54 protein-coding genes (2 of these 54 only partly in view) are annotated in these 55,228 nt (G+C 68.3%); 11 read left to right on the top strand and 43 right to left on the bottom strand.

The genetic code is table 11. The features are described from left to right. Positions 1-605, top strand: partial view of a DctP family TRAP transporter solute-binding subunit gene (locus AACL56_RS06795; RefSeq protein ID WP_339089061.1) — the 3' portion only. Its footprint begins 433 nt before the window's first position; 605 of the gene's 1,038 nt are visible here — the last part of the coding sequence; the start codon falls outside the window, past its left edge; it ends in the stop codon at positions 603-605. Between the two features lie 64 nt (positions 606-669). Here the strand turns inward: AACL56_RS06795 and AACL56_RS06790 are convergent, their stop codons facing one another. Then, positions 670-1,650, bottom strand: a complete 981-nt coding sequence (locus tag AACL56_RS06790; RefSeq protein ID WP_339089060.1) for a GlxA family transcriptional regulator — start codon at positions 1,648-1,650, stop codon at positions 670-672. A 105-nt stretch (positions 1,651-1,755) separates the two neighbouring features. Here AACL56_RS06790 and AACL56_RS06785 point away from each other — a divergent pair, with 105 nt between their 5' ends. The 3 genes from AACL56_RS06785 (at position 1,756) to AACL56_RS06775 (ending at position 4,111) form a co-directional block, all read left to right on the top strand. Continuing rightward, positions 1,756-2,223, top strand: coding sequence for a tautomerase family protein (locus AACL56_RS06785; protein ID WP_339089059.1), 468 nt, complete (start codon positions 1,756-1,758; stop codon positions 2,221-2,223). Positions 2,224-2,241: 18 nt separating this feature from the next. After that, positions 2,242-3,066 (top strand): dienelactone hydrolase family protein, encoded by an 825-nt coding sequence (locus tag AACL56_RS06780; protein WP_339089058.1) that lies wholly within the window; start codon positions 2,242-2,244, stop codon positions 3,064-3,066. Between the two features lie 64 nt (positions 3,067-3,130). Continuing rightward, entirely contained in the window at positions 3,131-4,111 is a 981-nt protein-coding gene (locus tag AACL56_RS06775; RefSeq protein ID WP_339089056.1) for a nucleoside hydrolase, read from the top strand. A 75-nt stretch (positions 4,112-4,186) separates the two neighbouring features. Here AACL56_RS06775 and AACL56_RS06770 read toward each other — a convergent pair whose 3' ends face one another. From AACL56_RS06770 to AACL56_RS06745, 6 genes are all read right to left on the bottom strand, one after another. Next, entirely contained in the window at positions 4,187-4,924 is a 738-nt protein-coding gene (locus tag AACL56_RS06770) for an amino acid ABC transporter ATP-binding protein (protein WP_339092814.1), read from the bottom strand. Between the two features lie 38 nt (positions 4,925-4,962). After that, positions 4,963-5,649: an amino acid ABC transporter permease gene (locus AACL56_RS06765; protein WP_339089055.1), complete on the bottom strand. Its 687-nt coding sequence runs from the start codon at positions 5,647-5,649 to the stop codon at positions 4,963-4,965. A gap of 1 nt (position 5,650) precedes the next feature. Next, positions 5,651-6,379, bottom strand: coding sequence for an amino acid ABC transporter permease (locus tag AACL56_RS06760; RefSeq protein ID WP_339089053.1), 729 nt, complete (start codon positions 6,377-6,379; stop codon positions 5,651-5,653). A 96-nt stretch (positions 6,380-6,475) separates the two neighbouring features. Continuing rightward, positions 6,476-7,375, bottom strand: a complete 900-nt coding sequence (locus tag AACL56_RS06755; protein ID WP_339089052.1) for an amino acid ABC transporter substrate-binding protein — start codon at positions 7,373-7,375, stop codon at positions 6,476-6,478. A gap of 169 nt (positions 7,376-7,544) precedes the next feature. Then, the gene (locus tag AACL56_RS06750; RefSeq protein WP_339089051.1) at positions 7,545-9,023 is read right to left on the bottom strand and encodes an aspartate ammonia-lyase; all 1,479 of its coding nucleotides are present in this window, start codon (positions 9,021-9,023) and stop codon (positions 7,545-7,547) included. Between the two features lie 176 nt (positions 9,024-9,199). Continuing rightward, positions 9,200-10,198 carry a LysR substrate-binding domain-containing protein gene (locus tag AACL56_RS06745; protein WP_339089050.1) on the bottom strand — a complete coding sequence of 333 codons (999 nt, stop codon included), beginning with the start codon at positions 10,196-10,198 and terminating at the stop codon, positions 9,200-9,202. Between the two features lie 155 nt (positions 10,199-10,353). On the opposite strand from AACL56_RS06745, the gene AACL56_RS06740 reads away from it, so the two are divergent. Next, complete coding sequence (locus AACL56_RS06740) at positions 10,354-11,799, top strand: amidase (protein WP_339089049.1); 1,446 nt, start codon at positions 10,354-10,356, stop codon at positions 11,797-11,799. Between the two features lie 217 nt (positions 11,800-12,016). On the opposite strand, the gene AACL56_RS06735 is transcribed toward AACL56_RS06740, so the two are convergent. Further along, positions 12,017-12,955 (bottom strand): 2-hydroxyacid dehydrogenase, encoded by a 939-nt coding sequence (locus tag AACL56_RS06735; protein WP_339089048.1) that lies wholly within the window; start codon positions 12,953-12,955, stop codon positions 12,017-12,019. 146 nt (positions 12,956-13,101) lie between these two features. Further along, positions 13,102-14,943 carry an ABCB family ABC transporter ATP-binding protein/permease gene (locus tag AACL56_RS06730; protein WP_339089047.1) on the bottom strand — a complete coding sequence of 614 codons (1,842 nt, stop codon included), beginning with the start codon at positions 14,941-14,943 and terminating at the stop codon, positions 13,102-13,104. 41 nt (positions 14,944-14,984) lie between these two features. On the opposite strand from AACL56_RS06730, the gene AACL56_RS06725 reads away from it, so the two are divergent. Beyond that, the gene (locus AACL56_RS06725) at positions 14,985-15,413 is read left to right on the top strand and encodes an acyl-CoA thioesterase (RefSeq protein WP_339089046.1); all 429 of its coding nucleotides are present in this window, start codon (positions 14,985-14,987) and stop codon (positions 15,411-15,413) included. 12 nt (positions 15,414-15,425) lie between these two features. Here the strand turns inward: AACL56_RS06725 and AACL56_RS06720 are convergent, their stop codons facing one another. From AACL56_RS06720 to AACL56_RS06660, 13 genes are all read right to left on the bottom strand, one after another. Then, complete coding sequence (locus AACL56_RS06720; RefSeq protein ID WP_339092813.1) at positions 15,426-16,556, bottom strand: ABC transporter substrate-binding protein; 1,131 nt, start codon at positions 16,554-16,556, stop codon at positions 15,426-15,428. 198 nt (positions 16,557-16,754) lie between these two features. Beyond that, on the bottom strand, positions 16,755-17,519 hold the full coding sequence (locus AACL56_RS06715) for an enoyl-CoA hydratase (protein ID WP_339089045.1): 765 nt from the start codon (positions 17,517-17,519) through the stop codon (positions 16,755-16,757). Between the two features lie 151 nt (positions 17,520-17,670). Then, positions 17,671-18,261 (bottom strand): 2-hydroxychromene-2-carboxylate isomerase, encoded by a 591-nt coding sequence (locus AACL56_RS06710; protein WP_339089044.1) that lies wholly within the window; start codon positions 18,259-18,261, stop codon positions 17,671-17,673. Between the two features lie 34 nt (positions 18,262-18,295). Beyond that, entirely contained in the window at positions 18,296-19,024 is a 729-nt protein-coding gene (locus AACL56_RS06705; protein WP_339092812.1) for an SDR family oxidoreductase, read from the bottom strand. 62 nt (positions 19,025-19,086) lie between these two features. Then, entirely contained in the window at positions 19,087-19,920 is an 834-nt protein-coding gene (locus tag AACL56_RS06700; protein WP_339089043.1) for an acyl-CoA thioesterase, read from the bottom strand. Positions 19,921-19,949: 29 nt separating this feature from the next. Next, positions 19,950-20,873 carry an alpha/beta hydrolase family protein gene (locus AACL56_RS06695; RefSeq protein ID WP_339089042.1) on the bottom strand — a complete coding sequence of 308 codons (924 nt, stop codon included), beginning with the start codon at positions 20,871-20,873 and terminating at the stop codon, positions 19,950-19,952. Positions 20,874-21,017: 144 nt separating this feature from the next. After that, positions 21,018-22,214, bottom strand: coding sequence for an acetyl-CoA C-acyltransferase (locus AACL56_RS06690; RefSeq protein WP_339089041.1), 1,197 nt, complete (start codon positions 22,212-22,214; stop codon positions 21,018-21,020). After that, on the bottom strand, positions 22,211-22,627 hold the full coding sequence (locus AACL56_RS06685; RefSeq protein WP_339089040.1) for an endonuclease domain-containing protein: 417 nt from the start codon (positions 22,625-22,627) through the stop codon (positions 22,211-22,213). Before AACL56_RS06685 ends, AACL56_RS06690 begins: the two co-directional genes overlap by 4 nt. Before the next feature lie 63 nt (positions 22,628-22,690). Further along, the gene (locus tag AACL56_RS06680; protein ID WP_339089039.1) at positions 22,691-25,090 is read right to left on the bottom strand and encodes a 3-hydroxyacyl-CoA dehydrogenase/enoyl-CoA hydratase family protein; all 2,400 of its coding nucleotides are present in this window, start codon (positions 25,088-25,090) and stop codon (positions 22,691-22,693) included. Positions 25,091-25,138: 48 nt separating this feature from the next. Next, positions 25,139-25,573 (bottom strand): DUF2147 domain-containing protein, encoded by a 435-nt coding sequence (locus tag AACL56_RS06675; protein WP_339089038.1) that lies wholly within the window; start codon positions 25,571-25,573, stop codon positions 25,139-25,141. Positions 25,574-25,613: 40 nt separating this feature from the next. Beyond that, positions 25,614-27,425 carry an acyl-CoA dehydrogenase C-terminal domain-containing protein gene (locus tag AACL56_RS06670; protein ID WP_339089037.1) on the bottom strand — a complete coding sequence of 604 codons (1,812 nt, stop codon included), beginning with the start codon at positions 27,423-27,425 and terminating at the stop codon, positions 25,614-25,616. 75 nt (positions 27,426-27,500) lie between these two features. Continuing rightward, positions 27,501-28,190: a TetR/AcrR family transcriptional regulator gene (locus AACL56_RS06665; RefSeq protein ID WP_339089036.1), complete on the bottom strand. Its 690-nt coding sequence runs from the start codon at positions 28,188-28,190 to the stop codon at positions 27,501-27,503. Between the two features lie 138 nt (positions 28,191-28,328). Then, entirely contained in the window at positions 28,329-29,087 is a 759-nt protein-coding gene (locus AACL56_RS06660; protein WP_339089035.1) for an SDR family oxidoreductase, read from the bottom strand. Positions 29,088-29,209: 122 nt separating this feature from the next. Here AACL56_RS06660 and AACL56_RS06655 point away from each other — a divergent pair, with 122 nt between their 5' ends. Further along, entirely contained in the window at positions 29,210-30,097 is an 888-nt protein-coding gene (locus AACL56_RS06655) for a LysR family transcriptional regulator (protein ID WP_339089034.1), read from the top strand. Between the two features lie 14 nt (positions 30,098-30,111). Here the strand turns inward: AACL56_RS06655 and AACL56_RS06650 are convergent, their stop codons facing one another. The 17 genes from AACL56_RS06650 to AACL56_RS06570 form a co-directional block, all read right to left on the bottom strand. Beyond that, positions 30,112-30,975, bottom strand: a complete 864-nt coding sequence (locus AACL56_RS06650) for an isocitrate lyase/PEP mutase family protein (RefSeq protein WP_339089033.1) — start codon at positions 30,973-30,975, stop codon at positions 30,112-30,114. Beyond that, the gene (locus tag AACL56_RS06645) at positions 30,972-32,408 is read right to left on the bottom strand and encodes an FAD-dependent oxidoreductase (RefSeq protein WP_339089032.1); all 1,437 of its coding nucleotides are present in this window, start codon (positions 32,406-32,408) and stop codon (positions 30,972-30,974) included. Before AACL56_RS06645 ends, AACL56_RS06650 begins: the two co-directional genes overlap by 4 nt. Further along, positions 32,405-33,019 carry a cysteine hydrolase family protein gene (locus AACL56_RS06640; RefSeq protein ID WP_339089031.1) on the bottom strand — a complete coding sequence of 205 codons (615 nt, stop codon included), beginning with the start codon at positions 33,017-33,019 and terminating at the stop codon, positions 32,405-32,407. Before AACL56_RS06640 ends, AACL56_RS06645 begins: the two co-directional genes overlap by 4 nt. Then, the gene (locus AACL56_RS06635) at positions 33,016-35,070 is read right to left on the bottom strand and encodes a hydantoinase/oxoprolinase family protein (protein ID WP_339089030.1); all 2,055 of its coding nucleotides are present in this window, start codon (positions 35,068-35,070) and stop codon (positions 33,016-33,018) included. Before AACL56_RS06635 ends, AACL56_RS06640 begins: the two co-directional genes overlap by 4 nt. Further along, positions 35,067-36,764: a hydantoinase B/oxoprolinase family protein gene (locus tag AACL56_RS06630; RefSeq protein ID WP_339089029.1), complete on the bottom strand. Its 1,698-nt coding sequence runs from the start codon at positions 36,762-36,764 to the stop codon at positions 35,067-35,069. The genes AACL56_RS06635 and AACL56_RS06630 overlap by 4 nt, the downstream gene beginning before the upstream one ends. Further along, positions 36,757-37,278, bottom strand: a complete 522-nt coding sequence (locus AACL56_RS06625) for a 3-isopropylmalate dehydratase (RefSeq protein ID WP_339089028.1) — start codon at positions 37,276-37,278, stop codon at positions 36,757-36,759. The genes AACL56_RS06630 and AACL56_RS06625 overlap by 8 nt, the downstream gene beginning before the upstream one ends. Continuing rightward, positions 37,275-38,573, bottom strand: a complete 1,299-nt coding sequence (locus AACL56_RS06620) for a 3-isopropylmalate dehydratase large subunit (RefSeq protein WP_339089027.1) — start codon at positions 38,571-38,573, stop codon at positions 37,275-37,277. Before AACL56_RS06620 ends, AACL56_RS06625 begins: the two co-directional genes overlap by 4 nt. Then, the gene (locus tag AACL56_RS06615) at positions 38,570-39,526 is read right to left on the bottom strand and encodes a tripartite tricarboxylate transporter substrate binding protein (RefSeq protein ID WP_339092811.1); all 957 of its coding nucleotides are present in this window, start codon (positions 39,524-39,526) and stop codon (positions 38,570-38,572) included. Before AACL56_RS06615 ends, AACL56_RS06620 begins: the two co-directional genes overlap by 4 nt. Positions 39,527-39,577: 51 nt before the next feature. Beyond that, positions 39,578-40,288, bottom strand: a complete 711-nt coding sequence (locus AACL56_RS06610) for an ABC transporter ATP-binding protein (protein WP_339089026.1) — start codon at positions 40,286-40,288, stop codon at positions 39,578-39,580. Beyond that, entirely contained in the window at positions 40,285-41,046 is a 762-nt protein-coding gene (locus tag AACL56_RS06605) for an ABC transporter ATP-binding protein (RefSeq protein WP_339089025.1), read from the bottom strand. The genes AACL56_RS06610 and AACL56_RS06605 overlap by 4 nt, the downstream gene beginning before the upstream one ends. Continuing rightward, positions 41,039-42,019, bottom strand: coding sequence for a branched-chain amino acid ABC transporter permease (locus AACL56_RS06600; RefSeq protein WP_339089024.1), 981 nt, complete (start codon positions 42,017-42,019; stop codon positions 41,039-41,041). The genes AACL56_RS06605 and AACL56_RS06600 overlap by 8 nt, the downstream gene beginning before the upstream one ends. Further along, entirely contained in the window at positions 42,016-42,888 is an 873-nt protein-coding gene (locus AACL56_RS06595) for a branched-chain amino acid ABC transporter permease (protein ID WP_339089023.1), read from the bottom strand. Before AACL56_RS06595 ends, AACL56_RS06600 begins: the two co-directional genes overlap by 4 nt. A 127-nt stretch (positions 42,889-43,015) precedes the next feature. Then, positions 43,016-44,218, bottom strand: a complete 1,203-nt coding sequence (locus AACL56_RS06590; RefSeq protein ID WP_339089022.1) for an ABC transporter substrate-binding protein — start codon at positions 44,216-44,218, stop codon at positions 43,016-43,018. Between the two features lie 19 nt (positions 44,219-44,237). Next, positions 44,238-45,020 (bottom strand): GntR family transcriptional regulator, encoded by a 783-nt coding sequence (locus tag AACL56_RS06585; protein WP_339089021.1) that lies wholly within the window; start codon positions 45,018-45,020, stop codon positions 44,238-44,240. A gap of 107 nt (positions 45,021-45,127) precedes the next feature. Then, positions 45,128-45,976 (bottom strand): fumarylacetoacetate hydrolase family protein, encoded by an 849-nt coding sequence (locus AACL56_RS06580; RefSeq protein WP_339089020.1) that lies wholly within the window; start codon positions 45,974-45,976, stop codon positions 45,128-45,130. 125 nt (positions 45,977-46,101) lie between these two features. Continuing rightward, positions 46,102-46,857 carry an SDR family NAD(P)-dependent oxidoreductase gene (locus tag AACL56_RS06575; protein ID WP_339089019.1) on the bottom strand — a complete coding sequence of 252 codons (756 nt, stop codon included), beginning with the start codon at positions 46,855-46,857 and terminating at the stop codon, positions 46,102-46,104. Then, positions 46,854-47,588 (bottom strand): SDR family oxidoreductase, encoded by a 735-nt coding sequence (locus AACL56_RS06570; RefSeq protein ID WP_339089018.1) that lies wholly within the window; start codon positions 47,586-47,588, stop codon positions 46,854-46,856. Before AACL56_RS06570 ends, AACL56_RS06575 begins: the two co-directional genes overlap by 4 nt. A gap of 144 nt (positions 47,589-47,732) precedes the next feature. On the opposite strand from AACL56_RS06570, the gene AACL56_RS06565 reads away from it, so the two are divergent. The 4 genes from AACL56_RS06565 to AACL56_RS06550 all read left to right on the top strand — a co-directional run bounded on the left by AACL56_RS06565 (position 47,733) and on the right by AACL56_RS06550 (position 52,068). Continuing rightward, the gene (locus AACL56_RS06565; protein WP_339089017.1) at positions 47,733-48,452 is read left to right on the top strand and encodes a FadR/GntR family transcriptional regulator; all 720 of its coding nucleotides are present in this window, start codon (positions 47,733-47,735) and stop codon (positions 48,450-48,452) included. Positions 48,453-48,513: 61 nt separating this feature from the next. After that, entirely contained in the window at positions 48,514-50,052 is a 1,539-nt protein-coding gene (locus AACL56_RS06560) for a UxaA family hydrolase (RefSeq protein WP_339089016.1), read from the top strand. A gap of 21 nt (positions 50,053-50,073) precedes the next feature. Beyond that, positions 50,074-51,006, top strand: coding sequence for an SMP-30/gluconolactonase/LRE family protein (locus AACL56_RS06555; protein WP_339089015.1), 933 nt, complete (start codon positions 50,074-50,076; stop codon positions 51,004-51,006). A gap of 3 nt (positions 51,007-51,009) precedes the next feature. After that, positions 51,010-52,068 (top strand): malate/lactate/ureidoglycolate dehydrogenase, encoded by a 1,059-nt coding sequence (locus AACL56_RS06550; RefSeq protein ID WP_339089014.1) that lies wholly within the window; start codon positions 51,010-51,012, stop codon positions 52,066-52,068. Positions 52,069-52,083: 15 nt separating this feature from the next. Here the strand turns inward: AACL56_RS06550 and AACL56_RS06545 are convergent, their stop codons facing one another. The 4 genes from AACL56_RS06545 to AACL56_RS06530 form a co-directional block, all read right to left on the bottom strand. Continuing rightward, the gene (locus AACL56_RS06545) at positions 52,084-52,965 is read right to left on the bottom strand and encodes a DMT family transporter (protein ID WP_339089013.1); all 882 of its coding nucleotides are present in this window, start codon (positions 52,963-52,965) and stop codon (positions 52,084-52,086) included. A gap of 183 nt (positions 52,966-53,148) precedes the next feature. Next, a complete protein-coding gene (gene slmA / locus AACL56_RS06540; protein WP_339089012.1) occupies positions 53,149-53,799 on the bottom strand; it encodes a nucleoid occlusion factor SlmA in 651 nt (216 codons plus the stop codon). Positions 53,800-53,876: 77 nt separating this feature from the next. After that, positions 53,877-54,770 carry an acetylglutamate kinase gene (argB, locus tag AACL56_RS06535; RefSeq protein ID WP_130427409.1) on the bottom strand — a complete coding sequence of 298 codons (894 nt, stop codon included), beginning with the start codon at positions 54,768-54,770 and terminating at the stop codon, positions 53,877-53,879. Positions 54,771-54,829: 59 nt separating this feature from the next. Beyond that, on the bottom strand, positions 54,830-55,228 hold the 3' end of the coding sequence (locus AACL56_RS06530) for a glycosyltransferase family 4 protein (protein ID WP_339089011.1). 699 nt of this gene lie beyond the right edge of the window; the window shows 399 of its 1,098 coding nt (coding positions 700-1,098); its start codon lies off the right edge, out of view — the gene reads right to left on this strand; the stop codon is at positions 54,830-54,832.

The raw sequence follows: 55,228 nt of genomic DNA, 5'->3' as shown, positions 1-55,228 counted from the left end.
TCGTGCCGCTGGCCTGGGGCGAGAACGGCTTCCGCGAGATCACCAACTCGAAGAAGCCGATCAAGTCGCCGGCCGACATCAAGGGCATGAAGATCCGCGTGGTGGGCTCGCCCATCTACTCCGACATGTTCACCGCGCTGGGCGCCAACCCCACACAGATGAGCTGGGCCGATGCGCAGCCCGCGCTGGCCAGCGGTGCGGTCGACGGGCAGGAGAACCCGCTCTTCCTGTTCACGGTGCTGAAGATGCAGACGGTGGGCCAGAAGTTCGTGACCACCTGGGGCTACGTGGCCGACCCGCTGGTGTTCGTGGTCAACAAGGAAATCTGGGCCTCGTGGACGCCGGCCGACCAGGCCATCGTGCGCCAGGCCGCCATCGACGCGGGCAAGGAAGAGATCGTGATCGCGCGCAAGGGCCTGGTGGAAGCCGACAAGCCCGTGCTCAAGGACATCGCCGGCATGGGCGTGACCGTGACCAGCCTCACGCCCGACGAGCGCGCCGCGTTCGTGAAAGCGACGCGGCCGGTGTACGACAAGTGGAAGTCGACCGTGGGCGCGGACCTGGTGGCGAAGGCCGAGCAGGCGATCGCGGCGCGCAAGAAGTAAGCAGGCGATTCGCGCGAACCGTGCGCTTCGCGCGGTTCGCCACCACGCGGGCGCCTCAGGCGCCTCAGGCGTCGTATCCGCTCTCGCGGTAGCGGCTCGGGTTGGCGCCCGCCACTTTCCTCATCAGGCGCCGCAGCGCGGTGGCGTCCTGGTAGCCCACCGCGGCGGCCACCTGCTCGACCGTCATGCGACTGCCTTCGAGCAGCGCGCGGGCGCGCCGCAGCCGCACGCTCTGCACCAAGGCCTGCGTGCTCTTGCCGGTTGCCTTGAGCACATGGCGCGCCAGCGTGCGCTGCGACATGCAGAACTCGTTCGCGAGCACGCTCACAGCGGGCGCATCGGGCAACGCCGATTCCACCCTGGCGGCAAGCCGCGCGACCAGCTCGTTGCCATTGGCCAGCAGCTCCGTTGCGATGAAGGGCGCCTGCGCCTGGCGACCATCGATCAGCAGCATGCGCGAGACCAGGTCGGTGAGCGCATTGCCGCAGCGCTCGCGCAGCAAGTGCAGCATCAGGTCGGTCTGTGCGAATGCGGCGCCTGCGGTGACGACGGGGCCGTCGGAGCAGACCATGCGGTCGGCATCGACGGTGCAGCCGGGGGCCATGCGCGAGAGCAGCGGCGCGTACCACCATGAAACGGTCGCGCGCCGGCCCTCGAGCAGGCCGGCGGCGTTCAGCAGGAACACGGCCGAGCACGAGGCTGCGACCTGCCCGCCTGCCTTGGCGTGACGCGCAAGGCCCGCGATGGCCTTCGCCGCGTCGGCGCTTTCGAGGCATTGGCGGATCTCGCCGGGCGTGTTGAGGCCGAGCCCCGGCACCACCCAGGTGGCGCGGTCGTCGCGCGGGCGCACGGGCAGGCGCGTGGTGTCCACGCTCATGCCGGCGCGCAGCTGCACCGGGCCGCCATGCACCGAGCAAACCCGCCAACGGGGCGGTGCGACACCGGCGCGCGCGGCCATCGCTTCCGCGGCACCGAGGACGTCCATCGTGACCGCCACACTGGAATTGAAGGCGCCGGGCAGCACCAGCACGGTGAAGTCGTTCATCTGGTGGTTGGCCGATAAGGCCTCAAAGGAGTCGAATTGGACACTGCCATTCTGGCAATGCCGAACGTCCAATACAAGCTTCGCAGCTCCTCAGGCCACATTCGCATGCCCACCATCCTCGTCAAGATTCCCCATGGCTCGTTTCCCGGCGAGAGCCGCACCGCGCTGGTTCGCAAGATCAACGAAGCGGCTGCAGCAGCCGAACAGATGCCGGACGAGCCTCGTACGCGAAGCATGTGCTGGGTGCTGGTCGAGGAAGCCGCAGCCGGTACGTGGACCTGCGGCGGTGTCGACGCGACAGCGCGGCTGCTGCCCTGCACCGTGCTCGCGTACCTGCCGGCCGGCGTGCTCGACGACGCATCGCGCGAGCGCTTTGTCGAGCGCGTTCACTCTGCTTTCGAGGAAGCGCTGCCGCCGGACGACGGCCGGCGGATCGCCACGTCCGTGGTGATGAACGAAGTGCCCGACGGTGCATGGGGCGTGGGCGGCAAGGTCTGGCGCCTGCCCGACTTCGCACGCAGTGCGGGCTACGCGCATCTGCAGCATCTGGTCGATGCGGCGCAGGCCGCCTGAACACCGAAGGAGACTCTGATGACACAGCGCCCCCTGAACGAAGACGACCCGCTCGACGACTTCACCTCGCGCCAGATCACGCTCGACGGAATCGAAAAGAAGGTCTACGTCATGGGCACGGGCCCGGCGGTTGTCGTGATGACCGAGATGCCCGGCATCAGCCCGCAGGTGGCGCGCTTTGCACGCTGGGTGCGCGATGCGGGCTTCACGGTCTTCATGCCGTCGCTGTTCGGCCGCGACGGCGCAGTGCCGCAGGCGGAAGAAGGCACGGCGGTGTTCCGGCGGGCCTGCGTAAGCGCGGAGTTCCGTGCTTTCGCGTCGAATGCATCGAGCCCCGTCACGCAATGGCTGCGCGCGCTCGCGCGGCTGGCCCACGCCGAATGCGGCGGCCCTGGCGTCGGCGCGATCGGCATGTGCTTCACTGGCAACTTCGCGCTGTCGATGATGATGGAGCCCGCGCTGCTCGCGCCGGTCGTGTGCCAGCCGTCGCTGCCGATGGACGACCCGGGCGGCACCAACGTGGCGGCCGATGAACTGGCGGCCGTGCGCCAGCGCCTCGAACGCGAAGACCTCACGGTGCTGGCCTATCGCTTCGACGGCGACAGGTTCTGCAAGGCCGAGCGCTTTGCGGCGTTTTCCCGGGCGCTGGGCCCGCGCTTCGTGGCGCGCGTGCTGCCCGACAGCGCGGCCAACCCCGACACGCCGCCCTTCTTCGCGCAGGTGGTCGCCAGCCCGCACAGCGTGGTGACGGCGCACCTGATCGACGAGGCCGGCCAGCCGACGCTGGCCGCGCGCGACGAGATCCTGGCGTTCTTCGCGCAGCGGCTGCTGCGCGGGCGCTGACGCACGCGCGCGGGAGCACCCCGGCCAATGGCTCTGGCAGACTCGCCGCACAAGGAGCCTTGCCATGCCGTCCACCGCATCCACCCAGTCCACGAGCACCGCTGCGCACACGCTCGTCATCGATACCGATCCCGGCGCGGACGACGTGATCGCGCTGCTGTTTGCGATGGCGGCGCCCGAGGCGTTGAAGATCCAGGCGCTGACCACCGTCGCCGGCAACGTTCCGCTTTCCAAGACCTCGCGCAACGCACGGCTGGCCTGCGAATGGGCCGGGCGGCCCGAGATCGCGGTGTATGCGGGCGCCGAGCGGCCGCTGCGGCGCACGCCGATCTACGCGGCCAACATCCACGGCAAGGAAGGCCTCACGGGCGTCGACGTGTACGAGCCCGCCGCGCCGCTGGCCGACGGCCATGCGGTCGACTACCTGGTTCGCATGCTGCGCGCCGCGCCCGAGAAGAGCGTGACGCTCGCCATGCTCGGCCCGCAGACCAACCTGGCGCTCGCGCTCGAACAGGCGCCCGACATCGTGCGCGGCCTGCGCGAACTGGTGCTGATGGCCGGCGCGCATTTCAACGGCGGCAACATCACGCCGGTGGCCGAGTTCAACGTGTTCGCCGATCCGCACGCGGCCGAAGCGGTGCTGCTGAAGAGCGGCGTGCCGATCACCATGCTGGCGCTGGACGTGACGCACAAGATCCTGACGAGCGAAGAACGCATCGCGCGACTGCGCGGCCTGGGCAACCGGGCCGGCCCGATCGTCGCGGACATCCTCGACGCCTATGCGCCGCAGGAGATGAAGCACTACGACATGCCCGGCGGGCCGGTGCACGACGCCACCGTGACGGCCTACCTGTTGCAGCCTTCGCTGTTCAAGGGCAAGCGCATTCACGTGGAAATCGACAGCCGGGAGGGCATGGGCTTCGGCCAGACGGTGGCCGACTGGTACGGCAGCCTGCACCGCACGCCCAACGTGAACTGGATCGTCGACGGCGATGCGCAGGGCTTCTTCGACCTGCTGACGGAACACATTGCGCGACTGCCCTGACGCCTGTGCCGCCCCCATGAAGAAAGGCCACGCTGCGAACAGCGTGGCCTTTGCCTTTGATTGCGCAGCGACTGCTCAGTGCTGCAGGATCTTGTTCAGGAAGTCCTTGGTGCGCGGCTGGCGGTTTTCGGGGTGCTCGAAGAACTCGTCCTTCGGGCAGTCTTCGAGGATCTTGCCGCCCACGTCGATGAAAATCACGCGGCTCGCAACCTTGCGGGCGAAGGCCATTTCGTGCGTGACCACCATCATGGTCATGCCTTCCTTGGCCAGGCTCACCATCACGTCGAGCACTTCGCCGACCATCTCGGGGTCGAGCGCCGAGGTGGGTTCGTCGAACAGCATCACGATCGGGTCCATCGACAGTGCGCGCGCAATGGCCACGCGTTGCTGCTGGCCGCCCGACAGCTGGCCCGGGAACTTGTCCTTGTGAGCCATCAGGCCCACGCGTTCGAGCATCTTCAGGCCGCGGGTCTTGGCTTCCTCGGGCGAGCGGCCGAGCACCTTGATCTGCGCGATCGTGAGGTTCTCGGTCACCGAAAGGTGCGGGAACAGCTCGAAGTGCTGGAACACCATGCCGACCTTGGAGCGCAGCTTGGGCAGGTTGGTCTTGGGGTCGTGCAGCGGGATGCCGTTGACGGTGATCTCGCCCTTCTGGAAGGGTTCGAGCGCGTTCACGGTCTTGATGAGGGTGGACTTGCCCGAGCCCGAAGGCCCGCACACGACCACCACGTCACCCTTGGAGATGCTCACCGAACAGTCGTTGAGCACTTGCACCGGGCCGTACCACTTCGATACGTTCTTGATTTCGATCATTTTTTCGGACATTTCTTTCTCTCCGGTTCAGCACTCGATCAACGGATGATCGCGATTTTCTTGTGCAGGCGCTTTACCAGCCAGGAAAGGGCGTAGCACATGATGAAGTAAACAACGGCTGCGAGCAGGTACGCCTCGATCGGGCGGCCGAAGTTCTTGCCTGCCGTCTCGAAGCCCTTGAGCATGTCGTAGGCACCGATGGCGTAGACCAGCGAGGTGTCCTGGAACAGGATGATGGTCTGCGTGAGCAGCACCGGCAGCATGTTGCGGAACGCCTGCGGCAGCACGACCAGGCGCATGTTCTGGCCGTAGGTCATGCCCACGGCCTGGCCGGCGTTGATCTGGCCGCGCGGGATCGACTGGATGCCCGCGCGCATGATCTCGCTGAAGTACGCGGCCTCGAACGCCACGAAGGTGATGACGGCCGAGATCTCGGAGCGGTAGTTGGAGCCCACCGAGCCGAACAGCGAATAGAACGACGCCGGCACGAGCAGGAAGAACCACAGGATCACCATCACCAGCGGGATGCTTCGCATGCCGTTGACGTACAGCGCCGCGGGCGCGTCGAGCCACTTCTTGCCCGACAGGCGCATGAGCGCCAGCAGGGTGCCGAAGATCACGCCGCCGATCGTGGCCACCACCGTCAGCATGATGCTGAAGTAGAAGCCCTTGACGACGAAGTTGCTGATGACGTCCCAGTTGTAGAAGGAAAGGTCGAGGTTCATGTCAGTGTCCTCCGCCTCCGCTGGCCGAGACGATGAAGCCGGGCACGCGGGTCTTCTTCTCGATGAACGCCATGAGGCGGTTGATGATGAGCGCCGAGACCACGTAGCACGCCGTGACCGCGAGGTAGACCTCGATGCCGCGCGAGGTTTCCTCCTGCGCCTGCATGGCGAACATGGTGAGCTCGGTGACCGACACGGCGAAAGCGACGGACGAGTTCTTGAAGATGTTCATCGTCTCGCTGGTGAGCGGCGGGATGATGATGCGGTAGGCCATCGGCAGGATCACGAAGCGGTAGTACTGGGCGGTGGTGAAACCCACCGCCATGCCCGCATAGCGCTGGCCCTTCGGCAACGCCTGGATGCCCGAGCGCACCTGCTCGGCGATACGCGCCGACGTGAAGAAGCCCAGCGCCAGCACCACGAGGATGAAGCTCGGCACGCCCTTCATGACGGGGACCAACGCCGGAATCACGTGGTACCAGAGGAAGATCTGCACCAGCAGCGGGATGTTGCGGAACAGCTCCACCCACGCATTGCCCAGGCGCACCAGCCACGGGCTGTCGGGCAGCGTGCGGATGATGCCGATCAGCGAGCCCAGCACCAGCGCCACGATCAGCGCCAGCAGCGCGACCGACACGGTCCAGCCCCAGGCCGAGAGCATCCATTGCAGGTAGCTCGGATATTCCCCCCCGGGGTCTTGCAGGAACACCTGCCAATCCCAGTTTCCCATTTGCGTTTACTCCTTCACCGTCTCTTCGAAAACCTGTCCCTTGAAAAGAAACGCCCACCGCGAAAGGTGGGCGTCATTCACGCAGCGACGCGCCGCTTATTCCTTGGTGACGTACTCTTCAGCCGGCTTGTCGTTCGGGTTGGCCCAAGCGTTCTTGGTGGCTTCGCCCAGCGGCAGGTTGATGGTGACGCCAGCCGGCGGGATCGGCTTCAGGAACCACTTGTCGTACAGCTTGTTCAGCTCGCCCGACTTGGCCTGTGCCTTGATGCTGTCGTCCACGGCCTTCTTGAAGGCGGGGTCGTCCTTGCGGATCATGATGGCGATGGGCTCGACGGCCAGCACGTCCGGCAGGATCTTGTAGTCCTTGGGCGACTTCGACTTGGCGGCCAGGGCTGCGAGGATCGAGCCGTCCATCACGAAGGCGTCGGCGCGGCCGGTTTCCAGCAGCAGGAAGCTGTCGGAGTGGTCCTTGCCGTAGACCTCCTTGAAGGTCAGGTTCTCGGCACGCTTCTGCTTGCGCACGGTCTGCAGCGGCGTGGTGCCGGTGGTGGTGGCGACGGTCTTGTCCTTCAGGTCGGCCAGCGAGTTGATGCCCGAGTTGGCCTTGACGACGATCTTGGTCTCTTCGACGTAGGTGGTCACGCCAAAAGCCACGTCCTTCTGGCGGGTGGCGTTGTTGGTGGTCGAGCCGCACTCGATGTCCACGGTGCCGTTCTGCACCAGGGGAATGCGGTTCTGCGAGGTCACGGGCTGGTACTTGACTTCAAGCTTCTTGCCGGCGGCCTTCTCGAGGTCCTTGATGATGTTGGCGCAGACGTCGTAGTGGAAGCCAGTGTACTGGCCGTTGCCCAGCGTGTACGAGAGGCCGGAGGATTCACGCACGCCCTCGGTGATGACGCCCGAGGCCTTGATCTTGGCAAGGGTGTCGCTGGCTTGAGCCATTGCACCGCCAGCGGCCAGTGCCGCGATCGCCAATGCCAATACTTGTTTCTTCATACGGTAAAACTCCTGAGGGTGACGTAAACAGATACAACGAAATTCTAGACACTCGCATTTTGCGTGATACCCGGACCAACCCGGTGCATCCCCGCACACTGCGCACCGCACCGGCGCACGTTGGCGCCGGCATGGTGCGATCCTGCCTCCTGGCATTGTCCGACTTTCACTAAGCAGCCTTTGTGCCCGACGGCGCAACCGGCGCCGCTCCCGAGGGTTCGGCCGCCGACGGAACAGGCGCCGCCGTGAGGCGCACCGGCTGCGTGAGGTTTTCAGGCACGAGCAGCGCGTCCATCTCGGCGCGCGTCATGATGCCCAGCGATTCGGCCACCACGTCGATCGGGCCGCCGGTGGCCAGCGCGGTCTTGGCGATGAGCGCGGCCTTCTCGTAGCCGATGAGCGGATTGAGCGCGGTGACCAGCGTGACCGACTCGCGCACCCGCTTCGCCAGGAACTCCCGGTTGGCCTCGATGCCTTCGACGCAGTTCTTCTGCAGCGTGTTGCAGGCCTTGCCCAGGTGCTGGATGCTCTTGAACAGGCTCCAGCCCATGATCGGCTCGAAGGCGTTGAGCTGCAACTGGCCGGCCTCGGAGGCCAGCGTGACGGTGATGTCGTTGCCGATCACCTCGAAGGCCACCTGGTTCATCACTTCCGGGATCACCGGGTTGACCTTGCCCGGCATGATCGACGAGCCCGCCTGCCGCGCCGGCAGCCGGATCTCGCCGAAGCCGGCCTGCGGGCCGCTGGACAGCAGGCGCAGGTCGTTGCAGGTCTTGCTGAGCTTGGTGGCCACGCGCTTGAGCACGCCGGACAGCTGCACGAAGGCCCCCGTGTCCTGCGTGGCCTCGATGAGGTTGGCGGCCTGCTTGAGCGGCACGCCGGTCTGCTCGGCGAGGTACTGGCAGGCGAGGTTGGCATAGCCGTGCGGCGCGTTGATGCCGGTGCCGATGGCGGTGGCGCCGAGGTTGATTTCCTCGATGAGCGCGCGCGCCTCGCGCAGCCGGGCCTCGTCCTCCTCGATCATGATGGCGTAGGTCAGGAACTCCTGGCCCAGCGTCATCGGCACGGCGTCCTGCAGCTGGGTGCGGCCGATCTTCAGGATGTCCTTGAACTCCAGGGCCTTGGCCTCGAAGCTCCTGCGCAGCGCGGCCATGGCCTCGAGCAGCCGCCCGATGGCGAACCACAGCGCCAGCCGCACTGCCGTGGGGTACACGTCGTTGGTGCTCTGGGAGGCGTTGACGTGGTCGTTGGGATGCAGCACGTCGTAGCGCGCCTTCTCGTGGCCCAGCTTTTCCAGCGCGAGGTTGCAGATGACCTCGTTGGCGTTCATGTTGGTCGACGTGCCAGCGCCGCCCTGGATGACGTCGACCACGAACTCGTCGAGCAGCTTGCCATCGACGATGTCGTCGCAGGCCAGGATGATCGCGGCGGCGCGGTCGCGGTCGATGGCGCCAAGGTCGGCATTGGCCCGTGTGGCGGCCTTCTTGACGAAAGCCAGTGCACGCACCAGGTCGGGCATGGCCGAGATGCGGGTGCCGGAAATGGCGAAGTTCTCGACGGCCCGCGCGGTGTGCACGCCCCAATAGGCGATGGCCGGGATCTGCTTCTCGCCGAGGAAGTCGTGTTCGGTCCTGAAATTGGCGCTCATACAGGTTCCTCGGCTAAAAAAAAGCACGCGTTTGGCGCGTGCCGAAGATGTTGCTTGTGACAGCAGCGAAAAAGCAGCCGCGACTGTAGTAGCGCCCGGCCCGGGGCGCCAATGCCGTATGCGGGGAGGGCCATGCGCGACATTTATAGATTGTGCAATGCACAAAATTACAGTTGTCAGGCGCCGGGCTGGGTGCCGACGAGGTACGACCAGAGCGCATCGGCCGTGCGCTTGGGCTGCAGGCCGCCATCGGCCGCGGCGGTTGCAGCCGACTTGGCGGTGCGGCCCGTGCCGTTCTTCGAAGGCGCCGGCGCGGCGGGACGTTCGCGGTAGGCCCGGATTTCCATCGTCGCCTCGAGGCTGTCGATCTCTGGCGGCAGCGCGCTCACCAGCTTGCGCGCCTTGATTTCCTTGCGTACCGCACTCTGCGGAAGGAAGGCGATGCCGTGGCCTTCGAGCGCCATCACCTTGAGGCCTTCGGCCATGTCGGTCTCGTAGACGCGATCGAGGTGGATGGCCGTGCCCGACTCCTTCAGGAGCTGGTCGACCACGCGGCCCAGGTAGGCGCCCGGTGCATAGCCCAGGTACGGCAGCGGCTGGCCCGGCCGGCCCGGGAGCCGGTAACGCGGCGCGCCCTCGGCATCGGCCTTGACCCAGGGCGCCACGGTTTCCTCGCCCAGGCTGACCATCTCGTACTTGTTGGCATCCAGCTGCAGCGGCTGCGAAGGATGGTGATAGGCAATGAGCAGGTCGCAGCTGCCTTCGACCAGCCGAAGCACTGCATCGTGCACGTTGAGCGCGATGAGGCGGCTCTTCATCGGCCCGAAATGCTCGCGCAGCGTGGTGACCCAGGCCGGAAAGAAGGTGAAGGCCAGCGTGTGCGGCACGGCGAACTCGATCACGTCCTGCCCCGCCGCAGAGTGGCCGCGCAGCATGGCGCGTGTGCTTTGCAGCGACTGCAGCATCTCGATGGCCTGGCTGTAGAGCGTCTGCCCGGCCGGCGTGAGCCGCGTCGGGTAGGAACTGCGGTCGACCAGGTCGGTGCCGGCCCAGCCTTCGAGCGCCTGGATGCGTCGTGAGAACGCCGGCTGCGTCACGTGCCTCAATTGCGCCGAGCGGCTGAAGCTGCGGGTTTCAGCCAGGCTGATGAAGTCTTCTAGCCACTTTGTTTCCATACGCGGCGATTATGTGCGCGCCCCGGCATTTCACTGCGCCCCGCCCTCGCGCAGCCCGCCCGGCCGGGAAGGCAGGCGCGGCCGCCTCCCCGGGACAGCCCGGCGGCGGCACCTGGCACATACTGGAAGTCCCTTCCCTCCATTGCGCACTCGCCATGCCTTCCGCCGACGACCTGCTCGCCCTCAGCGCGACCGAACTCTCCCGCCGTATCGCGTCGCGCGACGTCTCCTGCCGCGAAGTCATGCAGGCCTCGCTGGCCCGCATCGAGGCGCTGAACCCGCGCTTCAACGCCATCGTCTCGCTGCGCGACCCGGCGCAGTCGCTGGCCGAGGCCGACGAGCGCGACGCCGAACTGGCGCGCGGCGAACGGCGCGGCTGGATGCATGGCTTTCCGCTGGCCGTGAAGGACCTGAGCCACGCCGCGGGCCTGCCGACATCGATGGGCTCGCCGCTCTCGCCGCGCTCCGCGGCGCGCACCGACAGCCTGCACGTGGCCCGCGCCAGGGCGGCGGGCGCCGTGGTCGTCGGCAAGACCAACACGCCCGAGTTCGGGCTCGGCTCGCACACGTACAACACGGTGTTCGGCATCACGCGCAACGCCTATGCGCCGGAACGCAGCGCGGGCGGCAGCAGCGGCGGCGCGGCCGTGGCGCTGGCCCTGGGCATGCTGCCCGTGGCGGACGGCAGCGACATGATGGGATCGCTGCGCAACCCGGCGGCGTTCAACAACGTGATCGGCATGCGGCCGTCGCGAGGGCGCGTGCCCGGCGATCCGGAGCAGGAACTGTTCTTCCAGCAGCTCGGCAGCGAAGGGCCGATGGCGCGCACCGTGGAAGACGCGGCGCGTCTGCTGGCGGTGCAATCGGGCTTCGACATGCGCGTGCCGCTCTCGTCGCCGCAAGCCCTGCCCCCCCCCGATGCGCTGCAGCTCGACGGCGACGGCAAGGGGGTGCGCATCGGCTGGCTCGGCAGCATCTGGCCCGACCTGCCGCTGGCGCCAGGCGTGCGCGAACTGGGCGAGAAGGCGCTCGACACCTTCCGCACCATCGGCTGCGAGGTCGAGCCCTGCACGCTCGACGTGCCCCGCGAGCACAACTGGAGCGCCTGGCTGCGGCTGCGGCAACTGCTGGTGGGCGGCAAGCTGGGCGCCTACATGAGCGACCCGAAGCTGTTCGCGCAGCTCAAGCCCGAGGCGCAGTGGGAGATCGAGCAAAGCCGGCACCTCGACGCGGCGTCGCTCTACCAGGCGTCGCTCTACCGCTCTCAGGTGTACCGCGCGTTCCTGAGGCTCTTCGAGCAGTTCGACTTCGTGGTGGCGCCGACCGCGCAGGTGTTTCCGTTCGATGCCGAGCTGCACTGGCCGTCGGAAGTCGCGGGCGTGAAAAGCGACACCTACCACCGCTGGATGGAGATCGTCACGCCGTTCACGCTGGCGGGGCTGCCGACGCTGAATGTGCGCGCGGGGTTCGGGGAAGGCGGATTGCCGATGGGATTGCAGCTGGCGGGGCCGATCCATGCGGACCTGGAGGTGCTGCGGCTCGGGCATGCGTACGACCAGGCGTGCGGGTGGGGTGCGCGTCGCCCACCGGCATTGGCTTGACTCCCTTCCGGGGGAGGGTGGAGGCAAGCGGCGTGTCCATCGGGCGCTCTGCCTGCCCCCATCCCAGCCTTCCCCAGAGGGGGAAGGAGCAATGCGGGTGCCGGCTCTGCTGTCTTTCTCCCTCCTTCCGGGGAGGGTAGGGGGCCAAGCGGCGTGTCCGATCGAGCGCCCTGCCTGCCCCATCCCAGCCTTCCCCGGAGGGGGAAGGAGCAAATCCTCAGATCGGCGTCACGACGCCGCGCCCCGCGAAGTGCCCTTCGGCATTCGCGAGGAAATGATCGACCGAGCGCTGCGTGGCCTCGGGCGACCAGCCCGCCACATGCGGCGTCAGCAGCACGTTCTCGAGCCCGACGAGCGGCTCGGGGCGCTTCGGTTCGCTCTCGTACACGTCGACGCCCGCGCCCGCGATGCGGTTCTCGCGCAGCGCCGCTGCCAGCGCCTCGGTGTCGACCACGCTGCCGCGGCCGATGCTCACCAGGTAGCCGCGCGGTCCCAGCGCGTCGAGCACCTCGGCGTTCACCATGTGCCGGGTGGCCGGTCCGCCGGGCGCAACCAGCACCAGGAAGTCGGCCCAGGACGCGAGCGACTTCAGGTCGTCGAAGTAGCGGTGCGGCGAACCCTCGCGCGGCTTGCGGTTGTGATAGCCGATCTCCATGTCGAAGGCGGCCGCCCGCTTGGCGATCTTCTGGCCGATGGTGCCGAGCCCCAGGATGCCGAGCTTCTTGCCCGACACGTTCGCCGGCTGTTCGATGGCGTCGCGCCACACGCCTTCGCGGCAGATCCGGTCGAGCATGCGGAAGTCGCGCACGATGCCGATCAGCAGGCCGAATGCGTGGTCGGCCACGCAATCGTCGTTGGTGCCCGCGCCGTTGGCCGTGGCGATGCCGCGCGCCCGCGTCACTTCCAGCGGCACACCTTCGTAGCCGGCGCCCAGGCAGCAGATCAGCTCCAGCGCGGGCATGGCCGCGATTTCCTCGGGCGTGATGCCGATCACGCCGATGGTGAGCACCGCGCGGAACTTCTTGCCGTGCTCGGCGATGGCGGCGGCGCGCTCGGCAGGGCCGAAGGCGTAGGTCATGTCGTAGACCTCGGCAATCTGGGCCTGGTGGGCGCTCGAAAGACCGTTGAGCACCAGCAGGGGAATCTTGGTCGACACGTCTGAACTCCTATTCGATGTCAAAAAATGATCGCGTGGATCTCCCTTAGTGGAACACCGCGGAACCGGCTTTGCCGGGCCGCAGGTGTTGCCCCCGGAAGGGGGTGGGAGAAGCGACGCGAAATGCGCGAAGCTTGAATGAGAGCCTAGAGCAGCGGCGCCGCTTCGCTCTTCTGCAAGGCCCACATCTGCGCGTAGCGGCCCTGGCGGGCCAGCAGCTCGGCGTGCGTGCCGCGCTCGACGATCACGCCGGACTCGAGCACCAGGATCTCGTGCGCATCGACCACGGTCGACAGGCGGTGCGCGATGACCAGCGTGGTCTTGTCCTGCGCGGCACTCCTGAGCTCCGACTGGATTGCGCGCTCATTGGCCGAGTCGAGCGCCGAGGTGGCCTCGTCGAAGATCACGATCGGCGGGTTCTTCAGCAGCGTGCGCGCGATGGCCACGCGCTGCTTCTCCCCGCCCGACAGCTTCAGACCGCGCTCGCCGACCGTGGTGTCGTAGCCCTTGGGCGTGGCCGCGATGAAGTCGTGGATGCGCGCGGCGCGCGCGGCGTCTTCCACCTCTTCGCGCGTGGCCCCCGGACGGCCGTAGGCGATGTTGTATTCGATGGTGTCGTTGAACAGCACCGTGTCCTGCGGAACGATGCCGATGGCGCGCCGCACGCTGGACTGCTGGACTTCGCGAATGTCCTCGCCGCCGATGGTGATGCGGCCTTGCTGGACGTCGTAGAAGCGGTACAGGAGCCGCGCCAATGTCGACTTGCCCGAGCCCGAGGGGCCGACCACGGCCACCGTCTTGCCCGCCGGGATCTCGAAACTCACGTGCTTGAGGATGGGGCGCGCGGGTTCGTAGGCGAAGCTGACATCCTCGAAGCGCACGGTTGCGTCGATGCCCGCCAGCGGCTGCGCGCCGGGCGCGTCGCGCACTTCGCGTTCCTTCTCCATCAGCACGAACATCTTGTCGAGATCGGTCAGGCTCTGCTTGATCTCGCGATAGATCACGCCCAGGAAGTTGAGCGGGATGTAGAGCTGGATCATGAAGGCATTGACCATCACCAGATCGCCCAGCGTCATGCGTCCGTCGACCACGCCCGAGGTGGCGCGCCACAGCATCAGCACCAGGCTCGTGGCGATCAGCGCCTGCTGGCCGATGTTGAGCATGCTCAGCGTGCGCTGGCTCTTGATGGCGGCCTTGCGGTAGCGGTCGAGGCTGGCGTCGTAGCGCTTCGCCTCGAACTCCTCGTTGTTGAAGTACTTGACGGTCTCGTAGTTCAGGAGCGAATCGACCGCGCGGCTCTGGGCCACCGAGTCGAGCTCGTTCATGGTCTTGCGGAACTGCGTGCGCCACTCGGTCACGGTGACGGTGAAGCCGATGTACAGCACCAGCGCGGCCACCGTGATCCAGACGAACAGCGAATCGAACTTCACGCCCAGGATGGCGAGCACCAGCACCAGCTCGATGATGGTGGGCACGATGCTGTAGAGCGACATCGAGATGAGCGAATGCACGCCGCGGGTGCCGCGCTCGATGTCGCGCGTCATGCCGCCGGTCTGGCGCTCCAGGTGGAAGCGCAGGCTCAGCGAGTGCAGGTGCTGGAACACCTCCAGCGCGATCTGGCGCGCCGTGCCCTCGGTGGCCTTGGCGAAGATCAGTTCGCGCAGTTCGCCGAACAGCGATGTGGAGAAGCGCAGCAGCCCGTAGGCCAGCAGCAGGCCGATGGGCACGATGAGCAGGGCCTGGGCCAGGTCCGGGCCACCGGCCTTGGGCGTCATGGCGTCCACCAGGTTCTTCAGCAGCACCGGCACGCCCACGTTGGCCACCTTGGCGCCCACCATGAAGGCCAGCGCGGCGGCCACGCGCCACTTGTATTGCCAGAGGTAAGGAAACAGGCGCCGCAGCGTCGCCCAGTCGGAGCGGTCGGTGCGGTCGGGCGGATGGCCCGGCACGGTGGGAGATGGGGAAAGGGCTTCGCCGCTGCGGCGCATGGAGGACAATCGTGGTTGCTTGTTTGTTCCAGATTGTGCCCATGTCAGATACTTCCAGTGCCGCCGCCGCTGCCACCCTCAAGAGCCTGCCCACCGACATGGAGCTGGTGCTCAAGGTCATCCCGATGCCCGCGGACTGCAACGTCAACGGCGACATCTTCGGCGGATGGGTCATGGCGCAGTGCGACCTGGCCGGCTCGGTGATCCCCGCGCGCTACGCCAAGGGCCGCCAGGCCACGGTGGCGGTCAACGAGTTCATCTTCAAGCAGCCGGTTCGGCTGGGCGACATCCTGTCCTTCTATTCGAAGCTGGTGCGCGTGGGGCGCACCTCGGTCACCGTCATGGTCGAGGTCTTCGCGGAACGCTTCCGCGCGCAGGGCGAGTACATCAAGGTGACGCAGGCCACCTTCACCTACGTGGCCATCGACGACAACGGCCGCCCGCGGCCGATCGAGCAGCCGGCCGCGTAACAGGGCAAAGGCTCACACGCCCGGATCGCGCACCCGATCGAAGCGCTCGAACTCCCGATTGATCCAGCGCCCCTCGCGGCGTTCGACGCGGCGGATGTATACCGTCTGCACGATGTCGCGCGTGTGCGCGTCGATCTCGATCGGACCGCGCGGGCTGTCGAGCCGAACGCCGCGAAACGCATCCACCAGCCGCTCCCCGGCGGGCGCGCTGCCCGCTCCTGCATTCGGGCCGCTGCGCGCCGCCGGCGAACTCATCGCCGCGTCGATGGCCGCGAGCGCATCGTGCGCCGCCACCGCGAAATAGCCCGGGCGCAGGTGATCTCCGTATTCGGTCTGAAAGGCGGCGGTGAAGCGCCGGTTGGCGGGCGTGTCGTGCGCGAACGAATAGTGGTGGCTGGTGACGAGCCCGTCGGCCAGTTCGCCGATGCCTTCGAGGTAGTTGTCGTCGGTGGCATCGCCCGTCGCCAGCAGGCGGATGCCGGTCTCGGCCATGCCGCGGTCGCGCCAGAACTTCAGGAAGCCGGCCGGCATCTGCCCCGAGGGCAGGAAGAAGAAGACCGCCTGCGGCCTGAGCTCGCGCAGCCGCAGCATGTAGGCGGAGTAGTCGAGCGTGGCCAGCGGCACCCGCAGCATCGCGCCGACCCGGCCGCCGCCCGCGGTGATGCCCGAGACGAAAGCGCTTTCGGCATCGACGCCCGAGGCGTAGTCGGCCACCACGGTGCAGACGTCGCGCAGGCCCTGCTGCAGCGCCCAGCGCGCCAGCGGCAAGGTGACCTGGCCGATGGTGAAAGACACCCGCACCGCGAACGGGCAGCGCGCCGTGATGCCCGAGGAGGCCGCGTTCATCACCACCAGCGGTAGCCTGGCCTGCGTGGCGACGGTGCCGACGGCGTAGGCGTTGGAACTGAAGTCGAGACCGGCGAGCAGGTCGACGCGCTCGCCTTCGACAAGCTCCTGCGCATGGCGGCGCGCCAGTTCGGGCGCGCTGCCGGGAACGTCGCGCCGCAGCAGCTCGACGGGGCGTCCTGCCACATGCTGGTTGTGCGCCGCCAGCCAAACGGCCATGCCGGCATCGAACTGCCGCCCTCCGCCTGCATAAGGCCCCGACCAGGAGCCGATGACGCCGATGCGCAACGGGCGCACACGTGCCAGCGACAGCGCCGGCACCGAAGCGGCGCCCGCAAGAAAACCCAGGGCACGCCGGCGCGTGAGGCCGCTCGCTACCTTTTCAGTAGCATCGCTCGCCCGTTCGATGGGCGTTGCAGGCGTCTTGATCTCTGAAACTGGCACGCCGGCCAGTGTAAGCGCGCGAGCTTGCACTCGCTTCCCAGAGTGGAACGCTCAGACCTTGCTGAAATCCGGCTTGCGTTTCTCCATGAACGCGCCGAAGGCTTCGCGTGCTGCAGGTTCGCGCAGCATGCGCCCGAAGCTCGCGCCCTCCTCGCCCATGCGTTCGAGCACGGCGGGCATCTGCGTCTTCTTCAGCAGGCGCTTGGTCTCGACCAGCGCGCTCAATGGCTTGGCGGCCAGCTTGCGGGCCTGGCTCTGGGCGATGGCGTTCGCCTCGGTCGGCGGCACGACGCGGTTGACCAGGCCGACCTCGAGCGCGGCCTCGGCCATGAAGGGCTCGCCCAGCAGGAGCGCCTCGGCCGCACGGTGGTAGCCGAGCATCTGCGGCACGAGCAGGCTCGATGCCGCTTCGGGGCACAGGCCCAGGTTCACGAAGGGCATCGAGAACGCCGCGTTGTCGCCCGCGTAGACAAGGTCGCAATGGAACAGCATCGTGGTGCCGATGCCCACGGCGGGGCCGCACACGGCCGCCACGATGGGCTTGGGGAAGGTGGCGATGCCGCGCAGGAAGCGGAACACCGGCGAGTCCTGCGTGGCGGGCGGCGCATTGAGGAAGTCGCCGATGTCGTTGCCGGCGCTGAAGATGGTCGGGTCGCCCTGCAGCAGCACGCAGCGCACGGCCGCGTCGCCCTCGGCGGTGGCCAGCGCGTCGGCGAGTTCGCCGTACATGCTGCTGGTGATCGAGTTCTTCTTGTCGACGCGGTTGAAGGTGATGGTCATCACACCGGCTTCGGTGTGGACGAGGATGTCGCTCATGGCATTTCCTTGAAACAAAAAACACAATGCCGCGCTCTCCGAGCGCGGCTCCTTCGGGGGACACCGCGGAACCGGCTTTGCCGGGCCGCCGGTGTCGCCCCCTGCAAGGGGGTGGACGGCCACACGAAGTGGGCAAGCCTGGGGGTGTACGTCAACCCAGTGCTTCGCGCACGAAATCGAGGCGGTCCTGGCCCCAGAACATCTGGTCGCCGACGAACATGGTGGGCGCGCCGAACACGCCGCGCTCCACGGCTTCCTGGGTGACGGCCTTCAGGCGGTCCTTGGTTTCCTGCGCCCCGGCCAGCGCGAGCAGGCCGGCAGCATCGAAGCCCGCATTCTGCAAGACCGCGCCGACGGTGGCCGGGTCGTTGAGGTTCTCCGGCGTCACCCACATCGCGTGGAACACCGCATCGACGTACGCACCGAAGCGCGCCGGCTCGTGCATCTGCACGCCGGTGGCGCCGCGCATCAGCAGCAGCGTGTTGATCGGGAAGAACGGGTTGTGCTCGTACGGCACCCCGTAGCGCTTCGCGAAGCGCTGCAGGTCGGCCGTCATGTACGGGCCCTTGGGCTTGATCTCTGCGGGCGAATGATTGCCCGTGGCCTGGAACACGCCGCCCAGCAGCATGGGCTTCCAGACCAGCTCGGCGCCGGTGTCGGCACACACGTGCGGCAGTTGCGTCGCGGCCAGGTAGGCGGCGGGGCTGCCGAAGTCGAAATAGAAGTCGACGGATTTGGTCATGGGCGTTGTCTCCTGTTCGCTGCGTGTTTCTTCTTCAGAATTTCTCGGACCACGGGCGCAGGTCGATCTCGTGCGTCCAGGCGTCGCGCGGCTGCGCGTGCAGCATCCAGTAGGTGTCGGCGATGTGGTCGGGGTTCAGGATGCCGTCGCTGTCCTTCAGCGCATAGCGCTCGGGAAAGTTGCTGCGGATGAATTCGGTGTCGATGGCGCCGTCGACCACCACGTGCGCCACGTGCACGCCGCGCGGACCGAGCTCCCGCGCCATCGACTGGGCCAGCGCGCGCAGCGCCATCTTCGCGCCCGAGAACGCGCCGAAGTTCGCCGCGCCGCGCAGCGAGGCGGTGGCGCCGGTGAAGACGATGGTGCCGCGCCCGCGCGCCACCATCCGCCTGGCCACCTCGCGCCCGTTGAGAAAGCCCGAGAAGCAGGCCATCTCCCACACCTTGAAGTACTTGCGCGCGGTCTCGTCGAGGATGCTCTCGGGCACGTTGGCGCCGATGTTGAACACCAGCACCTCGATGGGCCCGATGGTCGACTCGATCTGCTCGACCAGCGCCACCACCTCTTCTTCCTTGCGCGCATCGCAGGCAAAGGCATGCGCGGTGCCGCCGTCGGCTTCGATCTGCGCCACCAGCGGCTGCAGCTTGTCGAGGCTGCGCCGCGTGACGCAGGCAGCGAAGCCTTCGCGCGCGAAGCGGCGGGCGATCGCGCCGCCGGTGGCATCGCCCGCGCCGACGATGAGTGCGGCCTTGGCCGATGGCATGGTCACGAGCGCCACCTTTGGGGGAAGAGAGGACGCGAAGTGCCGAACGTGGGGGGCCATGTTCATTCCTTGTAATAGACGATCTGGTTCGACGTGGCCAGCAGCACGCCGCTCTCGCTCCACAACTGCGCCGCCTGGTCGAAGAAGCCGTTGCTGAACTGCTGCCCCGTCGCACTGCCCAGCAGGTAGCCGGTGCCGACCTCGGCCAGCTGCGCCGCGTTGGCATGGAAGTAGGTGGTGATCGACACCGTGCCCGCCGGCACCGGCTTGGCACGGCGCAGCCACACGCGCGGATAGAACAGGTCGCTCATGGCCGCGAGCGAGGGAAAGTCGAGCGCCCGGGGCTGCGCGTCGCGCAGCCAGAGCCGGCTCTCGCTGTGGTGGCCGCTGCCGTCCCACTGCGCGGGAATCCCGCCGCTGATGGGCCGCATCTCGTACTGGCGCACCCATGCCACGCCGGACGGGCCGATGGTGATGCGATCGACCGCCCCGGGCTTCGGCACTTCGGGCATCGGCAGGTCGTTCTCGCCCCAGGTCTCGCGGCGCACCGCCGTCACCACGGTGGCGGTGGTGGTCATGTTCGGCGCACCGCTCGCGCCGGCCTGCGTGATCTGCACTGTCCAGTGCTGCGTCGAGCGGTTGGTACGCACCGCGGTGGCCTGGATGTCGAACGCGCCGGCTTCGAGCGCCGCGGCGTAGTTGACCGTGAGCGCGATCGGAGCGCCCAGCAGGTCGGGATGCTTCAGCACCGCCTGCAGCGCGAGCGCCGCCGTGGTGCCGCCGAAGGGCCCGACCATGTTCCAGTAGTCGGGGCTGGTCATGCCCGTGAAATGCCCCACGCGGATGTCGCTGTGGTGGATCTCCAGGGCCTTGTCGAAGGGGTGCTGCGTGGTCATGGTCGGCAGTGTGCACGCGCCGTGCGCGCTCAGGCAGTCGTGTGCGGGACGCCGGCGTGCTGCACTGCAGTATGGCCCGGCTGCGCGGCCAGCGTCGTCAATGCGCCGAGCCGATGCAGTTTGTCGAGCGTGCTCGGCCACAGGCTCCGGCTGAACTGATCGCGAAAGAAGCCGAAGTGTCCGATGCGCTGCGCGTGCACATCGGCCGGCGCGATGCGCTCGAGCGCGCTGGGCGCACCGGCATAGAAGCCCAGCAGGCTCTGCGTGCCGGCCAGCGTCATGAGTTCGTCGTCGGTCATCGACAGCGCGAGCACCGGGAACCGCACGCGCGCGTAGCTCTGCCGCGCGGCATCGCCCTCGGCGCCCACGCTGTAGCGCGGGTCGAGGCACCAGCGCCGCCATTGCAGGATCACGCCGCGCGGCAGGTCGCCCACCTTGCGGAGCCTGCGGCCCGGAAAGTAGCCGCACAGCCGGGTGACCAGCGGCACCAGCACGAACCAGAAGTAGAGGATGCTGCGCTTCAGCCTGGGTGCGTTCTCGCGCCAGTAGCCGCTGCCCGCCGCGATGCTGACGAGCCCGTCGACCTGCTCGGGCCGCTGCAGGAAACCCGGCAGCTGCGCACCGAGGCTGTGGCCCAGAAGGTAGAGCGGTTGGCCGGGCAGCGCGGCCCTGGCGATGTCGATGACCGCCTCGTAATCGCGAGCCCAGTCGAAGAGATCGGCATCGACATCGCGAAGCGGCACGTCGCCGCGCGAATCGCCCGAGCCCCGGTAGTCGAAGGTCCAGACGCGCAGGCCCTGCTGCGAGAGCCATCGCGCGAAGGGCTCGTAGAACGACTGGCGCACGCCCATCGCGCCCCCGATCACGATGCTGGCGCGCGGCGCGCCGGCGGGCTCGTAGCGGCGCACTGCCAGTGGCATGCCGCCGTCGACTCGCAGAACTTCCTGTTGCATGCCCGTCTCCTCGATCCAGTGACAGTCCCTTCGCGAGACACCGCGGAACCGGCTCTGCCGGGCCGTTGGTGTCGCCCCCTGTTGGTGCCGCCCACTGCAAGGGGTTGGCGAAGCGACACGAAGTGCGTGCAGCCTGGGGGTTGCTCAGACCCTTTCGAAGATGCCCGCCGCGCCCTGCCCCATGCCCACGCACATCGTGACCATGCCGTACTTGAGGTTCTCGCGGCGCAGCGCATGCACCACGGTGGCGGAGCGGATGGCACCGGTCGCGCCCAGCGGGTGGCCCAGCGCGATGGCGCCGCCCATCGGGTTGACCTTCGACGGATCGAGGCCCAGCGTGTTGATGACCGCGAGCGACTGCGCGGCGAAGGCCTCGTTCAGCTCGAACCAGTCGATGTCCTCGTGCTTCAAACCGGCGTAGCGCAGCGCTGCCGGAATGGCCTCGATGGGGCCGATGCCCATGATGTGCGGCGGCACGCCCTTGCTGGCGAAGCTCACGAAGCGCGCGAGCGGCGTGAGGCCGTACTGCTTCACGGCCTTCTCGCTCGCCAGGATGAGCGCACCCGCGCCGTCCGAGGTCTGCGAGCTGTTGCCGGCCGTCACCGTGCCGCGTGCCGCGAACACCGTGCGCAGCTTGGCCAGGCCTTCGATGCTGGTGTCTGGGCGCGCGCCCTCGTCGAGGTTCACGGTGCGGGTCTTCGCGATCGACTCGCCGGTCTCCAGGTTCGGCGTGCGGTCGGTCACCTCGATGGGCGTGATCTCGTCGGCGAACTTGCCGGCCTTCTGCGCGGCCAGCGCCTTCTGGTGCGAGGCCAGCGCGAACTCGTCCTGCGCCTCGCGGCTGACCTTCCACTGCTGCGCGACCTTCTCGGCCGTGAGGCCCATGCCGTAGGCGATGCCGACATCGCCTTCGCGTTCGAAGATGGAGGGCGAGAGCGAAGGCGAGTTGCCCATCATCGGCACCATGCTCATGCTTTCGACACCGGCTGCGATCATCACGTCGGCCTCGCCGACGCGGATGCGGTCGGCGGCCATCTGCACGGCCGACAGGCCCGATGCGCAGAAGCGGTTGACGGTGATGCCGCCCACGCTGGTCGGCAGGCCGGCGAGCACGGCGCCGATGCGCGCGACGTTCAGGCCTTGTTGCGACTCGGGAATGGCGCAGCCGCAGATGATGTCTTCGATGGCCTTCGGATCGAGGCTCGGCACCGCCGCCAGCGCGGCGCGTAGCGTGGTGGCCAGCAGGTCGTCGGGGCGGTAGTTGCGGAAGTAGCCGCGGTGCGACTTGCCGATGGGGGTGCGGGTGGCGGAGACGATGTAGGCGTCTTGGACTTGTTTCATGGAAGGCTCCTGGATTTGGCTCCTTCCCCCTCTGGGGGAAGGCTGGGATGGGGGCACGCGGCGCTCAAGTCATCGCGTCGATTGATGATTGCCTGAAGTACGCCATCCAGATTGATAAACGGATCGTTCGAACCGAAGCGCAAGACATCGAAGCCTTGAACGCGAAAAAAGCTGTCACGCCGAGCGTCGTAGTCTTCTTGCAACTGATGCTGAGAGCCATCGAGCTCGACGATGAGCCTCGGTCCGAGACATGCGAAATCGGCGATGTATTTTCCGATCGGATGTTGCCTGCGGAACTTCACTCCCAATTGCTCGCCGCGCAGGCCGCTCCAGAGCTTGCGTTCGGAGTCGGTCATCTCGCGCCGCAGGGCGCGGGCGTTCTGCTGCGCATCGGGAGAGGATTGGTTCTGCATAGGCTGCTTGCCCCCATCCCCACCTTCCCCCAGAGGGGGAAGGAGCAAGACGGAAGCCATCGTTCAGTTCCGCACCGGCTTCCCCGTACTCAGCATCCCCATGATCCGCTCCTGCGTCTTCGGATGCACGATCAGCGAGCAGAACGCCTTCCGTTCCAGCGTCATCAGGTACTCCTCGGTCACGAGCGACCCGGCGTCCACATCGCCGCCGGTGACCACATTCGCGATCAGGCTGGCGATGTGGAAGTCGTGCGCGCTGATGAAGCCGCCGTCGCGCATGTTCACGAGCTGGCCCTTGATGGTGGCGGCGCCGCTGCGGCCCGCCACGCGGAAGGTGCGGCGCAGCGGCGGGCGGTAGCCGGCGTCGGCCATGGCCTTCGCTTGCTGCAGCGCCACGTACAGCAACTCGTCCTTGTTCGGCACGATCACGTCGCTGTCGAGCAGGTAGCCCAGCTTCTTCGAGTCGAGCGCGCCCGTGCCCACCTTCGCCATCGCCGCAGCAGTGAAGCCTTCGGTGAGGAACGGCAGCAGGTCGGTGCCGGTCGAGGCCGATGCGTTCTCCGCCGCACGGCGTGCGATGTAGGTCAGGCCGCCCGCGCCGGGGATCAGGCCCACGCCCACTTCGACCAGGCCGATGTAGCTTTCCATCGCGGCCACGCGCTTGGCCGAATGGACAGCCAGTTCGCAGCCACCGCCCAGCGCCATGCCGCGCACCGCGGAGATCACCGGCACGTTGGCATAGCGGATCTTGAGCATCACGTTCTGCAGCTCTTCTTCCGCGCCTTCGACCGCGCCGATGCCCGCGACCACGAAGGCCGGCAGCATCGCCTGCAGGTCGGCGCCGACCGAGAACACCTCGTCGGGCGACCAGATCACCAGGCCCTTGTACTCGGCTTCAGCCAGGTCGACCGCGGCGCCGAGCGCCTCGGCCACGTCGGGGCTGATGGCGTGCATCTTCGAATGGATGCTCGCGATGAGCACTTCGCCGTCCAGCGTCCACACACGCACGTCGCCTTCGTCGCTGATGGTGGTGCCGGCCGTGTTGGCATCGGCCGCGTTCGCGCCGAGCACGCTCTCGGGGAAGAGCTGGCGGTCATGCACCGGCAGGCGGCGCTGCGGCACGAACCTGTTCTGCGATGCGCTCCACGAGCCTTCGGGCGTGTGCACGCCGCCGGCCTCGGCCACCGGGCCTTCGAACACCCAATTGGGCAGCGGCGCGCTGCTCAGCGCCTTGCCGGCATCGATGTCTTCCTGCACCCACTTGGCGACCTGCGCCCAGCCGGCTTCCTGCCAGAGCTCGAACGGGCCCTGCTTCATGCCGAAGCCCCAGCGCATGGCGAAGTCGATGTCGCGCGCGCTCTCGGCGATGTCGCCCAGGTGCACGGCCGCGTAGTGAAAGCCGTCGCGCAGGATCGCCCACAGGAACTGGCCCTGCGGTCCTTCGCTCTCGCGCAGCAGCTTCAGGCGTTCGCCCGCAGGCTTCTTGAGCATGCGGCCGTAGACCTCGTCGGCCTTGGCGCCGGCGGGCACGTACTCGCCGCTCTTCAGGTCGAAGCGCAGGATGTCGCGGCCGACCTTCTTGAAGAAGCCGGCCTTGGTCTTCTGGCCCAGGTTCTTCAGTTCCAGCAGCTTGGCGAGCACCGGCGGCGTCGCGAAGTTGGCGTAGAAGGGATCGGTCTCGGCGTTGAGGTTGTCCTGCAGTGTCTTCACGACGTGGGCCATGGTGTCGAGGCCCACCACGTCGGCGGTGCGGAAGGTGCCCGAGCTCGCGCGGCCCAGCTTCTTGCCGGTGAGGTCGTCCACCACGTCGGGCGTGAGGCCGAACTTCTCGACTTCCTTCAGCGTGGCCAGCATGCCGGCGATGCCGACGCGGTTGGCGATGAAGTTGGGCGTGTCGTGCGCGCGCACCACGCCCTTGCCCAGCGTGCTGGTGACGAAGGCCTCGAGGTCGTCGAGCACCTGCGGCTGCGTGGTGGGCGTGTTGATCAGCTCCACCAGGAACATGTAGCGCGGCGGATTGAAGAAGTGGATGCCGCAGAAGCGCGGCTTCAATGCTTCGGGCAGCGCCTCGCTCAGCTTGGTGATCGACAGGCCCGAGGTGTTCGAGGCCAGGATCGAATGCTTGGCGACGTGGGGCGCGATCTTCTTGTAGAGATCGAGCTTCCAGTCCATGCGTTCGGCGATCGCCTCGATGACGAGGTCGCATTCGCCGAGCTTGGCCAGATCGTCGTCGTAGTTGGCTTGCTCGATCAGGCCCGCGTCGGCCACGTCGCCCAGCGGCGCGGGCTTGAGCTTCTTGAGATTGTCGATGGCGCGCGTGACGATGCCGTTCTTCGGGCCTTCCTTGGCGGCCAGGTCGAACAGCACGACAGGCACGCGCACGTTGACGAGGTGGGCCGCGATCTGCGCGCCCATCACGCCGGCGCCGAGCACGGCGACCTTCTTCACTTGAAATCGGGACATGTTGGTTGGTGTTTCTTGGATTGATTGCGCGCAGGCTTGCGGTGTCGGTTACTGCGCCCGCGTCCAGGTCTGCGTGCGCCAGAACGGCCCGAGGTAACCACGCACCTCGAGCTTCTTGCCGCCGTCGATGGGCGTGAAGCTGGCGCGGTATTCCTTGCCGTTCTCGGGGTCGAGGATCTTGCCGCCTTCCCAGACGTCCTTGCCTTCGGCCTTCTTGCCGCCGCGGATGATCTCCAGGCCGGTGATGGGCTTGCCCTTGCGGTCGTCGCTGCATTCGTCGCAGGTCGCGTCGGGCTTGGCGTCCTTTTTGAGCGACTTCTCGATGCGGCCGCTGAGCGCGCCGTTGTTCTCGGCGATGCGGATCTCGGCCTTGACCTCGCCGGTCTTGTCGTCGGCATTGCGCCACATCCCCACGGGGGTGCTCTGCGCCATGGCCGTGGCGGACGTGGCGAGGAAGACGAAGGCTGCAAGCGTCGATTTCATGGGCGGCTCCCGGAGTGAACGTTGAAGGAAGACGAAGACCTTAGGCCAGCGCTGCGTCGGTGTCCATCAGCACCTTGCTGCCGGCGCGCGCGGTGCGCATCAGCGTCGCGGTCTCGGGGAACAGCTTGGCGAAATAGAAGCGCGCGGTCTGCAGCTTGGCCACGTAGAACGGGTCGGTCGGCTTGCCTTCAGATTCAGCGGCGGCGATCTGGCGCAGCGCCACCTGCGCCATGCGGGCGAACAGGTAGCCGAACACGAAGTGGCCGGCCACGCGCAGGTAGTCGACCGCGGCGGCGCCGACTTCATCGGGGTTCTGGAAGCCCTTGAAGCCGATCTCGGTGGTGAACTTGGTGAGCTGGTCGCCGAGCATCGCGATCGGGTTGATGAACTCGGCCATCTTCTCGTTCACGCCCTCTTCTTCCACCAGCTTCGCGACGAGCTTGCCGAACTTCTTCAGCGACGCGCCGTTGTTGCCCAGCACCTTGCGGCCCAGCAGGTCCAGCGACTGGATGGTGTTGGTGCCTTCATAGATCATGTTGATGCGGTTGTCCCGCACGAACTGCTCCATGCCCCATTCCTTGATGAAGCCGTGGCCGCCGAACACCTGCATGCAGGCGTTGGTCGAGATGTGGCCGTTGTCGGTGATGAAGGCCTTGACGATGGGCGTGAGCAGCGCCACCAGTTCGCCCGAGTCCTTGCGCACCTTCTCGTCGGGGTGGTTGTGCTCCTTGTCGAGCAGCAGCGTGCAGAAGATCTGCAATGCGCGGCCGCCCTCGGCATAGGCCTTGGCGGTCAGCAGCATCTTGCGCACATCGGGGTGCACGATGATCGGGTCGGCTTCCTTGTCCTTGGCCTTCACACCCGACAGCGAGCGCATCTGCAGGCGGTCCTTCGCGTAGGCCAGGGCGTTCTGGTAGGCCACTTCGGTGAGGCCCAGCGACTGGTTGCCCACGCCCAGGCGGGCGGCGTTCATCATCACGAACATCGCGGCCAGGCCCTTGTTGGGCTCGCCCACCAGCGTGCCGGTGGCGCCTTCGATCACGATCTGCGCGGTGGCGTTGCCGTGGATGCCCATCTTGTGCTCGAGGCCCGCGCAGAAGATCGGGTTGCGATCGCCGAGCGAGCCGTCGGCCTTCACCTTGTACTTGGGCACCACGAACAGGCTGATGCCCTTGCTGCCCTTTGGCGCGTCCGGCAGGCGGGCCAGCACCAGGTGGATGATGTTGCTCGTCATGTCGTGCTCGCCGGCCGAGATGAAGATCTTGCTGCCGGTGATGCGGTAGGTGCCGTCGGGCTGCGGCTCGGCCTTGGTGCGCAGCAGGCCGAGGTCGGTGCCGCAATGGGGTTCGGTCAGGCACATGGTGCCGGTCCATTCACCGCTCGTGAGCTTGGGCAGGTAGGTCTTCTTCTGCTCGTCGGTGCCGTGGGCCACCAGCGCCTCGTAGGCGCCGTGCGAGAGGCCGGGATACATGGTCCAGGCCTGGTTGGCGCTGTTGAGCATCTCGAACAGGCACTGGTTCACCACGAACGGCAGGCCCTGGCCGCCGAAGGCGGGGTCGCACGACAGCGCGGGCCAGCCGCCTTCGACGTACTTGCCATAGGCTTCCTTGAAGCCCTTGGGCGTCTTCACTTCGTGGGTGGTCTTGTCGAGCGTGCAGCCTTCTTCGTCGCCGCTGATGTTGAGCGGGAACGTGACCTCGGCGGCGAACTTGCCGGCCTCTTCGATCACCGCGTTGATGGTGTCGGCATCGGTCTCGGCATGAGCCGGCAGCGCCTTGAGTTCCTCGGCGACGTTGAGCACTTCGTGCAGCACGAATTGCATGTCGCGCACGGGTGGGTTGTAGGTAGGCATCCGGAACTCTCCTGGTCGAAGCTAGATAGAAAAAGAAAAGGGCAAGAACGAAACGAAAACGGCGGCGCGCCTGGCTCAGCGCACGGGCTTGAGGCGGCGGCCGGGGGGCGGCGCGGCGTCGTCGGCCCTGGGCGCATCGGGCGTGGCGCTGCGCGCGAGGATGTTGTCGAAGCCGACGTTGGCGCGGCCGATGGAACCGGGCACCTGCAGGAAGCGCGCCTCGTAGTGCAGCGCGAGGATCAGGCCGTGGATCTCGAACGCCACCTGGCGCTCGTCGGCGTCGGCGCGCAGATGGCCTTCGCTTTGCGACTGCACGATGGCGCGCAGCACGGCGGCCTGCCAGATGCTGACCGACTCGACCAGCGCATCGCGCACCGGGCCGGGACGGTCGTCGAATTCGGAAGCGCCGCTGATGTAGATGCAGCCCGAGTCGATCTCGGTCGACGTGCGCTTCATCCAGTTGGCGAACATGGCGCGAAGGCGCGGGAGGCCGCGCGGCGCCTTGAGGGCGGGAAAGAAGACTTCCTGCTCGAACCGTGCGTGGTATTCGCGCACCACCGAGATCTGCAGTTCCTCGCGCGAGCCGAAGTGGGCGAACACGCCCGACTTGCTCATCTTGGTGATCTCGGCCACGGCGCCGATGGACAGGCCCTCGAGCCCGATCTGCGCAGCCAATGCCAGTGCGGCATCGACAATCACGGCCTTGGTCTGCTGGCCCTTCTGGGCAGCGCGGGCCGGCTTGGCGGAAACGGCATTGACAGCCATCGTGGAGCTCCGAATAAAACGAACGGTCGTTCTATTTTTGCAGAAGCTTCGCGCTTTTGGCTTTCAAAGTCCTTTAGTTATTGAAGGTTAATTGAACCGGCCGGACGCGGCAAGGGGCCGCATCCGGCTCCTTGCCGGTCAGAACTCCTGCGACACCGGCCGCACGACCACTTCGTTGATGTCAACGTTCGCCGGTTGCTCGACCGCATAGACCACCGCGCGGGCGATCGCGTCCGACGGAATCTGGTTGGCGTCGTAGAAGGCCTTCACGCCGGCCGCGCTCTCGGCGTCGCTGCTGCCGAACTTCAGTTCCGACTCCACCGCGCCGGGCGAGACCACGGTCACGCGAATGCCGGTGTTGCCCATTTCCACGCGCAGCCCTTCGGAGATGGCGCGCACCGCGTGCTTGGTGGCGCTGTACACGGTGCCGATGGGCGTGAACACCTTGATGCCGGCGATCGACGCCACGTTCAGGATGTGGCCGCCGCCCTGCGCCTGCATGCGCGGCAGCACCGCGGCAATGCCGTACAGAACGCCCTTGATGTTGACGTCGATGGTGCGGTCCCACTCGTCGACCTTGAGCTTCTCGATGGGCGACAGCGGCATCACGCCCGCGTTGTTGACCAGCACGTCGATGCGGCCGAAGGCCTCGACGGTGGCCGCCGCCAGTTGCTCGAGGTCGGCGCGCTTCGACACGTCGGTGGCCACGGCAATGGCCTCGCCGCCGGCTTCGCGGATCTCGGCGACCAGCTTCTCCAGGCGGTCGGTGCGGCGCGCGGCCAGCACCACCTTCGCGCCGCGGGCGGCCAGGTGGCGCGCCGTCGATTCGCCGATGCCGCTGCTGGCGCCGGTGACGATGGCGACCTTGCCCTTGATGTTGTCTTGAACGGATGTCATGGAGTTTCCTTTCGGGGTGGTTGAACGCGGTGTGTTGAAGAAGTGCATGCAGTGTGGAAAATCCACGCGTTCCCGTAAATGAAACTCTCACGACTTCAGAATTCCGAAAACAGGAATAGCCAATGTCCAACCGCCTCGAAGCCCTGCGCGTGTTCTGTGCCGCCGCCGATGCCGCCAACTTCCGCGACGCCGCGGTTCGCCTGTCGGTCTCGCCCCAGGTCGTGACGCGCGCGGTGCGGGAACTCGAGGAAGAACTGGGCGAGCCCCTGTTCCACCGCAGCACCCGCGGCGTGCAGCTCACCGACTTCGGCCGCCAGCTCGCGCAGCGCGCGCGCACCGCGGTGGGCGGGGTCGACGCGCTGTTCCACCGCACCGACCGGCGCGCGCTCTCGCAGCATGCGGGCACGGTGCGGGTCACCGCGCCGAATGTCTACGGCCGGCGGCTGATTCCCGAAGCGCTGGCCCCGATGCTGGCTGCGCATCCGGGCCTGGTGCTCGACCTGCGGCTGTCGGAGGAACATGCCGACGTGGTCGACGAGCAGATCGACATCGGCGTGCGCGCAGGCCCGATCCGCGATGCGCGCTTCGTCGCACGCACGGTCGGCCGCATGCAGCTGCGCGTGGTGGCCGCGCCGGCGCTGATCGCGCGCACCGGCATCCCGGAGAACCTCGAGGCGCTGCCCGGCTTTCCGCTCACCGCGCTGCTGGACCGCAGCGCGGGCCGACCCTGGTCGTGGTTCTTCGGCAAGGGAAGGCAGATGCCTGTCGCCGCGCCGGCCTTCATCACCGACGACGTCGATGCGGAGTGCGCAGCCGTGCGCGCAGGGCTGGGCTTCGGTCAGCTCGCGGGGCCGCTGGCCGAGCCGCTGATCGCCGCGGGAGAGCTGGTGGAGGTGCTGCAGGCCGAGGCGCCGGAGTCCTGGCCGATCCATGTGTACCGCTCGCAGCGCGCGCCGGTGCCCGCGCGCGTGCGGCTGGTGTACGACGAGCTGGTGCGCGTGCTGGGCTGACGCACCGTCGCACGTCAGTCGTACTTCTGGCCGGTGCGCATCAGTTCCGGCGTGCCGATCACTTCGTTGAGCGCATCGAAGTCCAGCATCTGCGCGCGCCACGGCTGCGTGGTGCGGTGCTGGTGCAGGCTCGCGTAGTAGCCCTTGAGCGTGTGCACCACCGCGCGCGCCGTGCCGCCCGGGAAGATGGCGATGCGAAAGCCGTGCTTCTGCAGCGCGTCCGCATCCTGGATCGGCGTCTTGCCGCCTTCGACCATGTTGGCGAGCAGCGGCACGCGGTGCGCAAAGCGGCTGCAGGCGGCGTCCATCTGCTCGGGCGAGCGCAGCGCCTCGATGAAGAGCGCATCCACGCCGCATTCGAGGTACGCCTCGGCGCGGTCGAGAGCGGCATCGAGTCCTTCGACCGCCACCGCGTCGGTGCGCGCGAGGATCAGCGTGTCGGCCGACGCGCGCGCATCGAGCGCGGCCTTCAGCTTGCCGACCATTTCGCGCACCGGCACCACGGCCTTGCCGTCGAGATGGCCGCAGCGCTTGGGAAAGGTCTGGTCCTCGATCTGCACCATGGCGGCGCCCGCGCGTTCGAAGCCGCGCACGGTGCGCTGCGTGTTCAGCGCATTGCCGAAGCCGGTGTCGGCATCGACGATCACCGGCAGTTTCACCCGCTCGGTGATGCGCGCGAGCGTGTCGGCCACCTCGGTGAAAGTGGTCAGGCCCACGTCGGAACGCCCGAGCCGGGTGTAGGCGATGGATGCACCCGACAGGTACAGCGCCTCGAAGCCGGCCTGCTCGGCCACCAGCGCGCTCAGCGCGTCGTACACGCCGGGCGCCAGCACGATGTCGTTGCGCGCGAGACGGGTCTTGAAGTTGTGGGTCGTCATGCGGACGCCTCCTTGTGTTGAACGAGCGCGGCAGCGGTGTGCGCCGCGATGTAGCCGCCGGCCACGGCGCTCAGCAGGCCGTTGCCGGAGAGATAGCCCCACACCGCGTCGCCCGACACGCCGCCGGCCGCGCCGCCCGCGGCGAGCAGGTTGGGCAGGGGCGTGCCGTCCTGGCGCAGCACGCGCATGTCGGGTGCGGTGTCGAGGCCGCCCTGGGTGTGGAACAGCGCGCCGGTCACCTTGACGGCGAAATACGGCGCCTCGAGGCCGCGCGCGAACACGCGGCCATCGGCTGCGGGCGCGGCTGTGGGTGCGGGTGCGGGTGCGCTGCCGTGTATCGCATCGAGCGTGGCCTGCAGCACCGCGGCATCGCAGCCGATGCAGTCCGCCAGCGCGGCCACCGAGTCGCAGCGGCGCAGCGCGCCGGCCGCCTCGGCCTCGCAGAAATCGGGAAAGCCGCGCGCGAGCGCGAGAAGCGGCGTGTCGAACACGTTCCACGCGATGCCGCCCGGCTGCGCCAGCACATGCACCGCGGCTTCGGAGTAGCCCTGCGTCTCGTCGTGGAAGCGCCGGCCTTCGGCGTTGATCTGCACGCCGCCTTCCATCATCACGGCCCACGACATCAGCGCGCCCTGCGGCGTGACCCACGAGCCGTGCCCCTGGTAGCCGCCCAGGTCGCGCAGCCGCGCGCCCAGCGACTCGCCCCAGAGAATGGCGCTGCCGTCGTTGCCCACGTGCCCGCCGAAGGTGGCCTCGGCCATCTCGGGCAGCAACGCGCGCACCATGTCCGCGTTGCCGCCGAAGCCGTTGCACGCCAGCAGCAGCGCGTCGCAGCCCAGCGATTCGCGCGTGCCGTCGGGGCGCAGGTAGTCGATGCCGACCACCCTGTCGCCCGCATCGAGCACCAGCGTGTCGACCACGGCCTGCGTCAGCACCGGAATGCCCGCGGCTTCCGCGGCCGCCTGCAGCGCGGCCATCAGCGCGGCGCCGGTCTTCTGCGGCAGCGCGTGCATGCGGTGCACGCTGTGGCCGGGGTAGAGAAAGCCGTCGAGCAGCATCCATTGCAGCCCGTGCCGCTCCTGCAGCGCGTCGAGCGCCGGGCCGATGGCTTTCGCATAGGCCTCCACCAGCGCGGGCGCCGCGCGGCCGTGCGCCTTGGCCTGGATGTCGGCGGCAAAGCGCGCGGCGCTGTCGTCCGCCACGCCGTGCGCGCGCTGCACGCGCGTGCCGGGTGCGGGAATGAAGCCGGAAGACAGCGCCGTCGAGCCGCTCGGCAGCGCGTCGCGTTCGAGCACCACGCAATCGATGCCCGCGTCGGCCAGCATCAGCGCCGCCGTGAGGCCGCTGGCCCCGCCGCCGACGATGGCCACGGCCGTGTACACCTCGGCGTCGACCGCGTCGGCGCGCCGGACGGTTCTGGCTGGTGCGGTCATGCCAGAGATGCGATGAAGGGCGCGCAGTCCGTGACCTCGGCCACGTTGCGCATGTCGGCCAGCGAGGTGTTGTGCCGCTCCTCGCCGAAGGCCGCACAGCCGTCGCCCAGCACCAGTGTGCGGTAGTCGCGCATGTGCGCGTCGCGCACCGTGCTGGCCACGCCGCCGTTGGTGACGATGCCGCACACCGCCACGGTGTCGATGCCCGCGCGGCGCAGCACCCAGTCGAGCTGCGTGTTGAAGAAGGCCGAGTACGCCACCTTGCTGACCGTGACGTCGACCAGCCCCGCGAGCGCATCGACGTTCGCCTGGCCCCAGCTGCCGGGCGCGAAGTCGCCCTTGGCCAGGTACGGGCGCAGCGCCTTCAGGTGCGGCGAGACCATCGGCTCGCCCTTCGCGTCGGGCCACAGCGTGAACTGGCTCGCCACCACCAGTCCGCCGCTCGCCTTCAGCGCGCGCGCCACGGCGGCCACGCGCTCAGGCAGCAGCAGCGCGGGCGGGTTGGTGTCGCCACCGCGCGCATACGCGCCCTTGGCATCGAGAAAGTCGTTCTGCAGGTCGATGACGACCAGCGCCGTCTTCGCCGGGACGATCTTGGTGCCCGCGCTCATGACGGCCTCACCAGCAGGTTGCCGTGTGCATCGACCTCGGCATGGAAGCCGGGTTCGAGCCACACGGTGGTGTCGGCCTGCTCGAGGATGGCGGGGCCGTCGATGCGCGCGGCCACCGGCAGTTCTAGGCGCGCGTAGCGCACCGCGTCGTGCCACTGGCCGTGATGGAACACCCGCTGCGTGCCCAGCGGCGCGGTGCTGCCCTCGCCTTCGGGCGCCAGCACCTTCAGGTCGAACTTGGGCCGCACGCCGATGCGCGCGTAGCGCAGGTTCATCACGCGGATCGCGATGCCGTCGAGCACACGGCCGAACGCAGCGGTGTACGCGGCTTCGAAGGCGGCGCGGATGGTCGCGGTCGTGAGCGGCTTCGTGCCCGCATCGGCCAGCACCACCGGCAGCGTGTGCGTCTGGCCGGCGTAGAGCATGTCGAGCGCAACGACTTCGCGCACTTCGTCGAAGCGCACGCCCGACGAATCGAGCCGCTGCTGGCAGCTCGCGGCCAGCTCGTCGATGCGGTGCTGCAGGTCGGCCACGTCGAGGTCGGCCAGCGGCTTGTTGATGGTCTGCACCGCGTCGTGGCGCATGTCCGCAATGACGCAGCCCAGCGCCGAGGTCACGCCCGGATAGCGCGGCACGATGCCGGTGGCCACGCCCACCTCGCGCATCATCGCGCACACATGCAGTGCGCCGCCGCCGCCGAAGGGCATGTAGGCGAAGCGGCGCGGATCGTGCCCGCGCTCGATCGACACGAGCCGAATGGCGCCCGCCATGCGCGCGTTCGCCACCGTGAGGATCGCCTCGGCAGCGGCATGCACGTCGAGGCCCAGCGGGCGCGCGACGTGTTCCTCGATGGCCTGGCGCGACTTCTGCGCGTCGAGCGCCGCGAGCAGCCCGCCGCCCAGCGGACGGTCCGCCGCGATGCGGCCCAGCAGCACGTTGGCATCGGTCACGGTCGGGCGCATGTTGCCGCGGCCGTAGCAGGCCGGGCCGGGCACGCTGCCCGCCGACTCGGGGCCGACCTGCAGCATGCCGCTCGCATCCACCGAGGCGATGGAGCCGCCGCCGGCGCCGATGGTCTCGATCTGGATCATCGGCGAGCGGATCACCATGCCGAACTCGATGGCGGTCTGCGCGGCCAGTGCCGCCTCGCCGTTCGCCACCAGCGACACGTCGAAGGAGGTGCCGCCCATGTCGCCGGTGATCGCATTCGGAAAGCCCGCCGCCCGCGCGATCGCCGCGCAGGCGATCACGCCGGCCGCCGGGCCCGACAGCGCCGTGCGCACCGGCAGGTCGCTCGCGGTCTGGCGCGACATCACGCCGCCGTTGCTCTGCACCACCAGCAGCTCGCCGCCGAAGCCCTGCGCACGCAGATCCGATTCGAGCCGGCCTAGATAGCTGCCCACCACCGGCTGCAGCGCCGCGTTGAGCGTGGCGGTCGAGCAGCGCTCGAACTCGCGGATCTCGGGCAACACCTCGCTGGCCGAAGTCACGTGCGGGTTGGGCCAGAGTTCGCGCACCGCGGCCACGGCCAGGCGCTCGTTCTCTGGGTTGGCGTAGGTGTTGATGAAGAACACGCACACCGCCTCGCAGCCGGCTTCGAGCAGCGAGCGCGCCTCGGCGCGCACCTGTTCGAGGTCGACCGCGGTGTGCAGCGTGCCGTCGGCCAGCACGCGCTCGTCGACCTCGCGGCGCAGGTCGCGCGGCACCACGGGCAGGAAGCTGCCGCGCAGGCCCCAGGTCTGCGGGCGGTCGCGGCGGCGCATCTCGAGCACGTCGCGAAAGCCGCGCGTGGTGATGATGCCGGTGCGCGCCACCTTGCGCTCGAGCAGCGCGTTGGTGCCGACGGTGGTGCCGTGCACGATGGTGGCGATGGCCGCGGCGGAATCCGCCACGCGCGCCACGCCGTTCATGAAGCCGCGCGCTTCCTCGCCGCGCGTGGAAGGCACCTTGACGATGCGCGCGCTGCCGTTGGCTTCGTCGAGCACGAAGAGGTCGGTGAAGGTGCCGCCGACATCGACGCCGACGACAAGGGAGTTACCAGGGGAAGTCATTTGGATGCTTTCTTTGTCGTGTCGCTGCTCACATAGCCCATGGCCGCATCGGCCGCGCGTTGCGCGGGCTGCCGCTCGGCGGCAGGGCCCCAGCCGCCGCCGCCGGGCGTTTCCAGGCGCACGCGCTCGCCGCGCGCCAGCGTGATGCCGCGCATCTTCGACACCATGGGCGGCGTGTGCCACTCGCCCGCGTTCTCGTAGCTGAAGACGTTGACCGCGCCGTCGCCGCCGCCCGCAATGCCCTTGGGCGGCGAGGTGCCGCGCTCGCCGAAGACGAACACCTCGGCGTCCTTCTCGAGCAGCTCGATCTCGTAGACGGCGCCCAGGCCGCCGCGGTGCTGGCCGTCGCCGCCGGAGCCGGCGCGCAGCGACCATTCGGTGAAGCGCACCGGGTAGGCGGCCTCCAGAATCTCCAGCGGCGGGATCGTCGCGGTCGAGATCGGCGCATTGCCGTGCGCGAGCCCGTCACCACCCGAGTGGCCGCCATGGCCGCCGCCGAAGAAGCTGAACATCACCCAGCGCTGGCCTTCGCGGCCCTTGTCGCTGCGGTGGCCGGCGATCGACAGTGCGTTGATGGTGCCGTAGGCCTGCGCCACGGCGCGCGTCGGGTCGGCCTGCGCGGCGGCGCTGAAGATCACGTCGATCATGCGCAGGATGGTCTCGGTGTAGCCGCCCACCGGGCGCGGGCGCTCGGCGCTGATCACCAGCCGGTCGGGAATGACGAAGTCCACCGCGTCGAGCACGCCGGCATTGGCAGGCACGTCCGGAAACAGGTGCTTGAGCGCCACGTAGCAGGCCGCCACCGCAGTGGCGCGCGAGATGTTCACCGGGCCTGCGCACTGCGCGGAGGTGCGCGAGAAGTCGAGCGTGAGCCGGTCGCCGGCCACCGTCATGTCGAGCGCGATGGTCAGCGGCTCGTTGACGATGCCGTCGTTGTCCAGCACGTCCTCGAAACTGTAGCGGCCGTCGGGCAGCGAGGCGATGTGCGAGCGCATCAGGCGCAATGCACGGCCGCGCAGCTCGCCCAGCGCGTTCAGCACCAGGTCGTCGCCGTATTCGTCGAGCAGGCCGTTCAGCCGCTTCGCGCCGAGTTCCAGCGCGGCGAGCTGGCCGTTCAGGTCGCCCCACAGGCTGTCGGGCAGGCGGGTGTTGGCCTGCAGGATGGCGAGCACGTCGCGGTCGAGCACGCCCTCGCGCACGATTCGCACCGGCGGGATCTGCACCGCCTCCTGCCAGCATTCGGTGGCCGCGGGGTTGTAGTTGCCGGGCACCGCGCCGCCCACGTCGTGCCAGTGCGCGGCCGAGGCCATGTGGCAGTACAGCTTGCCGTTGCGAAAGAAGGGCTTCACCAGCTTGAAGTCGTTGGCGTGCGTGCCGCCGTCGTAGGCATCGTTGCTGATCCAGATGTCGCCGTCGCGCATGCCGCCGCGCGGCTCGGCCGCCTTCACGGTGGCGCGCACCGCAAAGGCCATGGCGCCCACGAACACCGGCAGGCCCGACTTGCCCTGCACCAGCGTGTCGCCGGTGGAGGCGTCATACAGGCCGTGGCAGGCGTCGTGCGCCTCGGCAATGATGGGATTGAACGCGCTGCGGTAGAGCGTGGCGTCCATCTCGTCGGCCACCTGCTCGAGGCGGCCGCGCAGCACGGCGAGCGTGACGGGGTCGATGGTTGTGGCGGAAGAAGGATCAGGCATCGGAGGCTTTCTTGAAGGCGGGGCGGCCAGTGCGCAGGCGCAGCTGGTTCAACAGTCCGCCGGCGCGGACCATGTCCATGAGGAATCCGGGCACCGGCTCGCAGGCCAGGCGCTTGCGTCCGGGCATGACGATCTCGGGCGCCGTGGTGTCGAGCGCGACCTGGTCGCCCTCGCTCAGCGTCTCGGCCTCGGCGCAGGTCAGCAGCAGCAGGCCCACGTTGAAGGCGTTGCGGAAATACAGCCCGCTGTACGACGGCGCGATCACCGCCGCCACGCCCAGGTGCACCAGCACGGCCGCGGCCTGCTCGCGAGAGGAGCCGATGCCGAAGTTGGGGCCGGCCACGAGCACGTCGCCGCGTTCCACGCCGGCGGCGAAGTCGGGGCGGATGGCTTCCAGGCAGTGCTTCGCGATGATGTCGATGCCGTGCTTCATGGCATGGCCCGGCGCCAGCAGGTCGGTGTCGATGTCGGCGCCCAGGCGCCACACGCGGTGGGTCGCTCGTGTCACGCTCATGCCAGCACCTCGCGCGGGTCGGTCACGCGCCCGCGCAATGCGGAGGCCGCCACGGTGTAGGGCGAGCCCAGGTACACCTGCGCGGTGGGCGAGCCCATGCGGCCCTTGAAGTTGCGCGCGGTGGTCGAGATGACGGTGATGTCGTCGCCCATCGGGTCGCCATAGCCGGAGCAGGCGCCGCACGCGGTCGGAAACAGCTCCGCGCCCGCATCCATCAGTACCTGCAGCACGCCCTCGACGCGCGCCTGCTCCTGGTCCTGGATGCTGGCGGGCGCGACGATCAGCCGGATGCCCGCCGCCACCTTGTGCCCGCGCAGCACCTGCGCCGCAGCGCGCAGGTCGTCGAGCTTGGCGCCGGTGCACGCGCCGATGTAGGCCACGTTTACCGGCGTGCCGGCGTACTGGCTCACGCCGAGCGAGTTGGCGGGGCTGTGCGGCGCGGCCACGTGCGGCTCGAGCGTGGCCGCGTCGAAGCGGTGGCGCGTGAGCTCGGCGCAGTCGTCGGTGAACCACGCCGCGGTGTCCGCCGGCGGTGCGCCGGCTTCGGCGAGGTAGGCGGCGGTGGTGGCGTCGGGCGCGATCAGCCCGGCCTGCGCGCCGAGCTCGGCGCTCATGTTCGACAGCGTCATGCGCTCCTGCATCGACAGCGCCTTCACCGCGGGCCCGGCGAATTCCACCGCCTGGTAGCGCCCGCCGTTCATGCCGAAACGGCCGATCATGTGCAGCATCATGTCCTTCGCGGTCACGCCCGCGGGCAACGTGCCGTCCCACCACATCTGGAGCGTCTCGGGCACGCGCAGCCAGATCTCGCCGGTGACGACCACGCCGAGCATCTCGGTGCTGCCCACGCCGAACATGTAGGCGCCGAAGGCACCGCCCGTGGGCGAATGCGAGTCGCCGCCCACGCATAGCATGCCGGGGCGGATATGGCCGTGCTGCGGCACCACCACGTGGCAGATGCCCTGGCTGTCGTACACGTGCGGCAGCTGCTGGTCGCGCGCCCAGTCGCGCGCGATGCGCACGATGCGGCGCGAGTCGTCGTCGCGCTCGGGCACGTAGTGGTCCATCACCAGCACGATGCGCGAACGGTCCCAGATCTGCGCGCCCAGCTCCTCGAGCATCGGCTTGAGGCGGCGCGGGCCCGAGGAGTCGTGGAACATGGCGAGGTCGACGCTGCAGGTCACGATCTCGCCGACCGCCACGTGCGCGCGTCCGCTGGCGCGCGCGATGAGCTTCTGCGCCAGCGTCTGCGGTGGTGCCGCGTCGGGCGCGCGCAGGGGTGTGTAGGGCGTCATTCCGGCTTGGCTCCGGAGAACTTCACGACCTTGGCCCAGCGCGGGATCTCGCTCTGCACGAAGGCGGTGAACTGTTCGGGCGAGTTGCCCACCGGGATGGCGCCTTCGGTGTCCAGCCGCTTGAGCATGTCGGGCTGCTGCAGTGCATGGCGCGCCGCGTCGCTGAGCTTGCGCGACACGTCGGCCGGCATGCGCGCCGGGCCGAACAGGCCGAACCAGGCGCTCGACTCGTAGCCGGGCAAGGCTTCCGCGATGGCCGGCACGTCGGGGAACGCCGGCAGCCGCTTGGCCGTAGTGACGCCCAGCGCCTTGAGCTTGCCGGCCTGGATGTGCGCCTTGACGTTGCCCACCGCGGCGAACATCAGCTGCACCTGGCCCGCGAGCAGGTCCTGCACGGCCGGTGCGGTGCCCTTGTAGGGGATGTTCACGATGTCCACGCCCGACTGCATCTTGAAGGCCTCGCCCGCCATGTGCAGCGACGAGCCCACCGCGCCGATCGCGAAGTTGAGCTGGCCCGGCTTCGCTTTGGCGAGCGCGATCAGCTCGCGCACGTCCTTCACCGGCAGCGAGGGGCTGGCCACCAGGATCGACGGCGAGGTCGCCACGCAGGTGAGCGCGGTGAAGTCCTTCACCGGATCGAAAGGCAGCGTGGGGTACAGCGTGGCGTTGATGGCATGGCTGGTGAAGCTCATCAGCAGCGTGTTGCCGTCGGGCGCGGCCTTGGCCACGGCATCGGCGGCGATGTTGCCGCCCGCGCCGGGCTTGTTCTCGACGATGACGGTGCGGCCCAGCGCGGGGCCCATGCTGACGGCGAGCGAGCGCGCCAGCGTGTCGGTGGAGCCGCCGGCGGGCGCGCCGACGAGGATGCGCACGGGGGCGTTGCCGATCTGTGCACGCACGCCCGCGGCGAAGGCCAGTGCGGCGGGTGCGATGAGGATGTCGCGGCGATGGATCATGGGGTTTCCTTTGTGTCTCGTTGTTCGCTTGTTCGTTCTGCGTGGCGTTCAGAGCCCGAGGTAGGCGCGCCGCAGTTCGTCGCTGCCCAGCAGCGCGTCGGGCTTGCCCGAGAAGCGCACGCTGCCGTTCTCCAGCACGTAGGCGCGGTCGGCGATCTCCAGCGACTGGCCCACGTTCTGCTCGACCAGCATCACCGCCAGGCCGCCGTCGCGCAGCTCACGGATGAGCGTGAACATCTCTTCCACCAGCAGCGGCGACAGGCCGAGCGAGGGCTCGTCGAGGATCAGCAGCACCGGCTCGGCCATGAGGCCGCGCGCGATGGCCAGCATCTGCTGCTCGCCGCCGCTCATCGTGCCGGCGTGCTGCGCCGCGCGCTCGCGCAGCCGCGGGAAGATGTGGAACATCTTCTCGATGTTGGCCGCGCGGCGTTCACGCGCGCGGGTGAAGGAGCCGAGCTCGAGGTTCTCGAGCACGCTGAGGTTGGGGAACACCTTGCGGCCTTCGGGCACCTGGATCAGCCCGGCCTTGACCACGTCGCGGTAGTGCGCGCCAGTGAGGTCCTTGCCGTCGAAGCGCACGCTGCCGCTCCAGGTGGGCGTGAGGCCGCAGACGATCTTGTTGAGCGTCGACTTGCCCGCGCCGTTGCTGCCCAGCAGCGCGACCATCTCGCCGGCGTTCACCTGCAGGTCCACGCCGCGCAGCACTTCCACGCGGCCATAGCCGCCGCGCAGGCCCTGGATGTCGAGCAACGCGGTCATGCGGACACCCCCGCTGCAGCCTTGCGCAGGCGCGCCGCCGTGCCATGGCCCAGGTAGGCCTCGACGACGCGGTCGTCGGAGGTGACCTGCGCCGGGTTGCCCTCGGCGATCAGCTGGCCCTGCGCCAGCACCCAGACATGCTCGGCGAGGTTCATCACCGCCTGCATCACGTGTTCGATCATCAGCACGGTCACGCCGCTGTCGGCGATGCCGCGCACCACCGGCATCATCTCGGCGATCTCCTGCGGGTTGAGGCCTGCGAGCACTTCGTCGAGCAGCAGCAGGCGGGGCCGCGTGGCGAGCGCGCGGGCGAGTTCGAGCCGCTTGCGGCCGGCCACGGTGAGGTCGGACGCCGGCTTGTCGAGCTGGGGTGCGAGGCCCACGCGCAGCGCCACGGCCTCGGCACTGGCCAGCGCCTCGGCACGGTTGCGCACATGCAGGTGTGCGCCGACGGCGATGTTCTCGCGCACGGTCTGCGCGGCGAAGGGCTTCACGATCTGGAAGGTGCGCGTCATGCCGAGCACCGCGTTGCGGTGCGGCTCGTGGCCGGTGATGTCCTGGCCGGCGAAGCGCACGCTGCCGGCGTCGGGCTTCAGGAAGCCCGACATCAGCGCGAACAGCGTGGTCTTGCCCGCCCCGTTCGGGCCGATCAGCGCCGTGAGGCTGCCCTCGCGCACCGCCAGGCTGACGTTCTGCACGGCCTTCAAGCCGCCGAAGGAGCGCGAGACGCCCTCGAGTTTCAGCAACGGCTCAGTCATGCTTGCCCCCCTTCGCGTTCCACAGCTGCCGCACCGACAGCCCGAGCCCCGCGACGCCGCGCGGCAGGAAGATCACGATGAGCACGAGTACCGTGCCGTAGATGACCATGTTGATGCCCGGCAGCTCGCCGAACAGGTTGCGCGTGACGTCCGACAGCAGGTGCAGCACGGCCGCGCCGAGCACCGGGCCCCACAGCGTGCCCATGCCGCCCACGATGGCCGCGACCAGCGCCTCCACCGAGGTGACCGAGCCGTAGGCGATGCCCGCGTCGATGTACTGGAACACCTGCACGTAGAACGCGCCGGCTGCGCCCATGAAGGCCGCCGACAGGCCGATGGCCGCGAGCTTGACGCGGAACGGGTTCACGCCCACGGCGCGCGCGGCATCCTCGTTGTCGCGCACGGCCTGCAGGTAGGCGCCGAAGCGGCCGTTGCGCAGCCACCAGGTGACGAGCAGCGCCACCACCACCATCGCCAGCACCACCCACAGGTAGCCGGCGCGCGAGGCGAACTGCATGTTGCCCACCGACTCGCGCAGCGGCACCATCAGGCCGACGCCGCCGCCGGTGAACGGCACCGAGGTCGCGACGATGCGGAACACTTCGGCAAAGGCCAGCGTGACCAGCGCGAAGTACGAACCCTTGAGGCCGTAGCGGAAGGTGAGCGCGCCGACGAACAGGCCCACCAGCGCCGCGCCGGCAATGGCCATCGGCAATGCCACCCAGGCATTGATGCCGCCCTGCAGCTGCGCGATCGCCTGGATGTAGGCACCCGTGCCGAAGAACAGCGCATGCCCGAACGAAAACTGCCCGCCGAAGCCGCCGAGGATGTTCCAGGCCTGCGCGATGAGCGTGGCGTAGAGCGCCATCATCACGAAGTTGAGCATCACGCCCGACCGGGTGAACAGCGGCACGCAGCCGATGACCACGGCGAAGAGCGCGATGCAGAGAAGTTGATTGCGCCCGGCCTTCATGCTCTGGCTCCGAACATGCCCTGCGGCCGGAACAGCACGACACCGATGAAGATCGCGAAGATGCCCAGCTGGCCGAGCGACTCGCCCAGGTACAGGCCGCCGAGCGACTCGACCACCCCGATCAGGAAGCCGCCGATGAGCGCACCCACGAAGCTGCCCATGCCGCCGAGCACGACGATGGTGAAGGCGACCAGCACGAAGCCGCCGCCCACCTGCGGGTTGACGTAGTAGGCCGGCAGCAGGAAGCACGCCGCCGCACCGAGGCATGCGAGGCCGATGCCGAAGCTCATCGCGTACACGTGGTCGACGTCGATGCCCATGAGCTTGGCGCCCTCCTTCTCCTTGGCCACCGCGCGGATGGCGCGGCCCAGGTCGGTGCGCCCCATGATCCAGAACAGCACACCCGAGACCACCAGCGCGCCCGCGAAGGCGACGAGCTTGGGCACCGCGATCATGGCGGGGCCGATGGCCACGGTGCTCAGCGAATACGCGGTGTCGATGCTGCGCGTGTCCGACTTGAAGAACAGCAGCGCGAGGTTCTCCATGACGATGGCGATGCCCAGCGTGGCGAGCAGGATGTTCTCGTCCTTGCCGTGGCCGGCGCGGTTGATGACGACGCGCTGCAGCGCATAGCCGAGCACGAACATCCCGGCGATCGCGATGGGCAGCGCCAGGTAGGGGTCGATGCCCAGGCGCTCCTTGAGGAAGTACACGGCGTACAGCGCCAGCATCAGGCTCGCGCCGTGCGCGAAGTTGATGATGTGCAGCACGCCGTAGATCAGCGTGAGGCCGACCGCGATCAGCGCATACACGGCGCCTGTCGTCAGTCCGTTGAGGATCGACGGGAAGAGGATGTTGATGTCTGGCATGGGCTGGCAGGTGCTTGGCTGCTTGTCTCTCTGTGCGCTGTTCTAGGGGCGTGCGACTCCACCGGACTCCGCGTGTATCCGGAATCCGTCGAATCGCTTCATGGGATGTGGCTTCCCGCTGTCCGGCTCAGGCCTTGAGCGGGAAGATGGGATCGACCTCGCGGTAGTCGCGCGGAATGATCACCTTGATGTCGTTCTTCACCACCTGCGTCATGAGCGGCTGCGCGCCCTCGTTCTGGCCGTTGACGAACTTCGTCGGGCCGTACGGCATGATGTGGTTCGAGAAGGTGCTCTTCTCCAGCGCATCGACGATGGCGGCGCGCTCGGTCGACCTGGCGCGCTCGATGGCATCGGCCAGCAGCCACATCGAGGTGTAGGTCATGAAGACCTCGTAGCTGAAGAACTGGCCCTTGGCCTCCACACGCTTGCGCAGCTCCTGCGAACGCTTGTCCTTCGGATTGAACCAGTGGTTGCAGTCGATGATGCCGTTGGCCGCGTCCGGAAATTCCTTCACGAACTTGTAGCTCGACGCGGCGCCGCCCAGCACCGAGAAGATCGCCTTGGGCACCACCTTCTGCTGCTGCATGGTGCGCACCAGCAGCGCGTACTCGTTGTAGTAGTTGGCGGGAATGACGATGTCGGGGTTGACCGACTTCATGCGCAGCACGATGTTGTTGAAGTCGCGCGTGGGGTTGGCGTGCTTCACCACTTCTTTCACCTCGAAGCCGTAGCCGGGCAGTTCGCGCGACAGCAGCTGCGCGGTGCCGGCGCCGAAGAGCGATTCCTCGTGCACGATCATCACCGTCTTGGCGGGGCTGCCCGCGGCCTTGTTGAGCACCAGCAGGTTGGCCATGGCCACCTCGGTCGACTTCTTGTAGCCGGGGCCGAAGCGGAAGGTGTTCTTCAGGCCGCGCTCGACGATCTGGTCGGCCACGCCCACGTCGACCACATGCGGCAGGTTGTACTTGGCGGCGGCCTGCGTGGTGGCCAGGCAGATGGCCGAGGCGAACGCGCCCACGATGGCCGACACGCCGGCCTCGTTCATCTTCTCGACCTCGGCGGCGCCGGCCTGCGGCTGCGACTGTGCATCGCCCAGCAGCGCCTCGAGCTTCGCGCCGCCGAGCGACTTGATGCCGCCCGCCGCGTTGATGTCCTCGATCGCCATGAGCGCGCCGAGGCGGCACTGCTGGCCCGAATAGGCCAGCGCGCCGGTGACCGGATGCAGCACGCCGACCTTGACGGTCTTCGGCTGCGCGCCGGCGACGAGCGGAAAGGCGACGGCGGTGGCCAGGGCGGCGGACTGCGAGACGAAACTGCGGCGGTTCTGCATGGGGCTTTCCTTTTTCTCTTCAGTTGAACTGGGCTGACACGTCTTTGCTGACCCACACCTTGGCGTCGATGCTGCCCACGCGGGAAAGCTGCATCTCGTAGGTGTAGCGGTCGGGTCGGTAGAAGCCGTGCAGCCACTGCACGGGCCGCTCGTCTTCGTCGTAGATCAGGCGGCGCACCGCCAGCAGGGCCGAGCCGACGGACACGTCGAGGTGCTGCGCCAGCACGTTGTCGGCCAGCCGCGCGGAGATGGTCTGGTGCGCGCGCCCCACCTTGACGCCCGACTCCTCGAGCAGCACCAGGATGGGCTTCTTCGACAGCTCGCGACGGCCGAACCGGCGCGCGATGGTGTCGGGCACGTAGGTGGTGATGTGCGAGAGCGGACCTTCCTTGGTGGAACGCACACGCACGGCCTTCTGCACCGCGTCGCCGAGCTGGAGTTCGAGCGCCTCGGCCACCTGGGTCGACGCCGTGATGGTCGCCACCTCGATCACCCTGACCGAGGTGTGCAGGCCCATGGTGACGAGGTTCTCGAGCAGGCCGCGCAGGTTGGCGCGCTCCATGCTTCGGGTGCCGAGGCCTTCGCCGGTGACGGGCGGCGGAAGCGCGCGCGTGCGGCGGCCCGGATTGCGCTCGATGAGCCCTTCGGAAGCCAGCTGCTCCAGGGCGCGGCGCACCGTGACTCGGGCCACGCCGAATTGCCCCATCAGCGCGAGTTCGCCGGGCAGGCCCTCTGCAAAGCGGCCTTCGTGCAGCTGCTCACGCAACACCAGATAGATCTGGTGGTATTTCGGCAAAGGCATCTGCGACATGCCCTTGATGTTTTTGCAGTTTCAATGTTCTGTCAATGGGACATTTGATGCCCAAGAAAAAGGCGCCCGCAGGCGCCTTCGCAAAAGCGGCAATCCGCTCAGAGCTTGAAGGGCACCACTTCCTGGCGCTGCTCGCCCAGGCCCTCGATGCCCAGGGTCATGACGTCGCCCTTCTTCAGGAACAGCGGCGGCTTCATGCCCATGCCCACGCCCGGCGGGGTGCCGGTGGTGATGACGTCACCGGGCATCAGCGTCATGAACTGGCTCACGTAGCTCACGATCTTGGCCACGCTGAAGATCATGGTCTTCGTGCTGCCGGTCTGCACGCGCTGGCCGTTCAGGTCGAGCCACATCGCGAGCTTCTGGGGGTTCTCGATCTCGTCGCGCGTCACCAGCCAGGGGCCGATGGGGCCGAAGGTGTCGCAGCCCTTGCCCTTGTCCCAGGTGCCGCCGCGTTCGATCTGGTACTCGCGCTCGCTGATGTCGTTGATGGTGCAGTAGCCGGCCACGTAGTCCAGCGCGCTCTTCTGCGACACATAGCGTGCGCGCGTGCCGATGACCACGCCCAGTTCGACCTCCCAGTCGGACTTGACCGATCCCTTGGGCAGCATCACCGGGTCGTTCGGGCCCTGGATGCAGCTGTTGGCCTTCATGAAGACCACGGGTTCCTTGGGCACAGGCAGGCCCGATTCGGCCGCGTGGTCCGCGTAGTTCAGGCCGATGGCGATGAACTTGCCGACGTTGGCCACCGGGCTGCCGAAGCGCGGCTTGCCCTTGACCAGCGGCAGCTTGTCGAGCTTGGTCTTGCGCAGCTTGGCAATGGCGGCGTCGCCCAGCTGGTCGGGTCCGATGTCCTTGACGATGGCGCTCAGGTCGCGCAGCCTGCCGTCGTTGTCGATGAGGCCGGGCTTTTCCTTGCCGGGGTTGCCGTAGCGGACGAGTTTCATGTTTTCCTTTCAGATGAACGTACAAGAATGGTGTGTGGGGCAGTTCCAGAGGGCCGCCGCGCACGGCCGCCCCTGGTCGGGGGAAGGAGAAGCGACACGAAGTGCGCGAAGCCTGGGGGCGAGCATCAGTAAGTGGACCGGCCGCCGGACAGGTCGAAGACCGCGCCGGTGGAGAACGAGCAATCTTCGGTGCAGAGCCAGCCGACCATCGCGGCCACCTCCTCCACCGTGCCGAAGCGGCCCATCGGAATCTTCGAGAGCATGAAGGCGATGTGGTCGGGCGTCATCTGGTCGAAGATGGCCGTCTTCACCGCCGCGGGCGTCACGCAGTTCACGCGGATGCCGGTGTCGGCCAGTTCCTTGCCGAGCGACTTGGTGATGCCGATGACCGCCGCCTTGCTCGCGCTGTAGGCGCTCGCGTTGGGATTGCCGTCCTTCCCCGCCACCGAGGCGATGTTGACGATGCGTCCGTATCCATGGTCGCCCTGCCTGCGCATCTGGGCGACCACCTCGCGGCAGCACAGGAACACGCCGTTGATGTTGACGTCCATCACCTGGCGCCAGTCGTCGACCGGGTAGTCCCACAGCTTCGTGTTGGGGCCGGTGATGCCGGCGCTGTTGACCAGCGCGTCGATGCGCGGCGCATGCGCCAGCGTGGCGGCCACCGCCTTGGCCACCGAGGCCTGCTGCGACACGTCGACGTGCAGCGCGAACGCCTTGTCGCCGAGCGAGCGGGCCGCCTTCAGGGCCGCCTCCTCGTCGCGGTCCCACAGCGTGACGCTGCCGCCCGATGCAACCAGCCGTTGCGCGATGCCGAAGCCGAGCCCCGTGGCGCCACCGGTCACCACGGCGTGGCGGCCATGGAAGTCGAGCTGGTTCATATGGTGATGCCGCCGTCGACCGTGAAGGCCTGGCCGGTGGCGAAGACCGATTCGTCGCTGGCCAGGAACACCACCACCGGCGCGATTTCCTCCGCCTGCGCGAGCCGGCCCATGGGCTGGCGCGCGATGAAGGCCTTGCGCGCCGCGTCGGGGTCGGCGTTGGCGTTGATGCGATCGCCGAGGGACGGCGTATCGACCGTGCCGGGACACACCGCATTGCAGCGGATGCCGCGGGCCACGTAGTCGGCCGCCACGCTCTTGGTGAGGCCGAGCACGGCCGCCTTGGTGGTGCCGTAGACGAAGCGGTTGGGCAGGCCCTTCATGCTCGAGCACACGCTCGCCATGTTGATGATGCTGCCGCGTCCTGCCGCCAGCATGCCGGGCAGCACGGCCTGGATGGTCCACATCTGCGCCCGCACGTTGAGGCTGAAGGCAAACAGCAGGTCGTCGTCGGTGGCTTGCTCGATGGTGCCGTTGTGCACCACGCCCGCGCAGTTGAAGAGGATGTCGAGCGCGGGCAGCTTGCCCACCACAGCGCCGATGGCCGCCTTGTCGAGCACGTCGAGCTTGAGCGCGGTGACGTTGGGCATGCCGGCGTAGCGCTCCAGCAGCGCCTCGTTGACGTCGGTGGCCCACACCTGCGCGCCCTCGGCGGCCATGGCGAGCACGCTGGCATGGCCGATGCCCTGCCCTGCGGCGGTGACCAGTGCGGTCTTTCCCTTCAGTCTCATCGGGGTCTCCTGGGAATTCCTCGGGTTAGGCCCGATGGTGAAGCGGGCGGTGTGGCGTATTCTGAATTGGCCTTACCACTTGTCCAATTCAGGACAACCCTTAAGCCTGCCAAAACGCTTCAGCACTTCATTGCCGCCACATCCGTGCCGATCCAGACCCTCGAACCCCAACGCCTCTACCGCCAGATCGCCGAGCAGCTGCGCGTGCTCATCGGCCAGGGCGAGTTCGCGGTGGGGGCACGCATTCCCGCCGAGCGCGACCTGGCGAAGCAGCTGGGCGTGAGCCGGCCGTCGGTACGAGAGGCGCTGATCGCGCTCGAGGTGGAAGGCTGGGTGGAGATCCGCACCGGCTCGGGCGTTTACGTGCTCGACCGCTCGCACCGCACGGCGGTGCCGGTGAACGGCGCCGGGGCCGGGGCCGAATGGGGACCGCTCGAGATCATCCGCGCGCGCCGGCTGGTCGAAGGCGAGACCGCCGCCACCGCCGCGCAGCACGGCAAGCGAAAGGACGTGGACGCCATGCGCCGCGCGATCCGAATGATGCGCGAGCTCGCCGCCCGCAACGAAGTGCCGCACGAGGGCGACCGCGCCTTCCACCTGGCCGTCGTCAATGCCTGCGACAACGTGGTGCTGACCGAGACGGTACAGGGCTTCTGGGAGTCGCGGCAGGGGCCGATCTTCGCGCGCATGATCGACTACTTCGAGACCATGGACTCGTGGCAGGCCGCCATCGGCGAGCACGAGGCCATCCTGGAAGCGATTGCGGCGCGCGACCCCGGCGCGGCGCGCGATGCCATGCACCAGCACATGGACAAGTTCCACCAGCGATTCAGCGCAAGCTGGCGCCGCACAAGGACGGCCTGAAGCCGGGCGCACCAGCATCCCTCTTCCCGCACACCAGCCAGCACACAGCCAGCCGATCACCATGACCCCCTACATCCGACTCCATCCCGCCGACGACGTCGTCATCGCGCGCTCCCAACTGCTCGGCGGCACCGCCGTCGAAGGCGTGGCCGTGCGCGGCCTCATTCCGCCGGGCCACAAGATCGCGATGCGTGACATCGCGCAGGGCGAGCCGGTGCGCCGCTACAACCAGATCATCGGTTTCGCGAGCAAGCCCATCGGCGCCGGCGAGCACGTGCACACGCAGAACCTGGACATGGGCCCGGACAAGGGCGCCGTCACAAAAGGTTTTGAGCGCGACTATGCCTTCGGCGTCGACGTGAAGCCCACGCCCGCAAGGCGCGAGGCGACCTTCATGGGCATCAGGCGTGCGGACGGCCGCGTGGCCACGCGCAACTACATCGGCGTGCTGACCAGCGTGAACTGCTCGGCCACGGCCGCGCGCGCCATCGCCGACCACTTCTCGCGCAAGACCAACCCGCAGGCGCTGGCCGACTACCCGAACGTCGACGGCATCGTGGCGCTCACGCACGGCACGGGCTGCGGCATGGACACCGAGGGCATGGGCATGCAGATCCTGGAGCGCACGCTCACGGGCTACGCCACGCACCCGAACTTCGCGGGCGTGCTGGTGGTGGGCCTGGGCTGCGAGGCCAACCAGATCAACGCCTGGCTGGCCACGGGCCACCTGGCCGAGGGCGAGAACTTCCGCACCTTCAACATCCAGGACACAGGCGGCACGCGCAAGACGGTCGAGAAGGGCGTGGCGCTCATCAACGAGATGCTGCCGCGCGCCAACGCGGTGAAGCGCGAGCCCTGCAGCGCGGCACACATCACCATCGGGCTGCAGTGCGGCGGCTCGGACGGCTACTCGGGCATCAGCGCCAACCCGGCGCTGGGCGCGGCGGTCGACCTGCTGGTGGCGCACGGCGGCACGGCCATCCTCAGCGAAACGCCCGAGGTGTACGGCGCGGAGCATCTGCTGACGCGACGAGCCGTGAAGCGCGAGGTCGGCCAGAAGCTGGTGGACCGCATCAAGTGGTGGGAGCACTACACGGAGATCAACCAGGGCGAGATGAACAACAACCCCTCGCCCGGCAACAAGGCCGGCGGGCTCACCACCATCCTCGAGAAGTCGCTGGGCGCGGTGGCCAAGGGCGGCACCAGCAACCTGGAGGCGGTGTACGAATACGCCGAGCCCGTCACCGCGCACGGCTTCGTCTACATGGACACGCCGGGCTACGACCCGGTGAGCGCCACGGGCCAGGTGGCCGGTGGCGCCAACCTGATCTGCTTCACCACGGGCCGCGGCTCGGCCTACGGCTGCGCGCCGTCTCCCTCGCTCAAGCTGGCGACCAACTCGGCGCTCTGGCAGCGGCAGGAAGAGGACATGGACATCAACTGCGGCGAGATCGTGGACGGCACGGCGTCGATCCAGGAGATGGGCCAGCGCATCTTCGAGCTGGTGCTGGCCACGGCCTCGGGCGCGCATTCGAAGAGCGAGCAGCACGGCTACGGACAGAACGAGTTCGTTCCGTGGCAGGTCGGCGCAGTGATGTAAACCCGACGACCAAGGACCCGCATGAGTTCCCTCCCCTTTGGCTTCCTGGAAGGCACCGGCTTCGAGCAGCTCGATCCGCGCTTCAAGGGCTGCATTCCCGGCCCCGAGCGCGTGCAGCGCCTGTGGACCGGCGCGCGCTGGTGCGAAGGCCCCGCGTGGTTCGGCGCGCACCGCACGCTGGTGTGGTCGGACATTCCGAACAACCGCATGCTGCGCTACGACGAAGTGAACGGAACGGTCGGCGTCTTCCGCGAGCCGTCGAACAACACGAACGGCAACACGGTCGACCGCCAGGGGCGGCTGGTGAGCTGCGAGCACCTCGCGCGCCGCGTGACGCGCACCGAGCACGACAGCACGGTCACCGTGCTGGCCTCGCACTGGCAGGGCAAGCGGCTGAATTCGCCGAACGACGTGGTCGTGCACTCGGACGGCGCCGTGTGGTTCACCGATCCGAGCTACGGCATCCTCTCGGACTACGAGGGCCTGCGCGCCGACAGCGAGATCGGCGCCTGCCATGTCTATCGCATCGACCCCGCGAGCGGCGAGGTCGAGCGCATGACCGACGACTTCGTGAAGCCCAACGGGCTGGCGTTCTCGCCCGACGAATCGCTGCTCTACATCGCGGACACCGGCGCGAGTCATGCACCCGATGGACCCCGGCACATCCGCCGCTTCAGCGTGGGCGCCGACGGCCGCAGCCTGCGCGGCGGCGAGGTGTTCGCCGAATGCACCAGCGGCCTCTTCGACGGCTTCCGGCTCGACACCGAAGGCCGCATCTGGACCAGCGCGCTCGACGGCGTGCACGTCTACCACCCCGATGGCACGCTGCTCGGCAAGATCCTGCTGCCCGAGCGCGCGGCCAACGTGTGCTTCGGCGGACCGAAACGCAACCGCCTTTTCATCTGCGCGACGTCGTCGCTCTATGCCATCACCGTCAACGCGAAGGGAGCCTGATCCATGTCCAGAACACTGCCGGCCGACAGCCTGCAATCCGATGTCGCCCGCATCCTCGAAGCCGCGGGCAGCGCACCCGCCGAAGCGCAGCAGGTCGCAGCCAACCTCGTGCTGGCCAACCTCAGCGGCCACGATTCGCACGGCGTGGGCATGCTGCCGCGCTACATCGATGCGGTGGCCGAAGGCGGACTGAAGCCGAACGCGGCCGTGAAGATCAACCTCGACATCGGCACGCTGATGGGCCTGGACGGCCAGCACGGCTACGGCCAGATCGTCGGCGTGCAGGCCATGGAGCTCGGCATTGCGCGCGCGAAGCAGCACGGCAGCTGCATCTTCACGCTCTCGCATGCGCACCACCTGGGCCGCATCGGGCACTTCGCGGAAATGGCGACGGCGCAGGGGCTGGTGTCGATGCACTTCGTCAACGTGCTGTCGCGGCCGGTGGTCGCGCCCTGGGGCGGCGGCGACGGGCGCTTCGGCACCAACCCCTGCTGCATCGGCATTCCGCTGGCGGGCGCGGAGCCCTTCGTGCTCGACTACGCCACCAGCCGCGTGGCGCAGGGAAAGATGCGCGTCGCGCACAACAAGGGCGAGCGCGTGCCCGACGGCTACCTGATCGACGAGAACGGCGCGCCGACCAACGACCCGGGCGTGGTGGTGGTGCCGCAGGGCAACGGCCTGTTCGGCGCATTGATGACCTTCGGCGAGCACAAGGGCTACGGCATGGCGGTGGCCTGCGAACTGCTGGGCGGCGCGCTCACGGGCGGCGGCACCTGGCACCGGCCGGCAGACACCGCGCGCACGGTGCTCAACGGCATGCTGACGGTGCTGATCGACCCGGTGAAGCTCGGAACGGACAAGGCCTTCGACGAGGAAGCGCGCGAGTTCATCGACTGGCTGCGGCAGAGCCCTGCAGGGCAGGGCTTCGACGGGGTGCAGATCGCGGGCGAGCCGGAGCGCGCAGCACGCGCGGCGCGGCGCAGGGACGGGATCTGGGTCGACGACGCGACCTGGGGCGAGATCGTCGCGGCGGGTGCCAAGGTGGGCGTGGCCGTGGCTTGAGGTGCTGGCGCGCGCCTATCGGCGAGCGCTGCCCTGCGACTTCCGGCCCAGCACGAGCGCGATGCCGCCCAGGATCGCGACCGAGGCGGCCGCCAGGCGCGGCGTGATCGGCTCCGACAGGAACAGCACGCCACCGAACGCGGCCAGCAGCGGCACCGACAGCTGCACGGTCGCGGCCCGCATGGCCCCGAGGCGGCCCAGCGCCGCGTACCAGACCACGTAGCCGAGCCCCGAGGTCAGCGCCCCGGACGCGACGGCGAGCGCGAGGCCGGTCCCGTCCGCATGGGCGCTGGCCGCGAACACCAGGCTCAGCGCGAGTGCCAGCGGCACCGCCCGGGTGAAGTTGCGCGCGGTGGCGGCCAGCGGATCGGCCACGCCACAGCCGCGCAGCGAGTACACGCCCCATGCCACGCCTGCGACCGCCATCAGCGCGGCGCCCGGCAACGGCGGTGCGGCGATACCGGGCGACACGAGGTAGACGAGCCCAACCAGCGCCAGGACGAAGCCGATCCAGGAGAGTGTCCCGAAGCGTTCGCTGCCGGATCGAAGGCCCACGCCGAACATCGTCAGCTGGACCGCACCGAACAGGATCAGCGCGCCCGTTCCCGCCGGCAGGCTGAGATAGGCAAACGAGAAGAAAGCGACATAGCCGAACAGCATGACGGCCGCCAGCCAGTCGACGCGTGGCGGCGACGCCGCCGGCCGCCCCCTGGAGCGCACGATGAGCCCCAGCATGAGCGCTCCCGCCACGAGCCTGACGCTGCCGAAACTCGCCGGGTCGATGCCGCCGTGCTGGAGCGCGAGCCGGCACAGCAACGAATTGGCCGCGAACGCGAGCATGGCCACTGCCGTGAGGAGCACGGTTCGCAGGCCATGGCCGCGAGCCGCATCAGGCATGCAAGGGCACCCGCGGCAAGCGGGCTTCTATAAGACGACCGACCGTGCCCTGGCTCATGCGTTCTCCATGGAGACCCCGCGCCGACATCGGCATGCCGCCGGAGGCCGGCGGCGGGAGGCCCGGGCGATGCTACGCCGCTCGATGACGCAGGGCGAGCCGGCCCGACGGCCTGGAGGGTACCCTCAGACGATCAGCGCGATCGTCGCTTCGAGATGCTCGGAGGGCGCGCGGCGGAAACCCGAACGCGCAAATCGCTGCAACTGCCCGACCACGAAGGCCGTGAGCGCGGCGGCACGCACCTGGGCGTCGACGCTGGGCGTGGCCGAGCCTTCGGCCGCGGCGGCGCCACGCAGCACCTGGCGCAACGTGGCTTCGATCTTGTCGAAGAACTGGTTCATGCGCTGCTGCAGGCGCTCGTTTTCGTAGACCAGCGCGTCGCCCACCATGACGCGGGTCATGCCGGGGTTGCGCTCGGCGAACTGGACCAGCAGCGCGAGGATCTTGGCGGCCTGCTGGGCGCCGGTGGCGCCCTCGCGCTCGAGGATCTGGTTGACCAGCGTGAAAACGCTCTGCTCGATGAAGTCGATCAGGCCCTCGAACATCTGGGCCTTGCTGGCGAAGTGGCGGTACAGCGCCGCCTCGCTCACCTCGAGCCGGGCGGCCAGGGCGGCGGTGGTCACCCGTTCTCCACCGGGCTGCTCGAGCATGGCGGCGAGCGCCTGCAGGATCTGCACGCGCCGCTCGCCCGGTTTCGGGCGCTTGCGCGCCGGAGGGGGGGTGGAACTCCCGGGGGTCTCTACGCCGGAAGCACTGGTCGTCTCTTCGTTCTGCATGGGAGCGCGTGCAAAGATGTAATCAATTGATTCTCGCACAGGGCAGTGAGCACGCGCCTCCCGCGCATGGACGGGGCTCAGCGGGCCCGGATCATCGTCCCGTAGGCCTGGTCGGTCAGGATCTCGAGCAGCATCGCGTGCGGCACGCGGCCGTCGATGATGTGCACCGCGTTCACGCCGCTCTTGGCCGCGTCCAGTGCGCCTTCGATCTTGGGCAGCATGCCGCCCGAGATGGTGCCGTCGGCGAACAGGTCGTCGATTTCGCGCGCGCTCAGGTTGGTGAGCAGCTTGCCGTCCTTGTCGAGAACGCCGGGCGTGTTGGTGAGCAGCATGAGCTTCTCGGCCTTGAGCACGGTGGCCAGCTTGCCGGCCACCACGTCGGCGTTGATGTTGTAGCTCTCGTTCTCCTCGCCGAAGCCGATCGGGCTCACGACGGGAATGAAGGCGTCGTCCTGCAGCGCCTTCACCACGCTCGGGTCGATGGACACGATGTCGCCAACCTGCCCCACGTCGTGGTGCAGGTTGGGGTCGGCGCGGTCGGCCAGCTTGAGCTTCTGTGCGCGAATGAGGCCGCCGTCGCGCCCCGTCAGGCCCACGGCCTTGCCGCCGGCCTGGTTGATCAGGCCCACGATGTCCTGCTGCACCTCGCCGGCCAGCACCCATTCGACGACCTCCATGGTCTCGGCGTCGGTCACGCGCATGCCCTGGATGAAGCTGCCCTTCTTGCCCAGGCGGTTGAGCGCGGCCTCGATCTGCGGGCCGCCGCCGTGCACCACCACCGGGTTCATGCCGACCAGCTTCAGCAGCACCACGTCTTCGGCGAAGTCGGCCTGCAGCGCCGGGTCGGTCATGGCGTTGCCGCCGTACTTGATGACGATGGTCTTGCCGTGGAACTTGCGGATGTACGGCAGCGCCTGGGCCAGGATCTCGGCCTTGTCGCGCGGGGGAATGTTGAGGACGGGGTCGGTCATGGGCGGTCAGGCTCCAAAGCGGTGGACGGAAAAACGAAATTCTCGCAAGGATGCGTGGTTCACGGGCGCAGCCAGCGCGGGACCTTGAAGCGAACGATCATCAGGTAGGCGCCCACGTAGGTCGTGACGAAGAGAAGACAGAAGAACATCAGCACGATGGTGTTGTTCCAGAACAGCACCGCCGGCACCACCGACAGCGCGGCGAACATCCAGAGATAGGGGGAAGTGCGGTTGTTGCGCGCCAGCAGCTGGCGGGCCTCGTCGTCGGCCAGCGCCACGCGCACGATGCGGCGGAAGATCAGCTGGTGGAAATGCAGCGCATCGGCCGTGCCGGGCGACTGCCCGCGGGCCAGCTTGCGGTAGATGGAGAACAGCGTCTCCCACACCGGGTAGATCAGCAGCAGCATCGGAAACCAGGGCGACACCACGCGATGCCGCTGCACCAGCGTGACCACGGC

It is taken from the genome of Variovorax paradoxus (genome assembly GCF_902712855.1).
GTDB lineage: Bacteria > Pseudomonadota > Gammaproteobacteria > Burkholderiales > Burkholderiaceae_C > Variovorax > Variovorax paradoxus_Q.
Note: the sequence above shows the minus strand (reverse complement) of the source record. Positions and strands in the feature narration are given on the sequence as shown.

What these genes read in the sequence shown, in the direction of transcription:
- AACL56_RS06660 (WP_339089035.1), bottom strand. Translation starts at nt 29,087, where the DNA reads ATGACATCCGTTCAAGACAACATCAAGGGCAAGGTCGCCATCGTCACC.
- AACL56_RS06645 (WP_339089032.1), bottom strand. Translation starts at nt 32,408, where the DNA reads ATGACCGCACCAGCCAGAACCGTCCGGCGCGCCGACGCGGTCGACGCC.
- AACL56_RS06785 (WP_339089059.1), top strand. Translation starts at nt 1,756, where the DNA reads ATGCCCACCATCCTCGTCAAGATTCCCCATGGCTCGTTTCCCGGCGAG.
- AACL56_RS06705 (WP_339092812.1), bottom strand. Translation starts at nt 19,024, where the DNA reads ATGCCATCGGCCAAGGCCGCACTCATCGTCGGCGCGGGCGATGCCACC.
- AACL56_RS06555 (WP_339089015.1), top strand. Translation starts at nt 50,074, where the DNA reads ATGAGTTCCCTCCCCTTTGGCTTCCTGGAAGGCACCGGCTTCGAGCAG.
- AACL56_RS06635 (WP_339089030.1), bottom strand. Translation starts at nt 35,070, where the DNA reads ATGACTTCCCCTGGTAACTCCCTTGTCGTCGGCGTCGATGTCGGCGGC.
- argB (WP_130427409.1), bottom strand. Translation starts at nt 54,770, where the DNA reads ATGACCGACCCCGTCCTCAACATTCCCCCGCGCGACAAGGCCGAGATC.
- AACL56_RS06650 (WP_339089033.1), bottom strand. Translation starts at nt 30,975, where the DNA reads ATGACGACCCACAACTTCAAGACCCGTCTCGCGCGCAACGACATCGTG.
- AACL56_RS06710 (WP_339089044.1), bottom strand. Translation starts at nt 18,261, where the DNA reads ATGACCAAATCCGTCGACTTCTATTTCGACTTCGGCAGCCCCGCCGCC.
- AACL56_RS06605 (WP_339089025.1), bottom strand. Translation starts at nt 41,046, where the DNA reads ATGACTGAGCCGTTGCTGAAACTCGAGGGCGTCTCGCGCTCCTTCGGC.
- AACL56_RS06610 (WP_339089026.1), bottom strand. Translation starts at nt 40,288, where the DNA reads ATGACCGCGTTGCTCGACATCCAGGGCCTGCGCGGCGGCTATGGCCGC.
- AACL56_RS06730 (WP_339089047.1), bottom strand. Translation starts at nt 14,943, where the DNA reads ATGCGCCGCAGCGGCGAAGCCCTTTCCCCATCTCCCACCGTGCCGGGC.
- AACL56_RS06585 (WP_339089021.1), bottom strand. Translation starts at nt 45,020, where the DNA reads ATGCCTTTGCCGAAATACCACCAGATCTATCTGGTGTTGCGTGAGCAG.
- AACL56_RS06780 (WP_339089058.1), top strand. Translation starts at nt 2,242, where the DNA reads ATGACACAGCGCCCCCTGAACGAAGACGACCCGCTCGACGACTTCACC.
- AACL56_RS06765 (WP_339089055.1), bottom strand. Translation starts at nt 5,649, where the DNA reads ATGAACCTCGACCTTTCCTTCTACAACTGGGACGTCATCAGCAACTTC.
- slmA (WP_339089012.1), bottom strand. Translation starts at nt 53,799, where the DNA reads ATGCAGAACGAAGAGACGACCAGTGCTTCCGGCGTAGAGACCCCCGGG.
- AACL56_RS06695 (WP_339089042.1), bottom strand. Translation starts at nt 20,873, where the DNA reads ATGCAACAGGAAGTTCTGCGAGTCGACGGCGGCATGCCACTGGCAGTG.
- AACL56_RS06575 (WP_339089019.1), bottom strand. Translation starts at nt 46,857, where the DNA reads ATGAACCAGCTCGACTTCCATGGCCGCCACGCCGTGGTGACCGGTGGC.
- AACL56_RS06590 (WP_339089022.1), bottom strand. Translation starts at nt 44,218, where the DNA reads ATGCAGAACCGCCGCAGTTTCGTCTCGCAGTCCGCCGCCCTGGCCACC.
- AACL56_RS06770 (WP_339092814.1), bottom strand. Translation starts at nt 4,924, where the DNA reads ATGATCGAAATCAAGAACGTATCGAAGTGGTACGGCCCGGTGCAAGTG.
- AACL56_RS06620 (WP_339089027.1), bottom strand. Translation starts at nt 38,573, where the DNA reads ATGACGCCCTACACACCCCTGCGCGCGCCCGACGCGGCACCACCGCAG.
- AACL56_RS06675 (WP_339089038.1), bottom strand. Translation starts at nt 25,573, where the DNA reads ATGAAATCGACGCTTGCAGCCTTCGTCTTCCTCGCCACGTCCGCCACG.
- AACL56_RS06640 (WP_339089031.1), bottom strand. Translation starts at nt 33,019, where the DNA reads ATGAGCGCGGGCACCAAGATCGTCCCGGCGAAGACGGCGCTGGTCGTC.
- AACL56_RS06685 (WP_339089040.1), bottom strand. Translation starts at nt 22,627, where the DNA reads ATGCAGAACCAATCCTCTCCCGATGCGCAGCAGAACGCCCGCGCCCTG.
- AACL56_RS06665 (WP_339089036.1), bottom strand. Translation starts at nt 28,190, where the DNA reads ATGGCTGTCAATGCCGTTTCCGCCAAGCCGGCCCGCGCTGCCCAGAAG.
- AACL56_RS06790 (WP_339089060.1), bottom strand. Translation starts at nt 1,650, where the DNA reads ATGAACGACTTCACCGTGCTGGTGCTGCCCGGCGCCTTCAATTCCAGT.
- AACL56_RS06625 (WP_339089028.1), bottom strand. Translation starts at nt 37,278, where the DNA reads ATGAGCGTGACACGAGCGACCCACCGCGTGTGGCGCCTGGGCGCCGAC.
- AACL56_RS06545 (WP_339089013.1), bottom strand. Translation starts at nt 52,965, where the DNA reads ATGCCTGATGCGGCTCGCGGCCATGGCCTGCGAACCGTGCTCCTCACG.
- AACL56_RS06655 (WP_339089034.1), top strand. Translation starts at nt 29,210, where the DNA reads ATGTCCAACCGCCTCGAAGCCCTGCGCGTGTTCTGTGCCGCCGCCGAT.
- AACL56_RS06680 (WP_339089039.1), bottom strand. Translation starts at nt 25,090, where the DNA reads ATGTCCCGATTTCAAGTGAAGAAGGTCGCCGTGCTCGGCGCCGGCGTG.
- AACL56_RS06670 (WP_339089037.1), bottom strand. Translation starts at nt 27,425, where the DNA reads ATGCCTACCTACAACCCACCCGTGCGCGACATGCAATTCGTGCTGCAC.
- AACL56_RS06755 (WP_339089052.1), bottom strand. Translation starts at nt 7,375, where the DNA reads ATGAAGAAACAAGTATTGGCATTGGCGATCGCGGCACTGGCCGCTGGC.
- AACL56_RS06550 (WP_339089014.1), top strand. Translation starts at nt 51,010, where the DNA reads ATGTCCAGAACACTGCCGGCCGACAGCCTGCAATCCGATGTCGCCCGC.
- AACL56_RS06580 (WP_339089020.1), bottom strand. Translation starts at nt 45,976, where the DNA reads ATGAAACTCGTCCGCTACGGCAACCCCGGCAAGGAAAAGCCCGGCCTC.
- AACL56_RS06740 (WP_339089049.1), top strand. Translation starts at nt 10,354, where the DNA reads ATGCCTTCCGCCGACGACCTGCTCGCCCTCAGCGCGACCGAACTCTCC.
- AACL56_RS06690 (WP_339089041.1), bottom strand. Translation starts at nt 22,214, where the DNA reads ATGAAACAAGTCCAAGACGCCTACATCGTCTCCGCCACCCGCACCCCC.
- AACL56_RS06595 (WP_339089023.1), bottom strand. Translation starts at nt 42,888, where the DNA reads ATGCCAGACATCAACATCCTCTTCCCGTCGATCCTCAACGGACTGACG.
- AACL56_RS06750 (WP_339089051.1), bottom strand. Translation starts at nt 9,023, where the DNA reads ATGAGCGCCAATTTCAGGACCGAACACGACTTCCTCGGCGAGAAGCAG.
- AACL56_RS06560 (WP_339089016.1), top strand. Translation starts at nt 48,514, where the DNA reads ATGACCCCCTACATCCGACTCCATCCCGCCGACGACGTCGTCATCGCG.
- AACL56_RS06570 (WP_339089018.1), bottom strand. Translation starts at nt 47,588, where the DNA reads ATGAGACTGAAGGGAAAGACCGCACTGGTCACCGCCGCAGGGCAGGGC.
- AACL56_RS06725 (WP_339089046.1), top strand. Translation starts at nt 14,985, where the DNA reads ATGTCAGATACTTCCAGTGCCGCCGCCGCTGCCACCCTCAAGAGCCTG.
- AACL56_RS06700 (WP_339089043.1), bottom strand. Translation starts at nt 19,920, where the DNA reads ATGACCACGCAGCACCCCTTCGACAAGGCCCTGGAGATCCACCACAGC.
- AACL56_RS06715 (WP_339089045.1), bottom strand. Translation starts at nt 17,519, where the DNA reads ATGAGCGACATCCTCGTCCACACCGAAGCCGGTGTGATGACCATCACC.
- AACL56_RS06600 (WP_339089024.1), bottom strand. Translation starts at nt 42,019, where the DNA reads ATGAAGGCCGGGCGCAATCAACTTCTCTGCATCGCGCTCTTCGCCGTG.
- AACL56_RS06630 (WP_339089029.1), bottom strand. Translation starts at nt 36,764, where the DNA reads ATGCCTGATCCTTCTTCCGCCACAACCATCGACCCCGTCACGCTCGCC.
- AACL56_RS06745 (WP_339089050.1), bottom strand. Translation starts at nt 10,198, where the DNA reads ATGGAAACAAAGTGGCTAGAAGACTTCATCAGCCTGGCTGAAACCCGC.
- AACL56_RS06775 (WP_339089056.1), top strand. Translation starts at nt 3,131, where the DNA reads ATGCCGTCCACCGCATCCACCCAGTCCACGAGCACCGCTGCGCACACG.
- AACL56_RS06760 (WP_339089053.1), bottom strand. Translation starts at nt 6,379, where the DNA reads ATGGGAAACTGGGATTGGCAGGTGTTCCTGCAAGACCCCGGGGGGGAA.